Source organism: Streptomyces sp. BK79, assembly GCF_044142145.1.
Lineage (GTDB): Bacteria > Actinomycetota > Actinomycetes > Streptomycetales > Streptomycetaceae > Streptomyces.
In genome coordinates this window covers 1-54,694 of the sequence record NZ_JBHVOC010000028.1, presented here as the reverse complement: position 1 = coordinate 54,694, position 54,694 = coordinate 1, and the positions used below count along the sequence as shown (strand labels likewise).

General features: G+C 74.0%; 55 protein-coding genes and 1 pseudogene. 29 read left to right on the top strand and 27 right to left on the bottom strand.

Annotated features, from left to right (window positions below; translation table 11 throughout):
• Positions 1-54 precede the first annotated feature (54 nt).
• Both ACFIF2_RS30360 and ACFIF2_RS30355 read left to right on the top strand, forming a co-directional pair.
• Entirely contained in the window at positions 55-786 is a 732-nt protein-coding gene (locus tag ACFIF2_RS30360) for a class I SAM-dependent methyltransferase (protein WP_395576460.1), read from the top strand.
• The gene (locus ACFIF2_RS30355; RefSeq protein ID WP_395576459.1) at positions 783-2,336 is read left to right on the top strand and encodes an FAD-dependent oxidoreductase; all 1,554 of its coding nucleotides are present in this window, start codon (positions 783-785) and stop codon (positions 2,334-2,336) included. The genes ACFIF2_RS30360 and ACFIF2_RS30355 overlap by 4 nt, the downstream gene beginning before the upstream one ends.
• A 51-nt stretch (positions 2,337-2,387) precedes the next feature.
• Here the strand turns inward: ACFIF2_RS30355 and ACFIF2_RS30350 are convergent, their stop codons facing one another.
• The 3 genes from ACFIF2_RS30350 to ACFIF2_RS30340 form a co-directional block, all read right to left on the bottom strand.
• Positions 2,388-3,269, bottom strand: coding sequence for an SDR family oxidoreductase (locus tag ACFIF2_RS30350; protein WP_395576458.1), 882 nt, complete (start codon positions 3,267-3,269; stop codon positions 2,388-2,390).
• A 124-nt stretch (positions 3,270-3,393) separates the two neighbouring features.
• On the bottom strand, positions 3,394-5,013 hold the full coding sequence (locus ACFIF2_RS30345) for a phytoene desaturase family protein (RefSeq protein ID WP_395576457.1): 1,620 nt from the start codon (positions 5,011-5,013) through the stop codon (positions 3,394-3,396).
• Positions 5,006-5,515 carry an SRPBCC family protein gene (locus ACFIF2_RS30340; RefSeq protein WP_395576456.1) on the bottom strand — a complete coding sequence of 170 codons (510 nt, stop codon included), beginning with the start codon at positions 5,513-5,515 and terminating at the stop codon, positions 5,006-5,008. Before ACFIF2_RS30340 ends, ACFIF2_RS30345 begins: the two co-directional genes overlap by 8 nt.
• A gap of 260 nt (positions 5,516-5,775) precedes the next feature.
• On the opposite strand from ACFIF2_RS30340, the gene ACFIF2_RS30335 reads away from it, so the two are divergent.
• Complete coding sequence (locus ACFIF2_RS30335; RefSeq protein ID WP_395576455.1) at positions 5,776-6,945, top strand: S1 family peptidase; 1,170 nt, start codon at positions 5,776-5,778, stop codon at positions 6,943-6,945.
• 113 nt (positions 6,946-7,058) lie between these two features.
• Here ACFIF2_RS30335 and ACFIF2_RS30330 read toward each other — a convergent pair whose 3' ends face one another.
• Together ACFIF2_RS30330 and ACFIF2_RS30325 are read right to left on the bottom strand one after the other, a co-directional pair.
• Positions 7,059-7,502 (bottom strand): hypothetical protein, encoded by a 444-nt coding sequence (locus ACFIF2_RS30330; RefSeq protein WP_395576454.1) that lies wholly within the window; start codon positions 7,500-7,502, stop codon positions 7,059-7,061.
• A gap of 189 nt (positions 7,503-7,691) precedes the next feature.
• Complete coding sequence (locus ACFIF2_RS30325; RefSeq protein ID WP_395576453.1) at positions 7,692-9,002, bottom strand: cation:proton antiporter; 1,311 nt, start codon at positions 9,000-9,002, stop codon at positions 7,692-7,694.
• Between the two features lie 911 nt (positions 9,003-9,913).
• On the opposite strand from ACFIF2_RS30325, the gene ACFIF2_RS30320 reads away from it, so the two are divergent.
• Positions 9,914-10,834, top strand: coding sequence for a hypothetical protein (locus ACFIF2_RS30320; RefSeq protein WP_395576452.1), 921 nt, complete (start codon positions 9,914-9,916; stop codon positions 10,832-10,834).
• Positions 10,835-10,850: 16 nt separating this feature from the next.
• Here the strand turns inward: ACFIF2_RS30320 and ACFIF2_RS30315 are convergent, their stop codons facing one another.
• Positions 10,851-11,489, bottom strand: coding sequence for a CAP domain-containing protein (locus tag ACFIF2_RS30315; protein WP_395576451.1), 639 nt, complete (start codon positions 11,487-11,489; stop codon positions 10,851-10,853).
• A gap of 183 nt (positions 11,490-11,672) precedes the next feature.
• Here ACFIF2_RS30315 and ACFIF2_RS30310 point away from each other — a divergent pair, with 183 nt between their 5' ends.
• A complete protein-coding gene (locus ACFIF2_RS30310) occupies positions 11,673-11,909 on the top strand; it encodes a hypothetical protein (protein ID WP_395576450.1) in 237 nt (78 codons plus the stop codon).
• Between the two features lie 47 nt (positions 11,910-11,956).
• Here ACFIF2_RS30310 and ACFIF2_RS30305 read toward each other — a convergent pair whose 3' ends face one another.
• From ACFIF2_RS30305 to ACFIF2_RS30295, 3 genes are all read right to left on the bottom strand, one after another.
• Positions 11,957-12,721, bottom strand: a complete 765-nt coding sequence (locus ACFIF2_RS30305; RefSeq protein WP_395576449.1) for an ABC transporter permease — start codon at positions 12,719-12,721, stop codon at positions 11,957-11,959.
• Positions 12,718-13,545, bottom strand: a complete 828-nt coding sequence (locus ACFIF2_RS30300) for an ABC transporter ATP-binding protein (RefSeq protein ID WP_395576498.1) — start codon at positions 13,543-13,545, stop codon at positions 12,718-12,720. Before ACFIF2_RS30300 ends, ACFIF2_RS30305 begins: the two co-directional genes overlap by 4 nt.
• A 213-nt stretch (positions 13,546-13,758) precedes the next feature.
• Positions 13,759-14,802, bottom strand: a complete 1,044-nt coding sequence (locus ACFIF2_RS30295; RefSeq protein ID WP_395576448.1) for a polyprenyl synthetase family protein — start codon at positions 14,800-14,802, stop codon at positions 13,759-13,761.
• Between the two features lie 723 nt (positions 14,803-15,525).
• Between ACFIF2_RS30295 and ctaD the strand changes: the two genes are divergently transcribed.
• Complete coding sequence (gene ctaD, locus ACFIF2_RS30290) at positions 15,526-17,262, top strand: cytochrome c oxidase subunit I (RefSeq protein ID WP_395576447.1); 1,737 nt, start codon at positions 15,526-15,528, stop codon at positions 17,260-17,262.
• Positions 17,263-17,306: 44 nt separating this feature from the next.
• On the opposite strand, the gene ACFIF2_RS30285 is transcribed toward ctaD, so the two are convergent.
• Positions 17,307-17,927, bottom strand: a complete 621-nt coding sequence (locus tag ACFIF2_RS30285) for a hypothetical protein (protein ID WP_395576446.1) — start codon at positions 17,925-17,927, stop codon at positions 17,307-17,309.
• A gap of 79 nt (positions 17,928-18,006) precedes the next feature.
• Positions 18,007-18,420, bottom strand: coding sequence for an SRPBCC family protein (locus ACFIF2_RS30280; protein WP_395576445.1), 414 nt, complete (start codon positions 18,418-18,420; stop codon positions 18,007-18,009).
• 168 nt (positions 18,421-18,588) lie between these two features.
• On the opposite strand from ACFIF2_RS30280, the gene ACFIF2_RS30275 reads away from it, so the two are divergent.
• On the top strand, positions 18,589-19,767 hold the full coding sequence (locus tag ACFIF2_RS30275; protein WP_395576444.1) for a PP2C family protein-serine/threonine phosphatase: 1,179 nt from the start codon (positions 18,589-18,591) through the stop codon (positions 19,765-19,767).
• Positions 19,768-19,788: 21 nt separating this feature from the next.
• On the opposite strand, the gene ACFIF2_RS30270 is transcribed toward ACFIF2_RS30275, so the two are convergent.
• The gene (locus tag ACFIF2_RS30270; protein ID WP_395576443.1) at positions 19,789-20,100 is read right to left on the bottom strand and encodes a hypothetical protein; all 312 of its coding nucleotides are present in this window, start codon (positions 20,098-20,100) and stop codon (positions 19,789-19,791) included.
• Between the two features lie 136 nt (positions 20,101-20,236).
• Between ACFIF2_RS30270 and ACFIF2_RS30265 the strand changes: the two genes are divergently transcribed.
• Genes ACFIF2_RS30265 through ACFIF2_RS30255 form a run of 3 tightly spaced genes read left to right on the top strand, consistent with a single transcriptional unit; the run spans position 20,237 to position 21,968 of the window.
• On the top strand, positions 20,237-20,950 hold the full coding sequence (locus ACFIF2_RS30265) for a nucleotidyltransferase family protein (protein WP_395576442.1): 714 nt from the start codon (positions 20,237-20,239) through the stop codon (positions 20,948-20,950).
• The gene (locus tag ACFIF2_RS30260; RefSeq protein WP_395576441.1) at positions 20,947-21,243 is read left to right on the top strand and encodes a BON domain-containing protein; all 297 of its coding nucleotides are present in this window, start codon (positions 20,947-20,949) and stop codon (positions 21,241-21,243) included. The genes ACFIF2_RS30265 and ACFIF2_RS30260 overlap by 4 nt, the downstream gene beginning before the upstream one ends.
• A complete protein-coding gene (locus ACFIF2_RS30255) occupies positions 21,243-21,968 on the top strand; it encodes a metallophosphoesterase (protein ID WP_395576440.1) in 726 nt (241 codons plus the stop codon). The genes ACFIF2_RS30260 and ACFIF2_RS30255 overlap by 1 nt, the downstream gene beginning before the upstream one ends.
• A gap of 36 nt (positions 21,969-22,004) precedes the next feature.
• Here the strand turns inward: ACFIF2_RS30255 and ACFIF2_RS30250 are convergent, their stop codons facing one another.
• Positions 22,005-22,643, bottom strand: a complete 639-nt coding sequence (locus ACFIF2_RS30250) for a GNAT family N-acetyltransferase (RefSeq protein ID WP_395576439.1) — start codon at positions 22,641-22,643, stop codon at positions 22,005-22,007.
• Positions 22,644-22,931: 288 nt separating this feature from the next.
• Here ACFIF2_RS30250 and ACFIF2_RS30245 point away from each other — a divergent pair, with 288 nt between their 5' ends.
• Both ACFIF2_RS30245 and ACFIF2_RS30240 read left to right on the top strand, forming a co-directional pair.
• Complete coding sequence (locus tag ACFIF2_RS30245) at positions 22,932-23,465, top strand: DoxX family membrane protein (protein WP_395576438.1); 534 nt, start codon at positions 22,932-22,934, stop codon at positions 23,463-23,465.
• An 88-nt stretch (positions 23,466-23,553) separates the two neighbouring features.
• Entirely contained in the window at positions 23,554-24,117 is a 564-nt protein-coding gene (locus ACFIF2_RS30240; RefSeq protein WP_395576437.1) for a hemerythrin domain-containing protein, read from the top strand.
• Positions 24,118-24,219: 102 nt separating this feature from the next.
• Here ACFIF2_RS30240 and ACFIF2_RS30235 read toward each other — a convergent pair whose 3' ends face one another.
• Entirely contained in the window at positions 24,220-25,203 is a 984-nt protein-coding gene (locus ACFIF2_RS30235; protein ID WP_395576436.1) for an NAD-dependent epimerase/dehydratase family protein, read from the bottom strand.
• A 439-nt stretch (positions 25,204-25,642) separates the two neighbouring features.
• Between ACFIF2_RS30235 and ACFIF2_RS30230 the strand changes: the two genes are divergently transcribed.
• A complete protein-coding gene (locus tag ACFIF2_RS30230) occupies positions 25,643-26,923 on the top strand; it encodes an MFS transporter (RefSeq protein ID WP_395576435.1) in 1,281 nt (426 codons plus the stop codon).
• A gap of 57 nt (positions 26,924-26,980) precedes the next feature.
• Here the strand turns inward: ACFIF2_RS30230 and ACFIF2_RS30225 are convergent, their stop codons facing one another.
• Complete coding sequence (locus ACFIF2_RS30225) at positions 26,981-27,520, bottom strand: hypothetical protein (RefSeq protein ID WP_395576434.1); 540 nt, start codon at positions 27,518-27,520, stop codon at positions 26,981-26,983.
• A 262-nt stretch (positions 27,521-27,782) separates the two neighbouring features.
• On the opposite strand from ACFIF2_RS30225, the gene ACFIF2_RS30220 reads away from it, so the two are divergent.
• Positions 27,783-29,078: an SLC13 family permease gene (locus tag ACFIF2_RS30220; RefSeq protein ID WP_395576497.1), complete on the top strand. Its 1,296-nt coding sequence runs from the start codon at positions 27,783-27,785 to the stop codon at positions 29,076-29,078.
• A 50-nt stretch (positions 29,079-29,128) separates the two neighbouring features.
• On the opposite strand, the gene ACFIF2_RS30215 is transcribed toward ACFIF2_RS30220, so the two are convergent.
• Positions 29,129-29,452: a hypothetical protein gene (locus tag ACFIF2_RS30215; RefSeq protein WP_395576433.1), complete on the bottom strand. Its 324-nt coding sequence runs from the start codon at positions 29,450-29,452 to the stop codon at positions 29,129-29,131.
• A 199-nt stretch (positions 29,453-29,651) separates the two neighbouring features.
• Between ACFIF2_RS30215 and ACFIF2_RS30210 the strand changes: the two genes are divergently transcribed.
• Entirely contained in the window at positions 29,652-30,467 is an 816-nt protein-coding gene (locus ACFIF2_RS30210) for a fructosamine kinase family protein (protein WP_395576432.1), read from the top strand.
• Positions 30,468-30,471: 4 nt separating this feature from the next.
• Here ACFIF2_RS30210 and ACFIF2_RS30205 read toward each other — a convergent pair whose 3' ends face one another.
• Positions 30,472-32,130 carry a catalase gene (locus ACFIF2_RS30205; RefSeq protein ID WP_395576431.1) on the bottom strand — a complete coding sequence of 553 codons (1,659 nt, stop codon included), beginning with the start codon at positions 32,128-32,130 and terminating at the stop codon, positions 30,472-30,474.
• Between the two features lie 209 nt (positions 32,131-32,339).
• Entirely contained in the window at positions 32,340-32,576 is a 237-nt protein-coding gene (locus ACFIF2_RS30200; RefSeq protein ID WP_395576430.1) for a hypothetical protein, read from the bottom strand.
• A 145-nt stretch (positions 32,577-32,721) separates the two neighbouring features.
• Between ACFIF2_RS30200 and ACFIF2_RS30195 the strand changes: the two genes are divergently transcribed.
• The 3 genes from ACFIF2_RS30195 to ACFIF2_RS30185 are packed head-to-tail and all read left to right on the top strand — an operon-like array spanning position 32,722 to position 35,277.
• Positions 32,722-33,387 carry a TetR/AcrR family transcriptional regulator gene (locus tag ACFIF2_RS30195; protein WP_395576429.1) on the top strand — a complete coding sequence of 222 codons (666 nt, stop codon included), beginning with the start codon at positions 32,722-32,724 and terminating at the stop codon, positions 33,385-33,387.
• Between the two features lie 10 nt (positions 33,388-33,397).
• Positions 33,398-34,192 carry an SDR family NAD(P)-dependent oxidoreductase gene (locus tag ACFIF2_RS30190; RefSeq protein WP_395576428.1) on the top strand — a complete coding sequence of 265 codons (795 nt, stop codon included), beginning with the start codon at positions 33,398-33,400 and terminating at the stop codon, positions 34,190-34,192.
• Positions 34,193-34,236: 44 nt separating this feature from the next.
• Positions 34,237-35,277, top strand: coding sequence for an NAD(P)-dependent alcohol dehydrogenase (locus ACFIF2_RS30185; protein WP_395576427.1), 1,041 nt, complete (start codon positions 34,237-34,239; stop codon positions 35,275-35,277).
• Positions 35,278-35,534: 257 nt separating this feature from the next.
• Here the strand turns inward: ACFIF2_RS30185 and ACFIF2_RS30180 are convergent, their stop codons facing one another.
• Positions 35,535-37,070 (bottom strand): helix-turn-helix domain-containing protein, encoded by a 1,536-nt coding sequence (locus ACFIF2_RS30180; protein ID WP_395576426.1) that lies wholly within the window; start codon positions 37,068-37,070, stop codon positions 35,535-35,537.
• Between the two features lie 161 nt (positions 37,071-37,231).
• Here ACFIF2_RS30180 and ACFIF2_RS30175 point away from each other — a divergent pair, with 161 nt between their 5' ends.
• The 3 genes from ACFIF2_RS30175 (at position 37,232) to ACFIF2_RS30165 (ending at position 40,340) form a co-directional block, all read left to right on the top strand.
• Positions 37,232-37,852: an L-threonylcarbamoyladenylate synthase gene (locus ACFIF2_RS30175; protein WP_395576425.1), complete on the top strand. Its 621-nt coding sequence runs from the start codon at positions 37,232-37,234 to the stop codon at positions 37,850-37,852.
• Positions 37,853-37,993: 141 nt separating this feature from the next.
• Positions 37,994-38,749: a dienelactone hydrolase family protein gene (locus tag ACFIF2_RS30170; protein ID WP_395576424.1), complete on the top strand. Its 756-nt coding sequence runs from the start codon at positions 37,994-37,996 to the stop codon at positions 38,747-38,749.
• A gap of 88 nt (positions 38,750-38,837) precedes the next feature.
• On the top strand, positions 38,838-40,340 hold the full coding sequence (locus ACFIF2_RS30165; RefSeq protein WP_395576423.1) for a metallophosphoesterase family protein: 1,503 nt from the start codon (positions 38,838-38,840) through the stop codon (positions 40,338-40,340).
• Positions 40,341-40,356: 16 nt separating this feature from the next.
• Here the strand turns inward: ACFIF2_RS30165 and ACFIF2_RS30160 are convergent.
• Positions 40,357-40,512 (bottom strand): annotated as a pseudogene (locus tag ACFIF2_RS30160) (TauD/TfdA family dioxygenase); the annotation flags it as partial.
• A gap of 158 nt (positions 40,513-40,670) precedes the next feature.
• Here ACFIF2_RS30160 and ACFIF2_RS30155 point away from each other — a divergent pair.
• Positions 40,671-41,501: an aldo/keto reductase gene (locus ACFIF2_RS30155; RefSeq protein WP_395576422.1), complete on the top strand. Its 831-nt coding sequence runs from the start codon at positions 40,671-40,673 to the stop codon at positions 41,499-41,501.
• 40 nt (positions 41,502-41,541) lie between these two features.
• Here ACFIF2_RS30155 and ACFIF2_RS30150 read toward each other — a convergent pair whose 3' ends face one another.
• From ACFIF2_RS30150 to ACFIF2_RS30140, 3 genes are read right to left on the bottom strand one after another with little or no spacing between them, the layout of a single operon-like run.
• Positions 41,542-43,884: a SpoIIE family protein phosphatase gene (locus ACFIF2_RS30150; RefSeq protein ID WP_395576421.1), complete on the bottom strand. Its 2,343-nt coding sequence runs from the start codon at positions 43,882-43,884 to the stop codon at positions 41,542-41,544.
• A gap of 60 nt (positions 43,885-43,944) precedes the next feature.
• On the bottom strand, positions 43,945-44,412 hold the full coding sequence (locus ACFIF2_RS30145) for a peroxiredoxin (protein ID WP_395576420.1): 468 nt from the start codon (positions 44,410-44,412) through the stop codon (positions 43,945-43,947).
• Positions 44,409-44,789 carry a hypothetical protein gene (locus ACFIF2_RS30140; RefSeq protein WP_395576419.1) on the bottom strand — a complete coding sequence of 127 codons (381 nt, stop codon included), beginning with the start codon at positions 44,787-44,789 and terminating at the stop codon, positions 44,409-44,411. The genes ACFIF2_RS30145 and ACFIF2_RS30140 overlap by 4 nt, the downstream gene beginning before the upstream one ends.
• Before the next feature lie 234 nt (positions 44,790-45,023).
• Between ACFIF2_RS30140 and ligD the strand changes: the two genes are divergently transcribed.
• The 3 genes from ligD to hemC all read left to right on the top strand — a co-directional run bounded on the left by ligD (position 45,024) and on the right by hemC (position 47,925).
• Complete coding sequence (gene ligD / locus ACFIF2_RS30135) at positions 45,024-46,004, top strand: non-homologous end-joining DNA ligase (RefSeq protein ID WP_395576418.1); 981 nt, start codon at positions 45,024-45,026, stop codon at positions 46,002-46,004.
• A gap of 144 nt (positions 46,005-46,148) precedes the next feature.
• On the top strand, positions 46,149-46,925 hold the full coding sequence (locus ACFIF2_RS30130) for an NPP1 family protein (protein WP_395576417.1): 777 nt from the start codon (positions 46,149-46,151) through the stop codon (positions 46,923-46,925).
• A 64-nt stretch (positions 46,926-46,989) separates the two neighbouring features.
• A complete protein-coding gene (gene hemC, locus ACFIF2_RS30125; RefSeq protein WP_395576416.1) occupies positions 46,990-47,925 on the top strand; it encodes a hydroxymethylbilane synthase in 936 nt (311 codons plus the stop codon).
• Between the two features lie 30 nt (positions 47,926-47,955).
• Here hemC and ACFIF2_RS30120 read toward each other — a convergent pair whose 3' ends face one another.
• Positions 47,956-48,480 carry a hypothetical protein gene (locus ACFIF2_RS30120; RefSeq protein WP_395576415.1) on the bottom strand — a complete coding sequence of 175 codons (525 nt, stop codon included), beginning with the start codon at positions 48,478-48,480 and terminating at the stop codon, positions 47,956-47,958.
• A 300-nt stretch (positions 48,481-48,780) separates the two neighbouring features.
• Here ACFIF2_RS30120 and ACFIF2_RS30115 point away from each other — a divergent pair, with 300 nt between their 5' ends.
• Positions 48,781-49,572, top strand: coding sequence for an RNA polymerase sigma factor SigF (locus tag ACFIF2_RS30115; protein WP_395576414.1), 792 nt, complete (start codon positions 48,781-48,783; stop codon positions 49,570-49,572).
• Positions 49,573-49,590: 18 nt separating this feature from the next.
• Here ACFIF2_RS30115 and ACFIF2_RS30110 read toward each other — a convergent pair whose 3' ends face one another.
• Positions 49,591-49,911 (bottom strand): ANTAR domain-containing protein, encoded by a 321-nt coding sequence (locus tag ACFIF2_RS30110; RefSeq protein WP_395576413.1) that lies wholly within the window; start codon positions 49,909-49,911, stop codon positions 49,591-49,593.
• 227 nt (positions 49,912-50,138) lie between these two features.
• Between ACFIF2_RS30110 and ACFIF2_RS30105 the strand changes: the two genes are divergently transcribed.
• A complete protein-coding gene (locus tag ACFIF2_RS30105) occupies positions 50,139-50,942 on the top strand; it encodes a VOC family protein (protein ID WP_395576412.1) in 804 nt (267 codons plus the stop codon).
• 12 nt (positions 50,943-50,954) lie between these two features.
• On the opposite strand, the gene glgX is transcribed toward ACFIF2_RS30105, so the two are convergent.
• On the bottom strand, positions 50,955-53,102 hold the full coding sequence (glgX, locus tag ACFIF2_RS30100; RefSeq protein ID WP_395576411.1) for a glycogen debranching protein GlgX: 2,148 nt from the start codon (positions 53,100-53,102) through the stop codon (positions 50,955-50,957).
• On the bottom strand, positions 53,099-53,614 hold the full coding sequence (locus ACFIF2_RS30095; RefSeq protein ID WP_395576410.1) for a pep a2: 516 nt from the start codon (positions 53,612-53,614) through the stop codon (positions 53,099-53,101). Before ACFIF2_RS30095 ends, glgX begins: the two co-directional genes overlap by 4 nt.
• A gap of 276 nt (positions 53,615-53,890) precedes the next feature.
• Between ACFIF2_RS30095 and ACFIF2_RS30090 the strand changes: the two genes are divergently transcribed.
• Together ACFIF2_RS30090 and ACFIF2_RS30085 are read left to right on the top strand one after the other, a co-directional pair.
• Positions 53,891-54,163 (top strand): DUF5133 domain-containing protein, encoded by a 273-nt coding sequence (locus tag ACFIF2_RS30090; protein ID WP_395576409.1) that lies wholly within the window; start codon positions 53,891-53,893, stop codon positions 54,161-54,163.
• Positions 54,164-54,214: 51 nt separating this feature from the next.
• On the top strand, positions 54,215-54,694 hold a 480-nt coding region (locus ACFIF2_RS30085), incomplete at its 3' end, for a maltotransferase domain-containing protein (protein ID WP_395576408.1).

Sequence of the window (54,694 nt, the reverse complement as noted above, 5' to 3'; positions counted from 1 at the left end):
CCGTTGAGCCCCCTTCGTCCCCTGTCGAGCCCCCTTCGTCCCCTGGAGCCCCGGATGCCCCTGCTGCACGGCACCGCGCTGACCGACGCCTTCGACCACGGCGCGGCCCGCTACGACCGCCTCGTGGCGCTCAACCCCGGCTACCACTCCCAGTTGCGCCGTTCCGCGCGCCGGCTGGGGCTCGCGGACGGCGGTGCCGGACGCCGGGTGCTGGACCTGGGCTGCGGCACGGGCGCGTCCACGGCGGCGCTGGTGGCGGCCCTCCCCCACGCGGAGATCGTCGGCGTGGACGCCTCGGCCGGCATGCTGGACCAGGCGCGCGCCAAGCCCTGGCCGGCCCGGGTGCGCTTCGTGCACGCACCGGCGGAAGAACTGCACCGGGCCGGGGTGCACGGCCCCTTCGACGCGGTGCTCGCCGCCTACCTCTTCCGCAACCTGGCCGATCCCGACGCCGTCCTGCGCGCGGTGCGCGGACTGCTCGCCCCCGGCGGGCGGCTGGCGGTGCACGAGTACGCGCTCGGCGGCCGGCGCGTGGACCGCCTGGTGTGGGACGCGGTGTGCCGGGGCGTCATCCTGCCGCTGGGCACGGTGACGGGCGACCGCGACCTGTACCGCCACCTGTGGCGCAGCGTGGCGGCGTTCGACACCGCGCCCGCCTTCCGCGCGCGGCTGGAGCGCGCCGGGTTCGCACGGGTTCGGGTCCTGCCGCTGCCGGGCTGGCAGACGGGCGTCACCCACACCTTCGTCGCCCGCCGCGCCGGCGCGGAGACGGACGGTGTGCGATGAGCCGCCGGGAGGGGACGCGGCCTCCGGGCCGGGATCGGCGCGCACAGACCGTCCTCCCTCGGCCGGGCCGGGAGCGGGTGGCGGGCGATCCGCCGTCTGTGGCGGTGGTCGGCGGCGGCATCGCGGGGCTGGCGGCCGCCACGGCCCTGGCGGAGCGCGGGGTGCGCGTCGTGCTGCACGAGCGCGAGCCCGTGCTCGGCGGCCGGGTCGCCGGCTGGCCGGTCGACCTGCCCGACGGCACGCCCGCCACGATGAGCCGGGGCTTCCACGCCTTCTTCCGGCAGTACTACAACCTGCGTGGCCTGCTGCGCCGTTCCGACCCGGGGCTCGACCTGCTGACCGGGCTGCCGGACTACCCCCTGCGGCACAGCGACGGGCTGTGCGACGGCTTCCGCCGGGTGCCGCGCACGCCGCCGTTCAGCGCGCTCGGGTTCGTCGCCCTGAGTCCGAGCTTCGGGCCGCGTGACCTGCTGGCCATGCGGCCCGCCGCCGCCCTGCCCCTGCTGGACGTCCGCACGCGCCGCGTCCACGAACGGCTCGACGACGTCAGCGCCCACGACTTCCTCGACGACCTGCGCTTCCCCGCCGGCGCGCGGCACCTGGCCTTCGAGGTCTTCTCCCGCAGCTTCTTCGCGGACCCCCGGGAGCTGTCGGCCGCGGAGATGGCGCTGATGTTCCACATCTACTTCCTCGGCTCCAGCGAGGGGCTGCTCTTCGACGTCCCCCGTGAGCCCTTCCCGCGGGCGCTGTGGGACCCGCTCGCGGAGTACCTGGCGGCGCGCGGGGCCGAACTGCGCACCGGCACCGCCGTGGAGGCCGTCCGGCCCGGTCCGTCCGGCGGTCACCTGGTGGTGGACGCGGCCGGCGCCCGGCCGTACGACGCGGTCGTGCTCGCCCTGGACACCGGCGGCCTGCGGGGACTGGTGGACCGCTCGCCCGCGCTGGGCGACGCCGGGTGGCGCGACCGGGTCGCGCGGCTGCGCAACGCCCCGCCGTTCCTGGTCTCCCGGCTCTGGCTGGACCGTCCGGTCGCGTCCGGCCGGCCCGGCTTCCTCGGCACCAGCGGCTACGGCACGCTGGACAACGTCAGTGTGCTGTCCCACTGGGAGGGCGAGGCGGCACGCTGGGCGGCGCGCACCGGGGGGTCGGTCGTCGAACTGCACGCCTACGCGCTGCCGTCGACGGCCGTACGGGACGTCGAGCACAAGCGCCTGCTAGACCAGTTGCACCGGGTGTACCCGGAGACCCGCGAGGCCCGTGTCCTCGCCGCGCGGCACGAGTGGCGGGCGGACTGCCCCCTGTTCGCCGTCGGCGGCTACCGCGACCGCCCGACGGTCCGCACCACCGACCCGACCGTGGTGGTCGCCGGGGACGTGGTCCGTACGGGCCTGCCCGTGGCCCTGATGGAACGCGCCGCCACCTCCGGCTTCCTCGCGGCCAACGCCCTGCTGGAGCGGTGGGGCGTACGGGGCGAGACCCTGTGGACGGTGCCGGACCGGGGCCGCTCCGCACCCCTGCGCGCCCTGGCCCGGGCCCTCGGCCCGCGCTGACGGGGACGGCCCGGACCGTCCGCGGTGTCCGCCCTCCCCGCGCCTGCCGCGCTACGGCCGCCGAGCGCCGGATCCGTGATCGGCCCGTCCGCCCGCGCCGAGCGGACCGGTGGGGCCCATGGCGCCCTCCGCCTCCAGGCGGGGCAGTTCACGGCGGGACGACCGCATGACCACGGGCGGCAGCGTGGCGCGGCCCACCTGCGCCAGGCGCAGCCAGCCGGGCACGTACACGGCGGTGCGGCGGCGCTCGACGGTGCGCACCAGCCGGGCGGCGACGACGTCGGCCGGGAAGGTGCGGCGGGCCGGAGGCGGCAGGTGCGCCCGCAGCTCGCGCAGGACCGCGTACCGGTCGGCGTCGCGGATCATGTCGGTGTCGATCCAGTTGAGGTAGGCGATGCCGACGGCGACCCCGTGATGCGCCACCTCGGCGCGCAGCGAGTGGCCGAAGGCCTCCACGCCGGCCTTGGAGGCGCAGTACGCGCTCATCAGGGGCGCGGCGCCGAGCGAGGCCAGCGAGGCGATCTGCAGGTGGTAGCCCGCGGTGCGGAGCAGGTCCGGCAGGAAGGCGCGGGCGGTGTGGGCGCTGCCGGTGAGGTTCACGTCGACGACGCGCGCCCACGCGGCCGGGTCGGAGGTGGCGAACGGTCCGCCCTCGGCGACGCCGGCGTTCGCCACCACGACCGACGGCGGCCCCAGCCGGCCGCGCACCTGGGCCGCCGCGTCCTCCAGCGCGTCGGGATCGGTGACGTCCACTTCGAGGGCGAGCGCCGGGGTGGGCAGGTCTTGCGCCACGGCGTCCAGGTGCGGCTTCTCGTGTCCGAGCAGCGCGAGCCGGGCGCCCCGGCTCGCGCACGCGCGGGCCAGGGCGGCGCCGAGCCCGCGCGCGGCGCCGGTCACCACGACCGTGCGGTTCTGGAGCGGACTGCCGGTCACCGGTCGGCCCTCTGCCCGGGGAGCACGGGGACGGCCCTTTCTCCGGAGGCCACGGGGGCGGCCCTTTCCCCGGAGGCCACGGGGGCGGTCCGACGGTCGCCCGGCCGGTCGCGCGGCGGGCGTCTCACCGCTTGTCGCCGATGCGGTCGCGGCGGGTGAGGGTGCGCTGGACCCGGGCGAGACCGGCGAACCGGTGCTGCCGCAGGGCGGCACGCGCGGCGTTGGCCCCGGGCGCCCCGTGCACCCCTCCGCCCGGATGCGCCGCGGCGGAGGCGAGGAAGAGACCGGTCACCGGGGTCTCCGGGCGTCCGGTGCCGGGCACGGGCCGGAAGACGAGCTGCTGGTGCATGGCGGTGGTGCCGCCGTTGATGGCACCGCCCTCCAGGTTCGCGTCCCTCGCCTGGAGCGTGGGCGGGGCCAGTACGCGCCGGGCCCGGACCAGCGCGCGGAATCCGGGGGCGAAGCGCTCGACCTGGCGCTCGACCCGGTCGGCCATCAGCTCCTGCTCCTCGGTGTCCCACTTGCCGGTGATCCCCTCCTCGCCCGCGTCGGCGCGGATGTCGTGGGGGACGTGGGTGTAGGCCCAGGCGGACTCGGTGCCGCCCGGGGAACGGGACGGGTCGGTCGTCGTCATCTGGCCGAACAGGGTGAAGGGACGGTCCGGGACCTGCCGCATGGCGATCTGGGCGGCGAACCGGGTCAGTTCGTCGAGCCCGTCGGCCAGGTGGACGGTCCCGGCCCGTGCCGCGTCCTCGCACCGCCAGGGCACGGGGCCGTCCAGGGCCCAGTCGACCTTGAAGGTGGCGAAGTCCCACTGGAAGCGCCGCAGGTCGGCCAGGACCTGGTCCGGCAGGTGTTCCGGGGCGACGAGTTCGCCGTAGAGGGCGGGGACGGACACGTCCGCGAGGATCGCGCGCCGCGCGGCGACCGTCTCCCCGCCGGCCGTGCGGACGCCCACCGCGCGCCGGTCGCGGACCAGGACGGACTCGACGCGCTGTCCGCAGCGCAGCGTGCCGCCACGGGCCCGCAGGCGGTGGACCAGGGCGGCGGTGAGGGCGCCTGAGCCGCCGACCGGCGCGGGGAAGCCGTAGGTCTGTCCGAGCATCGACATCAGCCAGCCGAAGCCGCCGCTGCCGGCCGCCTCGGGCGCGAGGTCGGCGTGCAGGGCGTTGCCCGCCAGCAGCAGTTTGCCGCCCTCACCGCGGAACTCCTCCTCGCCCATGCGGCGCACCGGCAGTACCAGGGTGCGCGCCAGCCGGAGGCCGCCCCCGCCGCGCAGCCGCAGTGCCAGCCGGGCGCCCGCCTTGACCGGGGGGAAGGGGGTGAACAGGGCGTCGAGGATGTCCGCCCGGTAGCGGTCCCACACGTCGTGCAGGCGGCCCCAGGCGGCGCCGTCCCCGGGCGCGAAGGTGTCGAGCGAGGCAGCGGTGGTGCCGAGGTCGCGGTCGAGGACGGCGCAGGTGCCGTCGGTCAGGGGGTGGGCGAGCACGTGGGGCGCGTGCGCCCAGCGCAGTCCGTGGTCCTGGAGCCGCAGTCCGGCCAGGACGGGGGAGGCGGCGGCGAGCGGGTAGAAGGAGCTGAACAGGTCGTTGACGAAGCCGGGGGCGACCTCGCCGTCGTGCCGCACCGCACCGCCCGGCTCGGGCTGCTCCTCCAGGACCTCCACGCTCCAGCCGGCGTCCGCCAGCAGGTTCGCGGCCACCAGGCCGTTGGGCCCGGCTCCTATCACGACGGCGTCAGGCACGGCCGGCTCCCGGTCCGAACTCCACCGACCCGGCGGAGTCCGCGGTCGGGTCCGGCCCGCACCGGTCCCCCGCCTGGGCCTCGCACAGCTTGGCGAGGCGGGCGAGCATCGCGCGGTGCCGGACCTGGATCAGCGCCTCGACGGCCGCGTTGTGGACCAGGCCGCCGGGGCCGCGCAGGGGGTGTTCGTCCACGATCACCAGGCAGTTCTCGCCCCAGGGGCGCAGCTCGATGGCGATCCTGCCGGTGCCGAGCCGGCCCGCCTTGGCCTCCAGTTCCAGCACGGAGCCCTCCTCGCAGCGTCTGACGACCGACTCGTTGTTCAGCCGGAGCGGGCCGAGCCGCACCTCGTAGGCGATCGTGGCGCCGACCTGCGGCCACTGCCCGGACTTGGGGGTGACCTCCGAGGGGCCCACCACCCACTCCACGTACAGGTCGCCGTTCGCGAGCACGTCCCACACCGCCGCCGGGCTCGCCTGGACCAACCGATGCCGAACCGCCACGCGTGCCTCCCACGTCCACAAGCCTTCACTGCAAGGACGCAGCACTGAGTGCCCCGTGAGCGGGCGGCCAACCGGGGCGGGCGGAGGCCGGTTCGCGGGAGCGCGGCCGGGGACGCCACGGAAAGGTCCCGCATTGGCATGGACCTGACCTTGCGCCGTGGCTAAGCTCGGACCGACCCCGATGAGAGCGCTCTCGGACCGCGGTTGTTCCACCCATCTGTTCCACCCCCACCTCGCTGGAACGACGAAGGGCAACTCCCGTGAGACGCAGCAGACTCAGGCATCTCGGCCTGGCCGGGCTCCTCGTGCTCGGCGGCCTCACCGCGGCCGGCTCCCTGCCGGCCGCGGCCGCCGACTCCCCCACCACCTCCGCCCCCACCGTCCGGGAACCGGCCTCCGCCGGCCTCCTGGAGGCCATGCGGCGGGACTTCGGTCTCACCCGTGCCCAGGCCGAGGACCGGCTCGCGGCCGAACGGCACGCCACCGGCCTCGCACCCGCGGCGCGCCGGGCCGCCGGCAGCGCGTTCGGCGGCGCCTGGTTCGACGCCGGACGCGGGCGGCTGACCGTGGCCGTCACCTCCGAGGCGACACCCGCGACGGTACGGGCCGTGACCGCCACCGGCGCCCACGTGCGCACGGTCGAGCACAGCGCACGGCGGCTCGACGCCGCCAAGGCACGCCTCGACCGGCTCGACGCCCCCGCCGGCGTCAGCAGCTGGCACGTCGACCCGGCCGCCAACGCGGTGGTCGTCGGCGTGGTCGGCGGCGAGCGTGCCGACAACGATGTCCGGCGTTTCCTGGACCGCGCCCGCGAGGCCGGTCCGGTCGTCGTGCGCACGGTGCCGTCGGCCCCGCGGACCTTCGCGGCCGGCACGGTCGGCGGCGATCCGTACTACACCGGAAACGTCCGGTGCTCCATCGGCTTCTCGGTGCACGGCGGGTTCGTCACCGCCGGGCACTGCGGCTCGGGGGGCGCGGCGGTCCGCGGCTGGGACGGCTCGCACATCGGCACGTTCCAGGGGTCGTCGTTCCCCGGCGACGACTACGCCTGGGTGAGCGTGGGCAGCGGCTGGTGGACGGTGCCGGTCGTGCTCGGCTGGGGCACCGTCCCCGACCAGCTGGTGCGCGGCTCGAACGAGGCTCCCGTCGGCGCCTCGGTCTGCCGGTCCGGCTCCACCACCCGCTGGCACTGCGGCACCGTGCTGGCCAAGAACGAGACGGTCAACTACAGCCAGGGCGCCGTGCACCAGATGACGAAGACCAGCGTCTGCGCCGAGGGCGGCGACTCGGGCGGCTCCTTCATCAGCGGCGACCAGGCGCAGGGCGTCACCTCGGGCGGCTGGGGCAACTGCTCCGGCGGCGGGCAGACCTGGTTCCAGCCCGTCAACGAGATCCTCAACCGCTACGGGCTGACCCTGCACACGGCCTGACCCGGGGCTGGGGCCTCGCCGGATGCCCGGCGAGGCCCTTCTCCGGTCCCGCCGAACCCCCGCCCCCGGCCCGGTGAGGCCGCCGGGCACCCCGCGCGCGGGCCGGCGGCGGGTCAGAAGTCGCGCGCCCCGGCGGCCGGGTCCACTCCCTCGGTGCCGGTCGCCGTGGTCAGCCGTCGGTAGGCGGCCCGCGCGTGCGCCAGGCGGGCGAGCGCGGTCCCGACGAGGGCCGCGCCGAGCAGGCAGGCCAGCCAGAGGGCGTCCCGCCGGCTCGCCCAGGTCAGCGTTCCTGCGGGCGGGATGGCGAAGCCGTTGAGCGAGAGCCAGCACAGGAGGGCCGTTCCGGGAGCGGCCGTGAACCGGGCGCACAGCCCGAGCAGCGCGGCCAGCAGGGACAGGACCGCCAGGGCGAAGCCCGGACGGCCCAAGCCCACGATCCCGTTGAGGAGCGCGACCAGGGCCAGCGCGCCGCCGAAGGCCGCCGCCCACACGAGGGGAGCCGCGACCGGCCGGGGGACGGGCCTGGCGCCACGGCCCAGGGGCACCCACTCGATCATGCTGACGGCTCCTTCCGCTCCCGGGCCCCTCCGACCACGGCGTCGGACACGGGCCCCGCGGTCAGATTGTCCCACCGCGACGCCCAGGGCCGTACCGGCCGGGCAAGGGGCCACGCGGATCGCGCCGGACCGTCCCGCGGCCGTCCCGCCCGGCGGGCCCCGACGCGGACGGGACCCGGGCACCCCGCCCTACCGGTCGGCCTCCGCGTGCTCCGCCGGCGAGGCCGCGGCCGGCGCGGACGTGGACGCCTTCGCTCCGCCCGTCTCCGTCTCCGTGTCCTCGCCGGACGGACCGCTCCCCGCCGGGACGGGCGTCCGCGCCCCGGGGAGCAGCCGTGCGGCGGCCCGGAGCCAACGGGCCAGCACGTGGGACCGCGCCGCGACGATGGGGCCGAGCACGGCGAGGACGAGAACGTATCCGGCGATGAAGGGGGCGAGCCGCCCGTCCAGTCCGGCCCCCGCCGCCATGGCCGCCAGGATCAGCGCGAACTCGCCGCGCGCCACCAGGGTGGTGGCGATCTCGGCGGCCGGCTCGGAGCCGTAGCGGTACACCCGGGCGACGCACAGTCCGGCGACGACGTTCATGACGACGGTCAGTGCGGTCGCCGCGGCGACCGGACCGGCGACGGACGCGATGTCACCGGGGTCGATGGCGAGGCCGAAGGCGAAGAAGAAGATGGCCGCGAAGGCGTCCCTCAGCGGGTGCACCAGTTCGCGGATCCGCGGCCCCGAGGGGGTGCCGGCGAGGATCAGCCCGACCATGAAGGCGCCGATGGCGTCGGCGACGCCGAGGACCTCGGAGACTCCGGCGACGAGCACCGCGGCCCCGAGGAAGCTGATGACGAGCAGTTCGTTGTCGCGGGTCTCGATCAGGCGGCCCACGAGCCGGGTGCCGTAGCGGGCGGCGGCGGCCAGCGCCAGCAGGAAGCCGAAGGCCTTGCCCGCCTGGAGGGCCGTCTCCGTGAAGCCGTGCGCGCCGGCGATGACCGGCTGGAGGGCGGCCAGGTACAGCGCCAGGAAGATGTCCTCCACGACGATGACGCCGAGGATGAGACGAGTCTCCGGGCGGCCGATCCGGCCCAGGTCGATGAGGATCTTGGTGACGATCGCGGAGGAGGATATGCCGAGCACCCCGGCCAGCACCAGCGCCTCCCGCACGCCCCAGCCGAGGGCGAACCCGAAGCCGAGTCCGGCGCCGACGTTCAGGAGCAGGTAGATGCCGCCCGCGATCAGCAGCCGTTTGCCGCCGCTCCTGAGGTCGTCGAGGTGGAACTCCAGCCCCAGGTAGAAGAGCAGCAGCACCAGTCCGAGCGCGGACAGCATCTCGAAGTCGTGCGCGTCCTCGACCAGGACGAATCCCGGGGTGTGGGGTCCGAGCAGGATCCCGGCGAGCATGAACAGGGGAATCGTCGGAAGTCCGATCCTGCCGCCGAGGCGGGCGAGGAACGCGGCGGCCAGGAAGGCACCGCCCATGGCGAGCAGGGTGTCAGCGTGTCCCACGGGTCACCGCCTTCGACCGTGCGGAGGGTCGGGAGGGCTTCACTTGACGGGGATGGATGCGCGTTCTCCTTCATCTGTGACGCGTCGTCGGTCGTACGGCCGGACGCCGTCGCCCGGTGCCGTGACACCGCTCCCGGGCCGCGCGGGAGCGGACCACGGCCGCACGGACGGGCGGGCGGGCTCCCGGAACCGGGCCGCGCCCACGGCGGTGTGCCGCGACGGCAACCGGCCGCCTCGGCACCCGGGGTGCGGACGGCACACCCGGAACGGACCACGCGGCAACGCCCGCTGACGGGCGGGAGGGGACTTCCCCGCAACGCTCCCCGCCCCCGAACGAACCCCCCGGGGCACGGCGTCGCTCCACGGTCACACGCCGGGACGGTGCCGCGCCATCGGGGACGGCACCCATAACCTCCGGTGGCCGACACCCATCGTCCGGCGAGGGCCGCGCGCGACACCGCGCGGGCGGGAAGGGCGGGCCGCGGCCGGCTCGGGGACGGCCGGCCGCGGCCCACGCCGTGCCCCGGCGCGGGAGGAGGCGCGCCGCGGACACGAGGTGCGGCTTCCCCGGGCCGGCGTCGCGACACTGCACCAGGCGGGTGATGGCCACGGCGGTCAACCGCTGCGACGGTACAACCCTTTCGACTGACAGCCACCGTCCGGCGGGCATGGCCTGCCCTCATTCGATCGACCGCTTCTCCATGATCGTGGGCGAATCCCCCTCTCTTTATCCGGAAGGTGCGTGTGTCATGAGATCCTCCGCGTCCCGCGTGTCCGGCGTGGAATTGCCGCCGATTTTCTGTCCTTTCGAGTCCGCCGTTCACCCCCGTGTCCGGCAGATCGAGAAACGGGCCGCCGCATGGATCGGCGAAAGTGGAATGTGCGCCACGGAACGGGAGCGGGCCTGGGCCGTGGCGACGCACAGTGCCGACTTCTTCGCCCGGTTCGCCCCGGTCGCGGACGACGACCGGCTGCTGGCGGCGGCCCTGTGGGTGTACTGGGGCTTCGCCTTCGACGACGCGCGCTGCGACAGCGGCCCGCTGAGCAGCCGGCCCGCGCAGTTCAACGCGCTGGCCGGCCAGGTGCAGCGGGCGTGCGAGACGGACTCGGCCGAGGGCACGGACCGGTTCGTGGGCGCGCTCCAGGACATCATGCGCCGTTTCCGCGGCTTCGCCCCGCCGACGCAGGTGAGCCGGTTCACGCACGCCCACCGCGCGTGGCTGTCGGGAGTGGCCTGGCAGATCGGCAACCAGGCGGCGGGGCGCATGCCGGGCCTGGACGACTTCCTGACGATGCGGCTGCTGTCGTCGGGCGGCGAACCCACCTTCGCCCTGCTGGAACTGGCGACGGGCGCCGAGGTCCCCGACCGTGAACTGCACCGCCCGGCCGTCCGCGCGCTGACCGAGATGGCGATCCTCGTGGCCGCCCTGGACAACGACCGGCACTCGCTGCACAAGGAGCTGGCGGGCGGCCAGGCCGACCAGAACATCTACACCGTCCTGATGCAGGAGCTGTCCTGCCCGCTCCAGGACGCGGTGACGGCCGCGACCGCGCTGCGGGACCGGGTCCTGCTGCGCTTCGTGCGGCTCCACGACCGGGTCCGGCCGACCGCGGGCACCGAACTGGCCGGCTATCTCCAGGGGCTCCGGTACGGCATCCGCGGCAACAACGAGTGGGGGCTGCGGGTGCCCCGCTACCTGAGCGGCGGTCAGTGGCCGGACGAGATGGACGACACGCTGCCGCCCTGGGCCGACGCACCGTCCGACACCCGGCCGGACCCGGTCGAGGGCGCCCCGTCCCTCGCCTGGTGGTGGGACGCCTCCCTGGCCTGACGCCCCGGCGGGTACGTCACCGCCCCGAGGCCAGGTCGAGCGTCCACCAGGGGCCGCCGGAGCCCTGCGCCCTGCCGACACCCGCGTGAGTGAAACGGCAGGTCAGGAGGATGGCGCGGTGCGGGGCGCTGCGCATCCACACGCTCACGGCGGCCTCCGCCGTGCCGGACCCTGCGGTGACGTTCTCGCCGGCCGAGCGGACGCGGTAGCCGGCGGCCCGCATCCGGTCGGCGGGGCTGCTGCCGTCGGCTCCGGTGTGGGTCAGCCGGTGCCGGCGCGCCATCGCGGCGCTGTGCCCGCGGGCGGCCCGGGTCAGCGCCGCGTGCCGCCGCACCGAGGAGCAGCCCGCCTTCTTCCGCTGCCGGTTGACGGCGGCGACCATACGGTCGTCGGGCGTGCCGGACCGTCCCGCCTTCGGCCGTGAACCCCCTGATCCCGACGGCCCGGACCTCGACGGCCCGGACCCGGACGGCCCGGACGCGGCCGGGCCGGACGGCGGCTGCCACCGGCCGGGCTCGGGCACCGGCCACAAAGGCGCCCGATAGGCGGTGGGTGCGGGCACCGGGGGCGGTCCGGCCCAGGCGGGTACCGCCGCGACGACCAGGGCGGTGAGGACCGCCCAGAGGGCGAGCGCCGCGCACCGAAAGCCGGTCATATTGTTCTTCGCCTTTCTTTTTCCGACTACTGCGACAGTGCCGTTGATCGCGTTTTCTGCTGGTCTATCCACTGTTTCATTCGAGGGAATTCGGCCTTTCACTGGCGCTGCGGGAGATCCGGATTGGCTAGGCTTGCGATCGCCCACTTCTCGTCTCTCCCCCATTTCTTCCGGAGGTTTTTCATGTCGTTGTCGCTGCGCCGTGCCGCCATGGTGTCGCTGGCCGCTCTGGCCCTGACGGCGGGCGGGGCCGTGTCGGCCGCCGGGGCCGCCGAGGTGTCCGCTCCGGCCGTCGTCTCGCCCGGTCCCGGCGGTGGCGGGTTCAACGGCGGCCACGAGCCGCCGCTGCACTTCGGTCCCTTCGAGATCCCGAAGTTCGGCAGCGTCTCCGGGGGCTTCTCCTGGGGTCTGGCGCGCTAGCCGAGCCGGGCAGCAGTCCGGAGATGAGGGCCGTCGACCGACGGCCCTCATCGTCGTTTCAGCGTCGCGGCGCTCGCCACCAGCACCACGACCACACACGCCAGGATCAGCACCGCGTCCCGGACGAACAGCCCGGTGACACCGGTGTGCGTGGCCGCCTCGCCCGCGGCCTGCACGGCGTACGTCATCGGCATCGCCCGGGCCACGGCCGCCAGCGCGCCGTGCATCTCGTCGCGGGGCACGAACAGACCGCACACCAGGAACTGGGGCAGCACCCCGGCCGGCAGGAACTGGACCGCCTGGAACTCGTTGCGGGCGAAGGCGCTCACCAACAGCCCCAGGGCCAGGCCGAGCAGGGCGCCGAGCATGGCGATGACCATCAGCAGATAGGCGGGGCCCTTGATGTCCAGGCCCAGCGGGCCCACCGCGAGCAGGGTGGACAGGACCGCCTGGAGCAGGGCCAGGAAGGCGAACGCCAGGCTGTAGCCGAGGACGATGTCCAGGCGCCGTACCGGCATGGTCAGGAGCCGTTCCGCGGTGCCGGAGGTGCGTTCGCGCAGCGTCGACATCGAGGCCACCAGGTACATCACGATCACCGGGAAGATGCCGAAGACCTGGGGACCGACCCGTTCGAAGGTCTCCTCGGCGTCGTGGAACATCAGCTTGAGCAGCACCATGAGCATGCAGGGGATGCCCAGCAGCAGGGCCGTGCTGCCGCGGTCGCGGGAGATCTGCTGGAGCACCCGGACCGCGGTCGCGGCGGTGATGCCGGGTGAGAAGGGCAGCCGGTCGGTGAGGTGGGTGGCGGTCATGTGAGGGTGTCCACCGCGAAGAAGCCGCGTTCGGCGTCGGGCGCGCCGGGCTGGTCGAGCAAGTGGGGCGAGAGGCCCTCGACGGGGTGGTTCCGGCGGGCCCGTGCCTCGGCCGCCGCCGCGGCCCGGACCAGGTGCAGGAACGCCTCCTCCACCTGGGCGCAGCCGGTGTGTTCGAGGATGCTGTCCCGGCCCGCGCTGGCCAGGAGCCGGCCCGAGCGCATCAGGAGCAGCCGGTCGCAGCGGTCGGCCTCGTCCATGACGTGGCTGGACACCAGGAGCGTGGTGCCCTCCTCGGCGAGCCGCTGGAAGACCAGCCACAGTTCCCGGCGCACCATCGGGTCCAGTCCGACGGTGGGTTCGTCCATCACCAGCAGGTCGGGCCGGTTCAGCAGGGCCACGGCCAGGGACACCCGCGAGTACTGGCCGCCCGACAGCCGGGCGACCGGCTGGTCGGCGTAGGCCACGAGGTCCACGTCCTTCACGACGCGGACCACGGCGTCCTCCCGCTGCCAGCCGCGCATGCCGAGGGCGGCGGCGAAGTAGCGCAGGTTCTCCAGGACCGTCAGGTCCGCGTACACGGAGGGTGCCTGGGTGACGTAGCCGACCCGGGTGCGCAGCGGCCAGGCGCCCGCCGCGTGGCCGAGTACCTGGACGTGCCCGGCGGTGGGCGGCTGGACGCCGACCACGCAGCGCAGCAGGGTGGTCTTGCCGCAGCCGCTCGGGCCCAGCAGGCCCACGATCCGGCCGCGCGGGATGGTGAAACTGACGTCGCGCAGCACCGGCCGGGTGCCCCGTTCCACCCGTAGCCCGTAGGCGGCCACGGCCGGGAGGTCGCCCGGAGGCGCTGCGCTGTGCTCGATGTGCTGCACGGCTCCACTGAGTTTCGTCGGTGCGGGGCCGCGGCGGGCGGCCACGGCGCGGCCGGGGCGGGGGGACGGGGCGGTCATCGCCAGGACAACGGCCCGCCCGGCCCGAGGTCACGCGCCGGTGGCGTCGTCGCCGCGGCTGGTGGGCTGGTCGTGTGACGGGGCGGGTCAGGACTCGCGGCGCGTCATCGCCCGGGCGATGTCGTGGAGTTGGCGGTAGGCGTCCGCGGTCGGGCGGGCCAGCGACAGGGAGCGCAGCGCGGCCGCCAGTTGGCGGCGTGCCTCCTCCTCGGCCGCCTGGCGCCCGCCCGCCTCCTCCACCAGGTGGCGCGCCAGCTCGATGTCGTCGCCCGCCGACGGGTGCGGCGCCCGGTACAGTTCGCGCAGCCGCTCGGCCGCGGCTCCGGGTGCGGTGAGGGCCGCCACGACCGGCAGCGACTTCTTGCGGGCCACGAGGTCCGCGCCGACCGGCTTGCCGCTGCGCGCGCTGCGGCCCCAGATGCCGAGGATGTCGTCCACGCACTGGAAGGCGACGCCGAGGCGCCGGCCGAACTCCCGCAGCCCGCCCACCCGGACCTCGTCCGCGCCGGCCAGCACGCCGCCCAGGGCGCAGGCGCAGCCGATCAGCGCACCCGTCTTGCCGGCCGCCATGTCCAGGTAGTCCGCCACCGACACGTCGTGGGCCTTCTCGAAGGCGACGTCGCGGCTCTGTCCCTCCACCAGTTCCAGCAGGGCCCCCACCAGTTCCTGCACGGCCGCCGCGGTCCGGTTGTGCGGAGCCCGGGTCAGGGCGTGCAGCGCCGCGACCAGCAGCGCGTCCCCGGTCAGCACGGCCGCGGGGGTTCCGAACAGCGACCAGGCGGCGGGCCGGTGGCGGCGCAGGGCGTCGCCGTCGATGACGTCGTCGTGCAGCAGCGTGAAGTCGTGCACCAGCTCGACCGCCACGGCGCCGGGCACCGCGTCCGACGGGGACCCGCCGACGGCCACCGCCGACAGCAGGGTGAGCGCCGGCCGTACCACCTTGCCGCCGCCGGCCTCGGCCACGCGCGGTGCGCCGTCGGCCTCGCACCAGCCCCGGTGGTACCCGGCGACGAGTCTCTCCGCGGCCGGCAGTGACTCGACCGCCTTCCGCAGGGCCGGGGACAGCACGTCGTTCACCCAGTCCAGACGCGGGAAGACACCTACCGGGGCCGAGTCGGTGATCTGTGACACGTACAACTCCTCACGATGGCAGGACGATGGCGGGGATGACAGGCATGACAGGCATGACGGGACGGGAACGCGGGAAGCGTGGGCGCGCCCGTGGCGCGCCGCGTCGTCCGCTCCGTCAGTCAACCGGCTGCCGCACCCGGGGGCGGGGGCCGCGGCGCCCCGCCCGGCGAAAGATCACCGGAGCAGCCCAGCTCTATGACCATGCACCCAGCCGACTATCACGCCGACCGCACGCCAGTGCGCGCCGTCGGCGAGAAGCCGTCCGCCCCGCCGCGGGATGCGACGGGGCGGACGGCTGCGGACGGTCCGTCAGCACGGCGTGGTTGCCATCAACTTCTCGAAGGAAGCCATGCAGTCCGGGCAGTGACGCGCCCGTTCGCCGTCGGATGCCTCGATACGTTCACGGAGTCGCTGTCCGCACAGGGTGGCCGCGGCCTGTTTGGCCATCACGTGCCACACCAACGCTCCGCCCGCCTTCTCCGGGCCCACGCACATTTCGTACATGTTCGGCCTCCCAGCCTGGACGCCGCTGACACTCTCAAGGAGACACCGGATCGGCTGTCACCAGTAGCGTGCGAGGGCCATTCGGGTGACGGCCGCCGCGTCGCGCACGGGTGACGACCCACCCGGACGGCTAGAAACGATCAGCCAATCGGCCCCACCTGGGTGGGCGCGTTGACGTGGCGCTGACGCGGTCGGCCGGGCTTCGGATGCCCTGGTGGGATGGCGACTCGCACCGAACCCACCGAACCGACCGAGTCGATCGCTGTGGCCCCGGCGGCGGAACGCCGCGGCAAGGGGCGGGCGGTCATCTCCTGGGTGACCACGACCGATCACAAACGGATCGGCCATCTCTACCTCGTCACGTCATTCGGCTTCTTCCTCGTCGCCGGGGTGCTGGCGATGCTGATCCGGGCGGAACTGGCCCGGCCCGGGCTCCAGTTGCTCTCCAACGAGCAGTACAACCAGTCCTTCACGATGCACGGCACGATCATGCTGCTGCTGTTCGCCACTCCGACCTTCGCCGGTTTCGCCAACGCCGTCATGCCGTTGCAGATCGGCTCCCCGGACGTGGCCTTCCCCCGGCTGAACATGCTGTCGTACTGGCTGTTCCTCTTCGGCGGACTCATCGTCCTCGGAAGCTTCCTCACCCCGCAGGGCGCCGCGGACTTCGGCTGGACCGCGTACACACCGCTGAGCGGCCCGCAGCGCGCTCCCTTTCTCGGCGCCGACCTGTGGATCATGGGACTGGCGTTGTCCGGGTTCGGGACCATCCTGGGCGCGGTCAACTTCATCACCACGATCATCTGCATGCGCGCTCCCGGTATGACGATCTTCCGTATGCCGATCTTCGTCTGGAACGTGCTGCTGACCTCGGTCCTGGTGCTGCTGGCCTTCCCGGTGCTGGCGGCGGCGCTGCTGGTGCTGGAGGCGGACCGGCACTTCGGCGCTCACGTGTTCGACGCGGAGAACGGCGGGGCGATCCTGTGGCAGCACCTGTTCTGGTTCTTCGGCCACCCCGAGGTGTACATCCTCGCGCTGCCGTTCTTCGGGGTGATCACCGAGATCATCCCGGTCTTCGCCCGTAAGCCGATCTTCGGTTACATGGGTCTGGTGGGCGCGACGATCGCCATCGCCGGGCTGTCGGCCACCGTGTGGGCGCATCACATGTTCGCCACCGGCGCGGTGCTGCTGCCGTTCTTCTCGTTCCTGACGTACCTCATCGCCGTGCCCACGGGCGTCAAGTTCTTCAACTGGATCGGCACGATGTGGAAGGGGTCGCTGTCCTTCGAGCCGCCGATGCTGTGGGCGGCCGGCTTCCTGGTGACGTTCCTGTTCGGGGGCCTGACCGGGGTGATCCTCGGGTCACCGCCGCTGGACTGGCACGTCACCGACTCGTACTTCGTCGTGGCGCACTTCCACTACGTGCTGTTCGGCACGATCGTGTTCGCGATGTTCGGCGGGTTCAGCTTCTGGTGGCCGAAGATGACGGGCCGCATGCTCGACCACCGGCTGGAGAAGGTGCACTTCTGGACGCTGTTCGTGGGCTTCCACACCACGTTCCTGGTGCAGCACTGGCTCGGGGTGGAGGGCATGCCGCGCCGGTACGCGGACTATCTGGCCGTCGACGGCTTCACGGTCCTCAACACGGTCTCCTCCGTCGGCGCCTTCCTGCTGGGGCTGTCCACGCTGCCGTTCCTGTACAACGTGTGGAAGACCGCCAGGTACGGCCGGCCCGTCGGGGTCGACGACCCCTGGGGCTACGGGCGTTCACTGGAGTGGGCGACGTCGTGTCCCCCGCCGCGCCACAACTTCCACGCGCTGCCGCGGGTGCGCTCCGAGTCGCCGGCCTTCGACCTCAATCACCCCGAACTGGTCCGACTGGACCAGGCGGAGCGGACCGGCCGGCGCGACGCCATGGAGCCCGGCGAGGGCCACAAGGGCGTCCGCGGGTCCTGACGCGCGCCAGGACCCGCGGGTGCCGGGGACGGCGAAGCGAGGGGTCAGTACAGCTTGGCGACGGCCGTGACCGTGGTGTCCTTGAAGTCGGCCACCTGTGCGTGGGCGAAGGTGCCCATCTGGCCCCACTGGACGACGGTCACGGTCCGCCCGTCCCGGCCCACCGAGAACAGGCCGATGTCGGAGGCGCCCCACTCGGCGACCGTGTGGACGCCGTAGACGTGCGCGCCCTCCTCCACGTTCAGCCGGCCGTAGTACTTCTGCGTGGCGGTGATGTCGGGGTGCTGCTCCATCACCTCGCGCGCGCAGTCGGCGAGGTTCCGCCGCAGCAGCGCGGCGAACTCCCCGGCCCGCCGCTCGCTGCGCTCGACCACGGTGACCTGGAGCGCGCCCGTGTCGTACTCCGTCCAGTACCGCCGGTGGGAGGCGGTGGACGGGAGAGCCTCGCCGACGCACATCGGCAGCGGGTCCGGCTGTCCGGCGGTGACGTCCCCGGCGTACCAGCCGGAGGCGGGGTGCGGCGGCAGCTCGGACGGCTCCAGGAAGGCGGGGCGGTCGGACCGCGGCGTCGCCGCCGCGCCGGCCGGGACGGCGGTCACGGCGACGGCGGCGCCGGCCGCGAGCGCGGTCACGGCGGCGCGGATCCTTCGGGCACGGACGTTCATGATTCCCCCATGGCGGTTCGTCGTGTCGGTCGGGCTTTCTCCCTGTACGACACGAGATGACCGTCATCGGTTGCCCTCGTCAGCCCGCCGTTTTGTCAGTGCGTGTCCGCACCTGTTCCTCCAGGCGGCGCAGACTGCTGTCGAGGGCGTCGGCCACCGCACGCCGTCCCGGGTCGTGGCCCTCGTCGAAGAACGACAGGTGCACCGTCACCTCGCTGGTCCCGCCGTCGAGCCCGGCGACCTGCAGCCAGCCGGCGTAGCTGCCCTGGTCGCGGGTGCCCCATTCGAGCCGCATCTGTTCCGGCCGGGCGCTCAGCAGCGCGGAGGTGTCCTGGTCGGTGCGGTCCTCGTGCACCGTGACGGCCGGCGGCTCCTCGGGCTCCACGTGCAGGTCCCGGGGCAGCCAGGTGTCGAGCCGGCCCACGTCGGCGGCCTGGTCGAAGACCTGCTGGGGCTGGGCGGGCATGGTGCGGGAACGCTCGTACTCGGTCATGTGGCACCACTCCTCGGCGTTCGGGGCCGTACGACGTGACGCGTGCCCTCTGTGCCCGGGCCGAAGCGCCCCACGGGTGATCCGCTCGACGGGCGGGGCGGGGTGCCCGGTGCCAGACTGCTGCGCAACATGCCCGCCACGACCGGATGCCCGACGAGGGGAGACGAAGTGCCGACGTCAGAGGCGAGCGACGCGCTGCTGGAGTTCTTCGCCGATCCGGCCCATCTGACGCTGGACCTCGATACCACCGTCGCCCGGTGCACCAAGGCGCTGGGGCTCCAGCACGCCGTGGTCTACCTCGTCGACCTGCAGCAGCGGTGTCTCGTGCCGCAGACCGACGTGACGTCGAACATTCCCGTGGACGCGTCCCTGGCGGGCTGGGCCTACCGGACGCAGTCGCTGCGCGTCGAGGAGTCCGACACGGGCGGCGTCATCGCGTGGCTTCCCCTGGTCGACGGTGCCGAACGCCTCGGCGTGCTGGCCGTGCGCACCTCGGCGCTCACCGCCACGACGCTGACCCGCAGCCGGGCGCTGGCCTCGCTGCTCGCGATGACGATCAGCTCGAAGCGGGCCTCGGAGGACTCCTTCGTCCGCCACACCCGCACCGAGCCGATGCGGCTCCCCTCCGAGATGCTGCGCGCCTTCCTGCCACCCCGCACCATCGGCAACTCCCACGTCGTGTCGACGGCCGTCCTGGAACCCGCCTACGAGATCGGTGGCGACGCGTTCGACCACGCGCTGACCCGGACGACCCTGCACGTCGCGGTCATCGACGCGATGGGCCACGACCTCGCCTCCGGGCTGACCAGCGCGGTGTCCCTGGCCGCCTGCCGCAACGCCCGGCGCAACGGGGCCGACCTGCCCACGCTCGTCGAGTGCGTCGACGACGCGCTGGCCAGCTGGCTGCCGGACCAGTACTGCACCGCGGTCATCGCCCAGCTGGACTTCGAGACCGGGAGGCTGCGCTGGAGCAACTGCGGCCACCCCGCGCCGCTCCTGATCCGCGGCGAGCAGTTGATCACCGACGCCCTGGAGCGCGACGCCGACCCGCCGATGGGCGTGCCGGGCCGCCTGTCCCCCGAGCCTCGGCATACGCACGAGATCAGGCTGGAGCCCGGTGACCGGGTGCTGGTGTACACCGACGGGGTCACCGAGGCGCGTACGCACGAGGAGAAGCTGTTCGGGCTGGAGCGGTTCGCGGACTACGTCATCCGGGCCACGGCCGGCGGCGAGCTGGCGCCGGAGACGCTGCGGCGCCTGATCCATTCGCTCTTGGACTCGCAGACCGGCCGGCTGCGGGACGACGCCACGCTCCTCATGTTCGAGTGGCGTCCGCCGGCCGGCTGACCCCGCCCGGTCGCCGGCGCGTCAGATCCGGTGCCCCCGCGCGCGCAGCCAGGCGTGCACGGTGTCCTTGTCGGCCGGGGTGATCCGGACGGGTCCCGCCACGTAGGGGCCCTCGTCCTCGGTGAACCCGGTGTCCGTGATCCGCGCGGTGACCCAGGTGGCCAGGTCCTGCGCGGAGCGCTCGGACAGGCCGCCGCGCTCCCAGCCCGTGCGCGCCTCGCGGGCCGCGTCGCGGTCGTGCCGTTCGGTCTCCGCGAGCCACGCCGCCACCAGCCGTTCCACGGTGTCGCGGTCGCCGGGCCCGGTCCCGCGCTGTGCCTGCTCGTCGTTCATGCCGCCCGGGTGCCCGGGCGTGCCGGTACCTCACCTCCCGCACGGCCCCGTGTCGGCGCGGGCGCGCCGGGTACCCGAGGGGCCCAGGGGAGGACCGGCCGGTCCGCAGCCGACGACAGCCCGGAAGGGGACAGCAATGACGCAGCCCGCCGACGACCACGCTCTCGACCAGCGCGCCGGCGTTTCGGAGCTCCGTCTGGCGGCGGGGGACGCCCAGCTCGTCCCCCAGAACGACGCACGCCACGAAGATCTTCCGCTCGACCGCAACCAGGCGATCCTCCAGGCCGCCAAGCAGGTGGGTTCGATCCTGAAGAAGGCCGAGCACCCCTTCGCGCTGGCCGGGAGCGTCGCCGTGTACGCGCACGGCGGCACCCAGAACCTCCAGCACGACGTGGACTTCTGCATCCGGCCCGACGACGCGGAGGCCGTCGCCGCGACGCTGCGGGCGGCGGGCCTGACGGTGTACACGCCGCCCGAGGACTGGCTGCTCAAGGCCAACTGCCTGGGCCAGCAGGTCGACCTCATCTTCGAGCTGGCGCACGAACCGGTCACGACGGAGCTGCTGGCCCGGGCCCAGGACCTCTCGGTCGACTCGGTGCTCATGCCGGTGCTGTCGCCCACCGATCTGCTGCACGGGCTGCTGGCCGCCTTCTCCGAGCACCACTGCGACTTCGGCGCGGTCCTGCCGATCGCCCGCACGCTGCGGGAGAAGATCGACTGGGAGGCGCTGCGCCGCGACTGCGGCGACGCCCCGATGCCCGCCGCGTTCTTCTTCATCCTCGAACGGCTGGAGATCATCCCCCCGGCGGGCGGCACCCCGGCGCGGTACCCGAAGGAGGAGCAGCGATGAGCGACCCCGTCGCACACCAGGGACCCGCGGCGAGCGGCACCGCTGCCGCGGCCGAGAACGTCGAGTACCGCGTGGCGCACCTGCACGACCGGCTCGCCGCGGAGGAACTCGGCGAGCTGGGCGTACGGGCCGAGATCCGGGCGGGGGCGGTCGTGATCACCGGGACGGTGCCCTCCGCGCAGTGCCGCGAGACGCTGCTGCGGGTCGCCCACGAGGAGCTGGCCGGACTCACCGTCCACTCCGACGTGCTGGTCGCGGAGACGACCGGCCCCGACCACGCGGAGGAGCTGTGATGATCCGCGTCGCCGCCGTCGGGGACATCCACATGGGGCTGGACAGCCAGGGGCTGCTGCGGCCCGCCTTCGAGACCCTGCCCGACTGTGCCGACCTGCTGCTGCTCGCCGGGGACCTCACCCGGCACGGCACGCCGGAGGAGGCGCACGTGGTCGCCCGGGAGGTGCGCGACCTGCCGGTGCCGGTGGTGGCCGTCCTCGGCAACCACGACCACCACGACGAGCAGCCCGAGAAGGTGACCGGCATCCTCCGGGACGCCGGGGTGAGCGTCCTGGAGGGGGAGGCGACCGTCGTGGAGTGCTCCGGGGCCCGGCTGGGGATCGCCGGGACCAAGGGGTTCGGCGGCGGGTTCGTCGGACGCAGCGCGGGAGAGTTCGGCGAGCCGGTCATGAAGGAGTTCGTCCGCACCACCCGCCGCTCGGCGGACGGTCTGCACGCCGCGCTGAAGGAGCTGGACGCCGAGGGCTGCGCCTTCCGGGTGGCGCTCACCCACTTCTCCCCCGTCGCCGACACGCTCGCCGGGGAGCCGCCGGAGATCCATCCCTTCCTCGGCAGCTATCTGCTGGCCGAGGCGATCGACACGGCCGGCGCGGACCTGGCGGTGCACGGCCACGCCCACCTGGGCTCGGAACACGGGATGACCGCCGGCGGGGTGCGGGTGCGCAACGTGGCCCAGCCCGTCATCCGCCGGGCGTTCAACGTGTACCGGCTCGGCGCCGCCTGAGCGAGGCCCGGGTGGTCTTCCGGTGCCTCGGGTGCGTCAGGGCCGGGCGGTGTCCTCCGTCGTCCGTCCCAGGCAGGTGACGTCCGCGGGGTCCATGCCCGCCGCCCGGATCACGTGGAAGCCCATACGGTCGTAGAAGGCCCTGGCCGGCGTGTTGGCCGTGGCCATGACCAGGTGGACGGCGGGCACCCCGCGTTCGCGCAGCGCCCGCCAGAACCTCCGCATCAGCGTCCGGCCGTGTCCGCGGCCCTGCCACTCGGGCAGCAGGTCGATGTGGAGGTGGGCCGGGTACGCGGCCAGCTCCGGGACGTTCATCCGCTCGGGGTCGTGCAGCAGTGCGGCGATGACCTCGTCCGGAGTACCGGGCGGGCCCTCGGGCGCCGGATGGCGGTCCGCGACCCGTGGCAGCCACCTGGCGCGGAACTCCTCGACGAAGCGCGGGGTGTCGGCCGTGCCGAGGATGTAGCCGACCGCGCGGCCCTCCCCGTCGTCGAGCACGAAGGCCAGGTCCGGATCCAGGTGGACGTAGGGAGCGGCGAAGGTCGCGGGCAGGACGGCGGGGTCGGCGTACACCGGCCGGCTGTCCCGGCCGTTGTGCGCGGTGCGAACGCAGATGTCGTCGAGGGCGACGGCGTCGGCGGGACGGTACGGGCGTACGGCGGCGAGGGAGGTCACCGCAGCATCCTGCCTTCCTGGGAGCGCTCCCACAAGAGGGGTGCCGCGCTCGGCCGCGCCCGCGGAGACTGCGCCGGATGCGCCGGACCGACACCGTGATCGGGAATCTGTCGCCGCGGCTTCTCAACGGCGCCTGACCTGCGCGGAACGCCCGCGCCGCGGTCCGGGCGGGCCCTGCCGCCGCACCGGGCGCCGATTGGCGCGGCCCGAGCCGGGCACCTGATGATCCCAAGAGGCACCGCCCATACGGCGGTCCTCCACCGTTTCGGGAGAGAGCGAGAGAGCGTCATGAGTCTTTTGCGTATGGCCGGCCGTCCCATGCTCGCCTCGATGTTCGTCGCGGGCGGGCTGCACTCCCTGCGCAGGCCCCAGGACGTGGCCCCGGCGGCCGAGCCGGTCTTGCGGCCGGTGGCCGACCGGGTGGCGGTGCTCCCGGACAGCACCGAACAACTCGTTCGCCTCAGCGGCGCCGTCCAGGTGGCGGGCGGGGTCCTGCTCGGACTCGGCCGCTGCCCCCGGCTGGCCTCCCTGGCCCTCGCGGCGACGCTGGTGCCCACCACGCTGGCGGGTCACCGCTTCTGGGAGGCGGAGGACCCCGCCGACCGGGCGCAGCAGCGGATCCAGTTCCTGAAGAACCTGTCCATGATGGGCGGGCTCCTGATCGCGGCCGACGACACCGGCAGCCGTCCCTCGGTGCTGTGGCGCGGCCGGCACGCCGCCAAGGACCTGCGGCACGACGCCCACCTGGTGCACCGTTCGGTCCGGGCCGCGGCCCGCCCCGCCGCGGCGGCGGGCGGCATCAGGGCCAAGCTCGGGGCCTGAGCCCGGAACCGGGCGTTAGCCCCCCGGGTACGGGGGGACCCGACGCCCGTGGCGGACCGGTCCGCCACGACCCGGCAGGAGGTGGACGATGGGCCACGGAGGAAACGTCATCGACGAGCTGACGACCGATCACCGTGAGGTCGAGGAGCTCTTCGGCAAGATCGAGGCGCTGCCGCCCGGTCACAAGGACCGCAAGCTGTACGCCGATCAGGCCACGATCGAGCTGATCCGGCACTCGGTGGCGGAGGAGGCGTACCTCTACCCGGCCGTGCGCGAGCACGTGGCGAACGGGAACGCCCTCGCGGACAAGGAACTCCAGGACCACGCCGAGGCCGAGCAGATCATGAAGGACCTGGAGGGCCGCGCGGCGGACGACGCCGAGTTCGACCGGTTGATCGGCATGCTGATGACCGAGATCCGTGAGCACCTCGCCGACGAGGAGGACAACCTCTTTCCCCGGCTGCGCGAGGCATGCCCGCCGGAGGCCCTGGACCGGCTGGGTGACAAGGTCCGCCAGGCGAAGAAGACGGCGCCGACCAGGCCGCACCCGTCCGCCCCGGACAAGCCTCCGATGAACAAGCTCCTGGCGCCCGGCGCGGGAATGGTCGACCGGGTGCGGGACGCGCTGTCCGGCCGCGGCAAGGCCGACTGAGCGGAGTGAGCGGTACGTGAGTGGGGCCCGTCGCCACGGCGACGGGCCCCACTCACGTCCACGACGTCGTCGAGCCACGTCTGCGACGTCACCGGGCGTTCCTCACACCCACCACTCCCCCGGCCCCGTGGGGACGGGATCGAGCCTCTCCCGGAACGACGCGACGGTGCGCTCCAGCCCTTCCTCCCAGGTCACGCGCGGGAGCCAGCCGAAGATCTCGTGCGCGAAGCCGGTGGCCGGCCGCGGCTCGACGGGCCGGTCACCCGTCCCGTCGACGAACTCCAGCGGCGAGCCGGAGCCGGCGAGCTCGATCACCCGGCGGGCGATCTCCACGGCCGTGGGCTCCTCGTCACCGCCGATGTCGACGGGCCGCACCGAGCGGCCGGCCGCGACCAGCAGCACGCCGTCCACCATGTCGTCGACGTAGCACAGGGAGTGTCTCCGGCTGCCGTCCCCGGCGACGGTGACCGGCCGCCCGGCGAGGGCCTGCTCGATGAAGGCGGCCGGTACGCTCCCGTCGTCCGACCGCATGCCGGGCCCGTAGCAGGTGAAGAGCCGGACGATCCCGGCGTTCGAGCCGTGGGCGCCCGCGTGCGCGGCGACCAGGGCCTCGGCGAACCGGCCGGCCTCGGCGCAGGCACCGTACGGCCCCAGCGGGTCGCCGGGGAACACCGGCGGCGAGGAGGCCAGCAGGAACCGGGCACCGTCCCGGTCGGCGACGAGCAGCGCGGCCCGGGTGCCGACGCTGCCGGTGTCGAGGATCTCCACGGCCCGGTCCGGCCCGGCGGCCGGCGACGAGGGGCCCGCCAGGTGCAGGACGAGGTCGTAGGGGCCGGTGAGCGCCTCCGCGCAGCCGGGTTCCGCGATGTCCCGTTCCAGGAAGCGGAAGCCGGGACGGCCCGCGAGGTGGGCCACCTTCTCGGCGCGTCCCGTGGAGAGGTTGTCGAGGCAGTCGACTTCGACGCCTGAATCCAGCAGACGGGCGCACAGCCGGGAACCGAGGAACCCCGCGCCGCCGGTCACCAGCACACGGTCCCAGGGCGGGCGTGCCTGAGCCCCCTGGCCGAACGCCGCCATCGGCATCATGAGGACGACCTTCCTTCCTCCGCGAGGCGCTGACGAGCGCGCCCCGGGTGCCCCACCGAGTCGCTTTCATGCTCTGACGCCCGCTCGCCACCGCCCGCCCCTGTGGCCACCGTCACGACCACGCCGGTACGCCGACCCATACGCCCTCCCCTGTGACAAAGCACACGCGTACCCCCAACTCCGTTGCGGCTCACCGCACTTGCCCCTTCCGCCCGCAGACGGGCCGGCCGCGTCGGCGAGGACTCGCCGGTCCCTTCTGCCACGATGGTCGGCGCCGTCATCCGGCTCAGTGGAGTGGCCGCGCAGCGCAGCCGGCCGTCCGACTCCCGTCCCTTCCCCCCTCCGGGTCCCACGACTCGTCTTCGACTGGCGCACCGTGTCTTCTTCCCCTCCTCCCGCACCGTCCCGTTCCCCGTGGCGGTCCCTGAGATACCGCAGCATGCGCTGGTGGTCGGTCGCGAACTTCGTGTCGAACGCCGGTACGTGGATGCAGCTCACCGTGCAGAACCTGCTGGTCCTGCAGATCACCGGGTCCGCCGCCGCGACGGGGCTGTCCATGTCCGTCCAGGCCGCGCCCGCGCTGCTGATCAGCGTGTTCGGCGGTGCGGCCGTGGACCGCTGGCCCCGCAGGCTGACGGCCGCGGTCAGCCAGGCACTGCTCGGCGCGGTCGCGTTCGTGACCGCGCTCATGGTGGCGCTGGACCGGCTCGACGTGGCCTCCCTGATGGTGCTGGCCGCCGTCACCGGCGTGATCGCCACCGTCGACGGCCCGGCCTGCTCGCTGCTGGGCAACGACCTCGTCCCGGCGGAGGACGTACCGTCCGCGATCGGGGTGGGCGCGCTGGTCCACCAGGCCGGCCGGCTCACCGGCGCCGCGCTGGCCGGAGTGACGGTCGGCTTCCTGGGCACGGCCGCCGCGTACGCCGCCAACGGGCTGTCCTTCCTCTTCGTGGCCTCGGTCATCCCCTTCCTGCGTCCCGCGCGCGGGGCGGCCGAGCGCGTGAGGACCGACAAGCGCCTGGGGAGCAACAAGCGCCTGAGGAGCGTCGAGCGCGGAAGGGCCGCGGAGGCCATGACCGTGCGGGAGGGGATCGCCTTCTTCGCGCGCCGCCCCCGGCTGCTGGCGCTGGCCGGTGTCACCGGGGTCAGCGCGGTCTTCGGCCGCAACTACCAGCTCACCCTGGCCGTCCTGGTCACCGGGCCGCTCGCGGGCGGCGCCGGATCGTTCGGCACGGTCTCCACGGTGCTGGCCGTCGGCGGCATCGTCGGCGCGGTCCTGGGCGCCCGGCTGCGCCGGCCCTCCGTACGGGTCGTGGGCGCGCTGGCGGCCGCGGGGGGCCTGCTGCAGGTGGTGGCCGGACTGTCGCCGTCGATGGCCGTGCTGCTGGTGATGGTGCTGCCGATGGCGGTCGTGGAGTCCGTGTCGGACACCGCGGGCACGGCGGTGCTGCAGACCGACCCACCGGCGCACCTGCGGGGCCGGGTGCTCGGGGTGTGGGGCAGCGTCGGCACGGTGTGGAGCCTCGGCGGCCCGCCGGCGCTCGGTCTGCTGATGGAGCTGGCCGGCGCGCGCGGCGCGCTGGTCGCGGGCGGCCTGATCATCGCCGGCACCATCGGCGCGGGGTACCTCCTGCGCGAGCGCCGGGCCACGGCCCCGGTGCCGGTGCGGGCCGGGGACGCGGACGTGCCGGGGCAGGCGGCGCTGGAGACGGCGGCCTGAGGGTCCCATCCCGTACGAGGGCGGGTCCGCACCCCCGCCCCGCCCGGCCGTCGAGGCTCAGGCGACGAGAGCCTGTCCGGGTCGCAGCAGGGTGATGAGGTGGGCGCGGTGCAGGTCGGCGACGGGGGCCGCGAGGTCGGGGTGGCGCAGCAGGGCCGCCGCGCGGCGGTCGCCCTCGTCGGGCGCGAGCAGGCGGCGGTAGCCGGCCGGGCCACCGGCAGGCGTACCGGTCACGGCCTCGCCGTCGGCGACCGCGGCCACGGCGAGGGCGGCGAGTTCCGGATCGGTCAGCAGGCACGCCGCCCAGCTGGCGACCACCTCGTCCACCCACGTCCGCCAGGCGTCCCCGTCGGGCCCGGTGCCCGTCGCGCCGTCCGCGCCGGTGATCCGGTCGAGCCGGGCGGAGCCCCCGGGCCCGGTCACGTCCAGCAGCCCGACGTCCATCGGGGTCGGGTAGCGCAGCCTGGCCGCGACCGTCACGGCCTGCCTCGCCTGCACCTCGCACAGGGCACCGGCCAGCGCGCCGCCGGACGCCGGATAGGCGCGGGTCAGCCACTGGGCGGTCGCCGCTATGACGGGGGAGAGATCTGCGTGCACTGCCGGGCCGTCCGTACGTCTCGTCGGGGGAACACGGGCCGCGCAAACCGTAGCCCGCGCCCCACGTCCCCGGACATGGCCCGGCTCTCCCCGGCGGCGTGGCCTCGGCCACACCCGCACCCAAGGTGAAGCCCGTCCTTACCCAGGTGAAGCCCGTCCTTACCCAGGGGTGCGACACCGTCCTTACCCAGGGGTGCGACCCTGGGCAGCCCGTGCCGCTCGCCGGCCCCGCCACCCGGTTCACGCCTGTGGAGAAGAAGCCCTGAGTACCACCGTCCTCTCCGAGGCCGTCCCCGTCGTCCTGCTGCTGGCCGTCCTGGCCTTCGCCGTGCTGCGCCCCCGGGGCCTTCCGGAGGCGGCCGCCGCCGTGCCCGCCGCCGCGCTCGCCGTCCTGCTGGGCACGGTCACCCCGCAGCAGGCGTGGCAGCAGACCCGTACGCTGCTGCCGGTCGTCGTCTTCCTCGCCCTGGTCCTGGTGCTGTCGCACCTGAGCGCGCGGGAGGGACTTTTCGAGGCCGCCGGCGCGGCCGTGGCCCGCCGGTGCGGCGGGAGTCCTCGGCGGCTGCTGACCGGGGTGTTCGCCCTGGCCTGCGCGGTCACGGCCGTGCTCAGCCTGGACGCCACGGTCGTACTGCTCACCCCCGTGGTCCTCGCCACCGCGTCGCGGTCCGGCGCGCGGGCCCGCCCGCACGTCCACGCCACGGCGCACCTGGCGAACTCCGCGTCGCTCCTCCTGCCGGTCTCCAACCTGACCAACCTGCTGGCGTTCACGGCGAGCGGGCTGTCCTTCCTCCGGTTCGCGGCGCTGATGACGCTGCCCTGGCTGGCCGCGATCGCCGTCGAGTACGCGGTGCTCCGCCGCTTCTTCCACGCCGACCTGACCGAGCCCGCACCCCCGAAACCGTCCCCCGCACTCGCACCCGCACCCACGTCCGCTCCCGCCACCCCCGAGCCACGCGTCCCCCGTTTCACCGTCGCCGTCGTGGCGCTGACCCTGGCCGGATTCGCCCTCGCCTCGCCCGCCGGGCTGGACCCCGCGTGGGCGGCGCTCGGCGGCGTCCTGGTGCTCGGCGGGCGGGCACTGGCCCGGCGCCGCGTCACGCCCCGCGAGCTGGTGGGCGCCGCGTCACCGCTGTTCTGCCTGTTCGTGCTGGCGCTCGGCGTCGTCGTCCAGGGAGCGATGTCGGGCGGCCCGGCCGCGGGGCTCGGGCGGCTGCTGCCGGCCGGGGACTCGTTGCCGGCACTGCTCGGGGTGGCGGCGGTGGCCGCGGTCCTGGCCAACCTCGTCAACAACCTGCCGGCCGTACTGGCGCTGCTCCCGTTGGCCGCCCCCGCCGGCCCGGGGCAGGTCCTCGCGGTGCTGATCGGCGTGAACCTGGGCCCGAACCTGACCTACGTCGGCTCGCTCGCGACCCTGCTCTGGCGCCGCATCCTGCACCGGCACGGCATCGAGGTGCACCTCGGCCGGTTCACCCTGCTGGGCCTGCTCACGGTGCCGGCCACGGTCGCCGCCGCGACCGTGGCTCTGTGGGCGGCACTTCGCGTCACCGGCCTGTGACCGCGGCGGCCGCCCGCCGGATCACCGGCGGACCCCGCGCCCGGCCCCGCTCACCAGGCCGCGGTGGGAAGCGCGGGGCGGCGTACGGCTTCGGCGGCGTCCCGCAGGTGCAGGGCGACGGTGATCAGCGCGCGCAGGGCGGAGGGGCGCAGGCTCTGGGCGCTCTCGGCGGCCAGCACCAGCAGGCAGCCCGCGGCCTGCTCGACGACCGGGACCGAGAACGCGAAGTCGTCGCCGTCGGCCCCGCGGAACGCGCGCCAGGGGGTCGCGGCGCCGTCGATGGCCTTCTGGACGGCCTGTTCGAGGTGCTGCGCGGCCTGTGCGCACACGGGAGCGGGCAGGGTGATGGTGCGATGGAACGCTGAACTGGTCATATTCTCACTGCTCCCCCGTGCCCGGGGCGTTCGATCGGCGGTCCGGGCGGTTTTCACCGGGTCGGCCGCAGCGGGTCCCTAGTCTGGTGCCGTGTGCCCCGCCTCCTCGTACTCGTCGTCGTACTCCTCGTCCCCCTCGTCGCCCTCTCCCCCGGCCCCGTCGCCCTCGGCCGCCGCGGCCCGGTTCACCGGGCGGACGGTGACCGGTGAGCGCCCGCTGTCCGGTGCGCTGACCGAGGCCGGGCTCGACGACGGGCGCACGGTGATGGTCAAGCGCGGTGACGGCACCGGAGCGGCGCGGGCCGAGGCGGCCGGGCTGCGCTGGCTGGCGGACGCCGGCACGGTGCGGATCCCGGCGGTGCACGGGGACGACGCGCGCTGGCTGGTCACCGACCGCGTGGCGCAGGGGCCCGCGAGCGCGCGGGCGGCGGCCCGGTTCGGCCGGGAGCTGGCCGCCCTGCACGCCACCGGTGCGCCGGCGTTCGGCGCCGCGCCGCCCGGCGGGCCCGCGGACGCGTACATCGGGCTCGCCCCGATGCGCAACGACCCGGGGGAGGACTGGCCGCGCTGGTACGCCGAGCACCGGGTGCTGCCGTACCTGCGGAGCGCGGTCGACGCCGGAACCGTCCGGGCCGGCGAGGCCGCCGACGTCGAGCGGGTCTGCGCGCGGCTGCCCGAGCTGGCGGGGCCCGCCGAGCCGCCCGCGCGGCTGCACGGCGACCTGTGGAACGGGAACGTGCTGTGGGGCGCCGACGGGCACGTGTGGCTGATCGACCCGGCCGCGCACGGCGGTCACCGGGAGACCGACCTGGCCATGCTGCGTCTCTTCGGCTGCCCCCACCTGGACCACGTCCTGGCCGGCTACCAGGAGGCGGCACCGCTCGCCGAGGGCTGGGCGGACCGCGTCGGCGTGCACCAGCTCTTCCCGCTGCTGGTGCACGCCGTGCTGTTCGGCCGGGGCTACGCCGAGCAGGCCCTCGCGGCGGCCCGGGCCGTGCTGCGGACCGCCGGGTGAGCGGTCAGCGCGTGACGACGTGCCGCTTGTTCGGGACGCAGTGGGTCATGGTCAGGCCCTCGACGTCGCGGGGCGGGTTCTTGCCGAGGTTGGCCAGCCGCTCTCGGTCCTCGTCGGTGAGGTCCTGGCTGGCCAGCGGCTCCAGATGCTTCACGTCCTGCGGGCTGATGCCGATGCCCTCGCCGACCCGCAGACCGAGGTCGTTCTCGACCAGCAGGAAGTGCCACACCATGCGCTCCTGCACCGGCCGGTCGCACTGGGAGAGCAGGTCGACGAAGTTCGCCACGAGGTCGTCGCGCTCCCACTCCTCCAGCAGCAGGTAGCGCTGGCCCGCCTGCATGTAGTCGTTGGTGCGCGGGATGCGCTTGCGGGTGAGCCGCCCCTGGATCTCGGGCCCCTGTTCGTCGTGCGTGGGGTACTGCGCCTCGCGCAGTCCGCCGGTGATCGACGGCTCGTAGTTGACGATCGGGTTCTCCCCGCCGCCGTCCTGGTGGTAGGCCATCAGGCCGTCGCGCTGGTTGGTGCGGACGTCGGCGTTCTTGGCCTGGTTGACGGGGAGCTGGAGGTAGTTGGGACCGACCCGGTAGCGCTGGGTGTCGCTGTAGGAGAAGGTGCGGCCGACCAGCATCTTGTCGTCGGAGAAGTCCAGACCGTCGACGAGGACGCCGGTGCCGAAGGAGATCTGCTCGTTCTCGGCGAAGTAGTTCTCCGGCATCCGGTCGAGCACCATCCGGCCGACCGGCTTGGCCGGGAACTCCTGCTCGGGCCAGGTCTTGGTGTCGTCGAGCGGGTCGAAGTCCAGCTCCGGGTGGTCGTGGTCGTCCATCATCTGGACGAGCAGCTCCCACTCGGGGTGGTCGCCGCGGGTGACGGCGTCGTAGAGGTCCTTGGTGGCGTGGCCGAGGCTCTGTGCCTGGACGTTGGCGGCGTCCTCCTCGGTCATGCTGCTCACGCCCTGCTTGGGCATCCAGTGGTACTTGACGAGCTTGGTCTCCCCCGCCGCGTTGACCCACTTGTAGGTGTTGACGCCGAAGCCCTGCATGTGGCGGTAGTCCGCCGGGATGCCGCGCGGGCTGAACAGGTTGATCAGCATGTGCATGCTCTCCGGCGTCTGCGACATGAAGTCGAAGATGCGCCGGGGCTGCTGCTCGAAGGTGACCGGGTCGGGCTTGAGGGCGTGGATGACGTCCGGGAACTTGATCGCGTCACGGATGAAGAAAACCGCCAGGTTGTTGCCGACGAGGTCCCAGTTGCCGTCCTCGGTGTAGAACTTCACGGCGAAGCCGCGGGGGTCGCGGGCGGTCTCGGCGGAGTCGCGGCCGCCGATGACGGTGGAGAACCGGACGGCCAGATCGGTGCGCTTGCCCCGCTCCTGGAACAGCTTGGCGCGGGTGTAGCGGTCGATGGGCTCGTCGCCCCAGGCTCCGTACGCCTCGAAGAAGCCGTACGCCGTCACCCCGCGGGCGTGCACCACGCGCTCGGGGATCCGCTCGCGGTCGAAGTGGCTGATCTTCTCCAGGAACTGGTAGTTCTCCAGCGTCGCCGGGCCGCGGGCGCCGACCGTGCGCTGGTTCTGGTTGTCGTAGACGGGGTGCCCCTGGCGGTTGGTGAGCACCTTGCGGTCGTCGCCGGGGGCGGGTCCCTGGCTCGATACGTCCGTCATGTTCGTGGGCTCCTTCGACTCGTGGCCGTCGTCGGACGCGGCCCTGAGCTGCGAGGTGGCCGTCGGCCGCGCACGTGTGCGCGCCGGGTACCCCACCGCGAGGCGTCCGTCACCTACCAATTTGCGGGCATTTCTCTCGCACGGCACGCCGAGGGCCCCGGACGGCCCGGGACCACCGGGACGCCCGAGGCCCTCGCGGGCCGGCCGGGTCAGCCGTCGTTCAGCCGGGCGCGGAGCAGCTTCTTGCCCAGTTCGGCGCCCTTGCGGCTGTCCGCCTGGGCCTTGCGGAACAGCTCCGCGACCTCGGTGTCCTTGGTGCGCTCCGCGTCCTGGATGTACGTCTCCAGGCGCAGCGCGTTGTTCAGGCACGACTCGACGTACCAGATCAGGTTGTAGTCCTTGTCCTGCGTGCCGGTCACGCCGCCTGCCTCCGAGCCGCTGGTCATGCGGGCCTCCTCCTCGAGGTGTGGGATCCGAAGTGCCGGCCGGGTACCCGGGGCGCCGCCGGGCACACGGCGCGTCCCGCTCCGGAACGGTGTCCCATTGCGACACATGTCCCCATGGGACATTTTCGGGTGTACCCTCGTCCGCATGACGGCAACGGAGCCCTCCCCCGCCCCCGAGGACCGGCGGCAGCGCAAGGCGCGGCAGACCCGCGACGCGCTGGCCACCGCAGCCCGCGACCTGATCCTGGAGCGCGGCCCGGCGGCGACCACGGTGGAGGCCATCGCCGAGCGCGCGGACGTCACGCGGCGCACGTTCAGCCGCCACTTCGCCGGCAAGGAGGAGGCCGCCCTCGATTTCGTCCGCCGGGACGGCGACCGCATCAACGCGTTGCTGCGGGCCCGCCCGGCCGGTGAGCCGCCCCTGCTCGCCTATCGCAGGGCGGTCCGCGCGTGGCTGGCCGACCAGGACGACCCGGCCTGGCACGTGCGTCCCCGGATGCGCGGGCTGCTGGCCCTGGCCGACACTGAACCGGACCTGTTCGCCGCCTACCAGCGCATCCGGGTCGACGCCCAGGAGGAGTCGATCCGCATCGTCGCCGACCGGCTCGGCACCGACGAGGCCCGGGACGTACGCCCCGCCGCCGTCGTCGACGCCGCCGCCGGAGTCCTGATCGCCGCCCTGCGCCAGTGGGCGCGCGGGGGCGACCGGGACGCGGGAGCCGCAGACCTCGCCGCCCTCGTGGAGCGGGCCTACGACGCCTTGACCGCGGAGGCCGCAGCCGCGACCCCCGACAGCACCACCGAAGAATGAGACACGCGCCATGAGCACCACCCCCGCCGCCTCTTCCGGCACCCCCGCCCCGGCCGCCGAGTTCGCCGGCCGCACCGCCCTCGTCACCGGCGCCGCCTCGGGCATCGGCCTGGCCACCGCCCGCCGCCTCGGCGCCGGCGGCGCGAAGGTCGTCGTCGCCGACCACAACGCCGAGGGCGCCGAGAAGGCCGCCGCCGAACTCAGGGCGGAGGGCGTCGAGGCCGCCGCCGTCGAGGTGGACGTGACCCGTCCGGAGTCCGTCGAGGCCGCCGTGCGCTTCGCCGCCGACACCTTCGGCACCCTGGACCTCGCCGTGAACAACGCGGGCATCGCCGGCCCGAGCGCCCCGACCGGCGAGTACGACGTGGAGGACTACCAGCGCGTCGTGCGCACCAACCTCGACGGCGTCTTCTACTCGATGCGCTACGAGCTGCCCGCCATCGAGGCCGCCGGCCGCGGCGGCGCCATCGTCAACGTCGCCTCCATCCTGGGCTCGGTCGGCTTCGCGGGCTCCCCCGCCTACGTCGCCGCCAAGCACGGCGTGGTCGGGCTGACCAGGACCGCCGCCGCCGAGTACGCCGCCAAGGGCATCCGCGTCAACGCGGTCGGCCCGGGCTTCATCGACACCCCCCTGCTCAAGGCCATGGACGAGGCCGCCTACAACGGTCTGGTCGCCCTCCATCCGGCCGGCCGCCTCGGACGCTCGGAGGAGGTCGCCGAGCTGATCGCCTTCCTGCTGTCCGACCGGGCGTCCTTCGTCGCCGGCAGCTACCACCTGGTCGACGGCGCCTACACCGCCGTCTGAGCACGGGTCACGCGTTCGGGGGGAGAGAACGAAGGAGTTCGCTCATGAAGGCACTGCAGTACCGCACCATCGGGGCGCCGCCCGAGGTGGTCACGGTCCCCGACCCGGAACCCGGCCCCGGCCAGGTGCTGCTGAAGGTGACCGCCGCCGGCGTCTGCCACTCGGACATCGCGGTGATGGGCTGGCCCGCCGAGGGCTTCCCCTACGAGCTGCCGCTCACGCTCGGCCACGAGGGCGTGGGCACGGTGGCCGCGCTCGGCGCCGGGGTGACCGGTGTCGCGGAGGGCGACGCGGTCGCCGTGTACGGGCCGTGGGGCTGCGGCACCTGCGCCAAGTGCGCCGAGGGCAAGGAGAACTACTGCCCGCGCGCCGGCGAGCTGGGCATCCACCCGCCGGGGCTCGGACGGCCGGGCTCGATGGCCGAGTACCTGCTCGTCGACGACCCCCGGCACCTGGTGCCCCTGGACGGGCTCGACCCGGTCACGGCGGTGCCGCTGACGGACGCCGGTCTGACGCCGTACCACGCCATCAAGCGGTCGCTGCCCAAGCTGGTGCCCGGGTCGACGGCGGTGGTCATCGGCACCGGCGGTCTGGGCCACGTCGCCATCCAGCTGCTGCGGGCCCTGACCTCGGCCCGGGTCGTCGCCCTCGACGTCAGCGAGGACAAGCTGCGGCTCGCCCGTGAGGTCGGTGCGCACGAGGCGGTGCTGTCGGACGCGAAGGCCGCGGACGCGGTGCGCGAACTCACCGGCGGGCTCGGTGCCGAGGCCGTGTTCGACTTCGTCGGTGTGGCGCCGACCGTGCGGACCGCGGGTGCCGTGGCGGCCGTCGAGGCCGACGTGATGCTGGTCGGCCTCGGCGGAGGGTCGCTCCCCGTCGGGTTCGGCCTGCTGCCCTTCGAGGTGTCGGTCAGCGCCCCCTACTGGGGCAGCCGCGGCGAGCTGATCGAGGTGCTGAACCTGGCTCGCTCGGGCGCCGTGTCGGTGCACACCGAGACGTACTCCCTGGACGACGCCCCGCTCGCCTACGAGCGGCTGCACGAGGGGAAGGTGAACGGCCGCGCGGTGATCCTGCCGCACGGCTGACCGGCGCGCGCCCGCGCCCCCGCCACCGGGCCGGGCGGGGGCGACGAACCCCCCAGTTCGTCGCCCCCGCCCGGTCTTCGCCGTCGCGGTGCACCGCACCGCCCCCGTCGCCGCACCGCCCCCGTCGCCGCGCGGCGCCGACGGCCCGCGGGGCGCGACCGGTCCCCCGTTCCGGTCGTGCCCCGCGGTCCTCGAACCTACGTGGACGGCTCGGCCGTTGTGAATCGTGTCGATGCCCGCTGCCCGGCCCGCAGGACTCACCCGTGCACAGGCGAGTCCGGATGGCCCGTTTTCGTCCCGTGCAGCCGGGGCGGGTCGAGGTCTCCCGCCACCAGGTGGGCCAGCACGACCTCGTACAGGTCACTGCCCGTGGCCAGGAGCTGGCGTTCGAGGACGGGCTCGGCGCTGCGGACGTGCTCGCGCACCGTCTGGGCGTGCACGCCGAGCCTGCGCGCGGCCCGCTCGGCGTTGCCGCCCTCCGCGATCCAGGTGCGCAGGGTGCGCCGCAGGTTCCGGGCGTCCGGCTCCAGGCGCCCGAGCAGGTCACCGGCCCAGGTGCGCAGCGCGGGACCGGCCAGCAGGCCGGTGAGGCAACCGGGCCCCTGAGGCCGGCCGGCTCCGTCGTCGGCGGGGTGCTCGTCGAGGCCGGCTTGCGCGTTGAGCGCGAGGTGGACGGTGGCGCGCGCGGTCAGGTCGGCGAAGTCCGTGCGCAGCAGTGCCTCGACCCGGTCCATGCGGGCGCGGACCGTGTTGCGGCTGACGCCGAGGATCTTGGCCGTGTTGACCGCGGTGAACTCCAGGCCGAGCCGGGTGGTGGCCAGCAGTTCCGCACGGGTGTGGTGGGGCAGGGTGTCGAGCGGCTCCAGCAGGCGGGCCGTCCAGCCGCGCAGCTCCGCCGGGTCCATCAGGCGCTCGGGGTGGGTGCGTTCGGCGTACACGGCGGCCTTCTGCGGACGGAACCGGGCGACCGCCAGGGCGCTCACGGCCTGGCCGTAGGCCGTGGCGGTGCGGGCGAGGCTCTGCCGGGCGCTGCCGCCGAGGAAGACGCCGGGCAGGCCGCCGACGAGCGCGCGCAGTTCCCGGCCCGCCGCGTCGCGGGGAGCGAGGACGATCACGTGCCCGTCCATCGCCGGGCAGCGTACGACGAGGGCCCTCTCCCCCGTCGCCGCCAGGCACTCCTCGGCCAGCCGGTCGCGCTCCCGGGGGCCGCTCTCGACGACGTACACGCACGCCGTGTCGGTGTCGAGGAGGCCCGGCCAGAGTCCGGCGGCCACCCGGCGCGCGGAGACGGTGTCCTCCACCATCAGCAGTTGCAGGATGGCCAGCCGCAGGTCGGAGGTGGCCCGCCGCAGGCGGTGCCCGGCGGCGGCCGACTCCTGCCCGGCCAGCAGCAGCTCCACCACCTGGGCGGTGTGCGTGACGATGTCGGCGGCCCGCCGGTCGAAGGGCGTCTCGCGGGTCACCGCGAGGACGGCGGCCGGTGCCGGGTGGACCCGCTCCACGCGGACCAGCCGCAGATGGCGGCCCCGGTCCTCCAGGGCGGCGGAGGCGATCCGGCCCGAGGTGATGTCGGCGACCAGGTCCTCGTCCAGGGGCGTGCGGGTGCCGGCCAGCAGGAGTCCGGCGCCGTCCTGCAGCGACACGGACGCGTGCGCGGCCGAGGCGAGCCAGGCCACGACCCGGTGCACGTCGCGTCCGGCCGGCCGCAGGTGGTCGAGCAGCCGCGCCGCCCAGTCCGCGTCCCCGCCCGGCTCGGTCCCGCTCTGCCGTGCACCGTCCTCTCGGCCCGCCACGTCGGCCTTCTCCTCGTCCTCGCCACGACCCCGGCCCAGGTCGGGGACGTTACCTCATGGCCCGGCGCGCACGGCACTCCCGGCGACGGCGCGGGGCCCGGGCTCGCGGCACCCACCGGGGCCCGGCGGTGCGTGCGCGCGAGCGGGCATAAGCTCGGTGAATGGCGAAGTACTTCGACGTGCACCCCGACAACCCCCAGCCGCGCAGCATCGCGCAGGTCGCCGACAGCGTCCGCGCCGGCGCGCTGATCGCGTATCCGACGGACTCCTGTTACGCCCTCGGCTGCCGACTGGGCAGCCGCGACGGCATCGACCGCATCCGGTCCATCCGGCAACTGGACAGCCGGCACCATTTCACCCTGGTGTGCCAGGACTTCGCGCAGCTCGGTCAGTTCGTGCAGATCGACAATGACGTGTTCCGGGCGATCAAGGCGTCGACCCCCGGCAGCTACACCTTCATCCTCCCGGCGACGAGGGAGGTGCCGCGCATGCTCCAGCACCCGAAGAAGAAGACCGTGGGCGTGCGCATCCCCGACCACGTCGTCACCCAGACCCTCCTCGCCGAGCTGGGCGAACCGCTGCTGTCGAGCACCCTGCTGCTGCCCGGCGAGGAGGAGCCCCTGACCCAGGGCTGGGAGATCAAGGACCGGCTCGACCACGTGGTGGACGCGGTGATCGACTCGGGGGAATGCGGCACCGAGCCCACGACGGTCGTCGACTTCTCCGGCGGTGAGGCGGAGATCGTACGGCGGGGCGCGGGCGACACGACACGGTTCGAGTGACGGACGAGCCGGGCGGCAGGGGCCGGGCCCTCTGAGGGGCCCGGCCTCGCCCGCCCGGGACGGCGTGCCACGATGACCATGATCCGCCGGTGGCGCCGGCGGGATGTCCCCCGTGAGGCACGACAGAAAGGCAGCCCCACCATGACCGCCGTACAGGGAACCGCTGTCGACATCCCCACCGAGGACGGCACGGCCGACGCCTATCTGGCGCACCCCGCCGACGGCGGGCCGCACCCCGCCGTGCTGTTCTACATGGACGCCTTCGGGCTGCGCCCGCGACTGAGGGAGATGGCCGACCGGCTGGCCGGCGCCGGGTACACCGTCCTGGTGCCGAACGTCTTCTACCGGAGCGGGCGGGCCCCGGTCGTGGAGCTGCCCGAGTTCATCGACGTGGCGGCGCGTCCGGACCTCTTCCGGTCGCTCGGGCCGGCCTTCCAGGCGCTCACGCCCGAGCGCGCGGTGCGGGACGCCGGCGCCTACCTGCGGTGGCTGGCCGACTGCCCGGCGGCGGCCGGCGGCCCCGTCGCGCTGACCGGCTACTGCATGGGCGCCGCCCTCGCCCTGCGCACGGCCGGCGCCCACCCGGACCGGGTCGCGGCGGTGGCCGGCTTCCACGGGGCGAACCTCGCGACCGGGGAGCCCGACAGCCCGCACCTGAAGGCCGGGCGGATCACCGCCGAGGTGTACGTCGCCCACGCCGACCAGGACCCGGGCATGCCGGCCGAGCAGCGGGAACGCCTCGCGGCGGCCCTGGACGCGGCCGGTGTCCGGCACCGCTGCGAGGTGTACGAGGGCGCCCACCACGGTTACACGCAGGCCGACACCGCGGCGTACGACCCGGACGCGGACGAGCGGCACTGGGCGGCGCTGCTGGACCTCCTGAAACGGACGCTGTGACCCGGCGCCTCTGAAGCACCGCCGCCGGAGGGAGAGTTGACGAGGGCCCACGTCGAGCGTCCGGGCCGGGCGTTGTTACCGTGCCCGGATGCCCGACTCCTCACGTGACACCGCCGAAGGCGCCGGCTGGGGCTCCACCGAGCGCGGCGCCTACCCGCGGCTCATGCCGCAGCGCACCGGGAAACTGTCCTGGCTGAACCCCGCAACCCTGTGGGCCGCCCGCAACGGCGTGCTGGCCTCCTGGTTCGGCGACCCCACGGGGCGCACGCGCGCCCGCTGGGTGGCGCAGCGGGCGGCGGCCGGGGCGCCGGCCGACAAGGTGATCCGGCGGGACGACCCCGACCGGTTCTCCTTCCTGGTCATCGGCGACACCGGGGAGGGCGACGACCCCCAGTACGCCGTCGTGCCCGGGCTGCTGCGGGCCGGCGGGGACACGCGGTTCGCGGTCCTCGCCAGTGACGTGATCTACCCGGTGGGCAGTGCCGACGACTACGGCCCGAAGTTCTTCCGCCCCTACCGCGACTACCAGGCCCCGGTCTACGCGATACCGGGCAACCACGACTGGTACGAGGACCTCGGCGGGTTCATGCGGGTGTTCTGCGGTGACGCCCCGCCCCTGCCGCCGGAACCCGCGCCGCGCCCGCTCACCCGGGCCTGGCTGCGGTCCCTGCTGTGGCACCGGCCGCGTCCGGACGACGGCCGGCGCCTGGACGAGGCGCGCGGGATGCGGGCCGCGCCCGCCCAGCAGGCGGTGCAGCCCGGCCCGTACTGGGCGATCGACGCCGGCCCGGTCCGCATCGTCGGCATCGACACGGGACTGCTGGGCACGGTCGACGCCGGGCAGGGCGCCTGGCTGCGCGAGGTGTCCCGGGGGCCGCGCCCGAAGATCCTCGTCACCGGCTCGCCCCTGTACGTGGACGGCGAGCACCGTCCCTGCGCGATCGAGGGCGGCGGCACGGTCGACGACATCGTGCGCGACCCCGGCCACCACTACGTCGCGGCGATAGGCGGCGACATCCACAACTACCAGCGCTACCCGGTCGACGTGGACGGGCGCACCGTCCAGTACGTCGTCGCGGGCGGCGGCGGGGCCTTCACCCACGCCACCCACACCATCCCCCGCGTCTCGGTGGCCGGCGTCACCGAGCGGGACTTCCGCTGCTATCCGCTGCGCGGCGACTCCCTCGCGTTCTACAGCCGCCTCTACGGCCGCCGGCTGCGGCTGCGGCGCCTGTTCACCCTCACGGAGGCCGAGGCGACGGCCGTGATCACCGAGCGTCTCGGCATCCGCCCGGCCCGCGCCCCGGGCACCGCCGCGCGGGTCACCCGGCGTACCCGGCTGGTCGCCGGGCTGCTGGGCACCGGGCGGCGGCCCGACCGCCGAAAGCGGTTCCGGCTGCCCGTGCGCAAGATCTACACGCAGGTGTTCTCGCCGGGCTCCGCGACGTACGACCCGCCCTTCTTCAAGAGCTTCCTGCGCCTGGACGTCGCCCCCGACGCGATCCGGCTGCGCTGCTACGCCGCCACCGGCAACCGTGCGCAGGAGCTGGACCCGCCGGTCGAGGACGAGGTGACGATCCCGCTCGGGTGACGGCTCACCAGCGTCCGGGCTCGCTGCCGGCGCCGAGGCGGTGTTCGGCGCGCAGGGTGTCGGCGAACGCGCGCATCGGGGCGGACAGCCCGGCGCAGGCGGCGGCGAGGTTCGGCCAGGTGGTGTCGCCGCCGTACGGCGGGACCGACTCGGCGCGCAGGATCGTGCGCGCTCCGTTGGTCGTCGGTCGGCCGTCCGATGCGGCTTCGGCACGGATCGTGGCAGACGCGGCACCACTCCTGCCCCGCCGTGCGGTTGATCACCGGTCCTCCCGTGGGCGAGGCTGGACGGGCGGCACACCGCCGCGCACAGTCGAGGGAAGGTCCCACGGTGATCAGCATCCCGGCGCACACGCTCAACGACGGCACCGCTCTCCCCGCCCTGGGGCTGGGCACCTGGCCGATGGACGACGACGAGGCGCAGCGGGCGGTCCGCGAAGCCCTGGAGACGGGGTACCGCCTGATCGACACGGCGACGAACTACCGCAACGAGACCGGCGTCGGCCGCGGCGTGGCCGCCTCCGGGGTCGCCCGCGAGGAGATCGTGGTGACGACCAAGCTGCCCGGCCGGCACCACGGCTACGAGGAGACCCTCGCCTCGTTCGAGGAGTCCCGCGCCCGGCTCGGTCTGGAGTACGTCGACCTGTACCTCATCCACTGGCCGCTGCCCCGGGTGGACAAGTACGTCGACTCCTGGAAGGCGATGGTCAAGCTGCGCGACGACGGCCTGGTGCGCTCGGTGGGCGTCTCCAACTTCACGGCGGAGCACATCGAACGGCTGGAGAAGGAGACGGGGGTCCTGCCGTCGGTCAACCAGATCGAGCTGCACCCGCTCTTCCCGCAGGAGGAGTTGCGCGCCTTCCACGAGCGCAAGGGCATCCGCACCGAGAGCTGGAGCCCGCTGGGGCGCGGCAGCGACCTCCTGGACGATCCGGCGGTGGCCGCGGTCGCCGACGCGCACGGCGTGACACCCGCGCGGGCCGTCCTGCGCTGGCACACGCAGCTCGGCGCGGTGCCCATCCCCAAGTCCTCCGACCCCGCGCGGCAGCGCGCCAACCTCGACGTCTTCGGCTTCGAGCTGGACGCCGGCCAGATGCGCGCGATCGCGGACCGGGCGCACCGGCGGATCGGCGGGGACCCCGAGGCGCACGAGGAGTTCTGAGGGGGCCCTGTCCGCGCGCGAGGGCCGTTCACTGTCCGGGTCACTGTTCGGGCAGGGGCTGCTCGGCCCAGATGGTCTTGCCGCCGCCCGTCTGGCGGCTGCCCCAGCGCTGGGTGAGCTGGGCGACCAGCAGCAGGCCCCGGCCGCCCTCGTCGTAGGCGTGGGCCCGGCGCAGGTGCGGCGAGGTGGAACTGGCGTCGGAGACCTCGCAGATGAGGGCCGTGTCGCGGATGAGGCGCAGTTGGATGGGTGGCTCGCCGTACCGGATGGCGTTGGTGACGAGTTCGCTGACGACGAGTTCGGTGACGAACGCCACCTCGTCCAGTCCCCAGTCGGCCAACTGCTCGATGACGGACCTGCGGACGGTGGCCACGTGCGCGGGATCGGGCAGGACGTCCCAGGTGCGGATCCGGTCCGTGCCCAGCGCGCGGGTGCGGGCCAGCAGCAGCGCCACGTCGTCGCCGGGCTCCTCCGGCATCACGGCCTTGAGGACGGTGTCGCACAGGGTCTCCAGCGAGTTGGCGGGCGCGGTGAGCGCCCGGCACAGCTCGGCGGTGGCGTGGTCGACGTCCCGGTCGCGGTCCTCGACGAGGCCGTCGGTGTACAGGGCGACGACCGAGCCCTCGGGCAGCTCCAGCTCGGTCGCCTCGAACGGCAGTCCGCCGACGCCGAGCGGCGGCCCCGCGGTCATGCGGACGAGCCGTGCGGTGCCGTCGGGCAGGACGAGGGCCGGCGCGGGGTGCCCGGCCGCGGCCATGGTGAGGACGCGGGTGACGGGGTCGTAGACGGCGTAGAGGCAGGTGGCACCCAGTTCGGCCACCTCGTTGCCCCCGTCACCGGCGGTGAGGTGGGTGACGAGGTCGTCGAGGTGGGTGAGGAGTTCGTCGGGGGGCAGGTCGACGTCCGCGAGGGTGCGTACGGCCGTGCAGAGGCGGCCCATGGTGGCCGTGGACGGGATGCCGTGGCCGACGACGTCGCCGACGACCAGGGCCACGCGGCTGCCGGACAGCGGGATCACGTCGAACCAGTCGCCGCCGATGCCGGCCGCCGACACGGAGGGCAGGTACCGGTGGGCGACCTCGACCGCCGCCTGTCCCGGCATGCCCTTGGGGAGCAGGCTGTGCTGGAGGGCCAGGGCGGTGGAACGCTCGCGGGCGAAGCGGCGGGCGTTGTCGATGCAGACCGCGGCCCGGCTGGCGAGCTCCTCGGCCAGGACGGTGTCGTCGTCGACGTGCGGTGGCCGGGGCGCGGCGCGCACGGCCACCACCACGCCCAGGGTCGTGCCGCGGGCCATCAGCGGCACCGCCAGGGTCGAGCGGACCCGCTCCCGGTAGGCGCGGTTGTACGGGGCCTGCTCGTTGCGGACCCGCATCCACCGGTCGAAGCCGGGGTCGCCGGGCCCGGTGCGCACCGCCCGTCCCTCGCGCAGGGCTCGGGCGGGCGCCGAGTACGGGGGGTAGGCGTCCATCTCGCCGAGGTGGACCGAGGCCCGGGGGAAGTCCTCGGTGGCGGCTCGGTGCGCGACGCGCCGGAGTTCGATCTCCTCGGCGGGCACCGCCAGTGGTTCGTCCGCGCCCAGGACCCAGTCGAGCAGGTCGACACTGGCGAAGTCGGCGAAACGCGGGACGAGGAACCCGATCAGTTCCTCGGCGGTGCGGACGACGTCCAGCGTGGTGCCGATACCGGTCGCGGCCGCGTTCAGCAGGCCCAGCCGCTGCCGCGCCCGGTGCTGCTCGGTGGTCTCGAAGCCCGCCACCGCCACGGCGGTCACCTCGCCCGACGTGTCGCGGACCGGCCACATCTCGACGGTCCAGGCGTGCTCGCCGAGCAGGGAGGAGGCGGGGGTGAACGTCTCGTAGTGCGCGGGCCTGCCGGTGTCGACGACCTGCTGGAGATGGCGCAGGAAGCCGGAGCCGTTGGCGTCGACCTCTTCCATGATCTCCGGCAGCCGCCGTCCGATCAGCTCCTCCTCCGGCAGTCCCAGCATGCGGCGCGCCGTGTCGTTGACCCGCAGGTAGCGCTGCCCGGTGTCGTGCACGGACATCGCCAGGGACGACTGCTGGAAGGTGTCGCCGGTCAGGACGCGGCCCGGTTCCCCGGGCGGCTCGACGGTCACGGCGAACCCGTCCGGAGCGCCCGTGGCTCCCAGCAGGGGCGCACCCCGCAGACACAGCGCCACGGTGGAGCCGTCGCGGTGCCGGAGCAGGGCCGGGCCCGCGAGGCCGGAGAGGTCCGCGGGCGGCACGTCCCGGGCGAGCAGGTCCCGCGCGTCCCGGCCCACGACCTCCTCGGCCGGATAGCCGGTCAGCCGCCGGGCGCCCTCGCTCCATCCCGTCACCGTGCCGTGGGCGTCCAGCGTCGCCACGGCGGAGGCATGCTCCATAGCGTCCAGGATTGACCCATTGCGGCCCGGTTTCAACCGCGACGGAGCGAGGGAGTGGCGTCACCCGCGGTGAGCGCGCAGCGCGGCGAGGGCCCGGTCGGCGTGCGTGCTCATCCTCAGCTCGCTGCGGACGACCTCGAGCAGGGTGCGGTCCTGGCCGATGACGAAGGTGACCCGCTTGGTGGGGGCGAGGCCGAACCCCCGCTTCACCCCGAACAGCTCACGGACCGCGCCGTCCGCGTCGGACAGCAGCGGCATGCCGAGCGTGTGGCGTCCGGCGAACTCCTGCTGCCGTTCGACCGGGTCGCCGCTGACGCCGACGGGGCGGGCCCCGAGTGCGGCGAACTCGGCGGCGAGGTCGCGGAAGTGGCAGGCCTCCGCGGTGCAGCCGGGAGTCAGTGCGGCGGGGTAGAAGAACAGCACCACGGGGCCGTCGGCGAGCAGTTCCGTGAGCCGGCGCGGGACCCCGGTCTCGTCCGGCAGGGTGAAGTCCTCGACCGTCCCGCCCACGGCGGGGGTCCGGCTCACGACCGGCCCTCGCTGCCCTTGGCGACGCCGCGCGCCCACAGCACGAGCGGGACCTGCACCGGCAGCCGGCCGTACGCGGCGGCCTTCTGCGGTGCGGGGCGGTGCCGCCAGTCCACGGCCATCTTGACGTTGGCGGGGAACACGCCGACGAAGAAGGCGGCCGTGGTCAGCGCGGCGGCCCTGCGGGTGCGCGGCCAGGCGACGCCCGCGGCGAGCACCAGTTCGGCGGCGCCGCTGGCGTACGTCCAGGCCCGGGGCGTACCGGGCAGGCCGCGCGGCACGATCGCGTCGAAGGTGCGGGGGCGGGCGAAGTGGGCGACGCCCGCGGCGGCCAGCAGGCCGGCGAGCAGCAGGGGTGAGCGTTCGGACCGGGACACGGTTCCTCCTCCGGGGGGCCTGCCGCGCGATATTACTCGACGGTAAAGATCAGTGGCGTACGGCTGCGAACGCGTACACGGTCAGGGGCCACCGCTCGACCGGGGCCCGCCGGGAGGTTCGCGTCCTTCACCCCGCGCCACCGCCCCGCCGCCGGGCCGGCCCGCCCGGCGCCGTTCAGGCGAACCTCGCGGCCCGCGCGCGTGGGGGCGCGCGGCGGCGTCGAGAACTGTCCCGTGGAGCTGCCGCTGATCCCGCCCATGCTCGCCACGCCCGGCGCCCTGCCACCCGCCGCGCAGGACGCGCGCTGGGCCTACGAGACCAAGCAGGACGGCCAGCGCGTGGTGGTCTACCTGCCCGGCGACGGCAGCGTGCTGCTCCGGGCCCGCTCCGGCCACGACATCACGGCCGCCTACCCCGAGCTGGCGCCGCTCGCCACCGCGCTCGGCACCACCCCGGCCGTCCTGGACGGTGAGGTGCTGGCGCTGGACGAACGGGGCCGCGCCGACTTCCAGTTGCTCCAGTCCCGCATGGGCCTGGCGCACGCCCCCGGCCGGGCGGCGCGCCGGGCGGCCGGGGCGCCGGTCCACCTGGTGCTGTTCGACGCCCTCCACCTGGCGGGCCGCTCCCTGCTCCGCCTCCCCTACTCCGGCCGCCGCGAGCGGCTGGTCGGCCTCGGCCTCGCCGGGCCGGCCTGGTCGACCCCGGCCGCGCTGGTCGGCCACGGCGAACAGGCCCTGCGGGCCACCCGCGAGCACGGGCTCGAGGGCCTGGTCTGCAAGCGGCTGGACTCGGTGTACGAACCGGGGGTCCGCTCCCGGGCCTGGATCAAGATCCGCAACATGCGCAGCGAGGACGTCCTGGTGGGCGGCTGGCTCCCCGGCAAGGGCCGCCTGGCGGGCCTTCCCGGCGCCGTCCTGGTGGGCCAGCGCGCCGAGGGCCGGCTGCGGTACGTGGGCGGGGTGGGCACCGGCTGGAGCGCGGCCGAACGCGCCGAGCTGGCGGCGCTGCTGCGGGCCGCCGCGACGGACGCGTGCCCCTTCGACCCCGTACCGCGCGTGCCGGGGGCGCGCTGGGTCGTCCCCCGGCTGGTCGGCGAGGTCCGCTACAGCACCCGTACCCGGGAGGGCATGCTGCGCCAGCCGTCCTGGCTGCGGCTGCGCCCGGACCTCGCGCCCGAGGACGCGGCGGCCGACGTCCCGGACGACATGGTGTGAGCCTGTGACGCGGGACCCATTGTTGGGCTGTCCTTCACCACCGTGACGCCCGGGCCCTCTTGGCGCGCGAGGGAAAAGACGGGAACCTGAACTCCCCTTCCCCCCACAGCCGTTGGGCTGCGCCCGGAATCCGAGGAGGACGCGGTGTCGTCGCGTACCGCCCAAGCCCGCCGCAAGAGATGGCTCGTCGCACCGTTCGGTGCCCTCGCCCTCGTCGTCGCCTTCCCCACGAGTGCCTTCGCCGCCCCGCCCCCGGGACTGCCCGGCAACGCCGACGCCCTGGAGCGGACGTACCAGCCCGCCTACGACTACGACACGGACGGCTGCTACCCCACGCCGGCCATCGGCGCCGACGGAGCGGTCAACGGGGGCCTCAACCCCACCGGTGCCCTCAACGGCAACTGCCGCGACGCCGCCGACCTGGACAACACCAACGGCTACTCGCGCGCGAAGTGCGACAACGGCTGGTGCGCCTACATGTACGGCCTGTACTTCGAGAAGGACCAGGCGCTGCCCGGCAGCAGTCTCGGCGGTCACCGGCACGACTGGGAGCACGTGGTGGTGTGGGTGCGGGACGGCGCCGTGCAGTACGTCTCGACCTCCAACCACGGCTCGTTCAGCGTGCACGCCAGATCGGCGGTCCGCTTCGACGGCACGCACCCGAAGATCGTCTACCACAAGGACGGCATCAGCACCCACTGCTTCCGCCTGGCGACCTCGGGCGACGAGCCGCCGGAGAACCACAAGGGCGCGTGGCAGTACCCGGCCCTGGTGGGATGGAACGGTTATCCGGCCGGCCTGCGCGACAGGTTGAGCGCGTACGACTTCGGTAGCGCCAACTTCGGCCTCAAGGACGGCAGTTTCGCCTCCCACCTGGCCGCCGCCAAGCCGGCCGGGATCCCCTTCGACCCCAACGCCTGAGCCGGAGCGGCCAGTCGGGCGAACCACGAGCCGGACTCCTCCCCCGGGGCACTATCGTGTCCGCATGTCCGTCCCCGAACTGATCCGTATCGTCTCTCGCGACTCCCCCATGGCCCTGGCGCAGGTCGAGCGCGTCCGGGCCGGGCTGGCGGCCCTCCACCCCGGCGTGCGCACCGAGGTCGTGCCGGTGCGCACCACCGGCGACAAGTGGCTCGGCGACCTGTCGCTGGTGGAGGGCAAGGGCGCGTTCACCAAGGAGGTCGACGCCGCGCTGCTGTCGGGCGAGGCCGACCTCGCGGTGCACTGCGTCAAGGACGTGCCCGCCGACCGCCCGCTGCCCGCGGGCACGGTGTTCGCCGCGTTCCTGGAGCGGGACGACATCCGGGACGCCCTCGTCCACCCGGGCGGTCTCACCCTGGACGAGCTTCCGGCCGGCACCCGCGTCGGCACCTCCTCGGTGCGCCGCGTCGCCCAGCTGGCCGCCACCCACCCGCACCTGCGCTGCGTGCCCTTCCGGGGCAACGCCAACCGGCGGCTGGCGAAACTCGCCGCCGGCGAGGCGGACGCCCTGCTCCTCGCGGTCGCCGGCCTGGAACGCATCGGCCGCCGCGACGTGATCAGCGAGGTCCTCTCCCCCGAGACGATGATGCCGCCGATCGGCGCGGGCGTCCTCGCCCTGCAGTGCCGGGAGGGCGACCGCGCGCTCATCGACGCGGTGAGTGGCCTCGGCCACCCGGACACGCACCGGGAGGCGACGGCGGAACGCATGTTCCTGCACGTCCTGCAAGGGCACTGCAACAGCCCGATCGCCGGGTACGCCCGGGTGGACCGGAGCGGGGAACTGTCGCTGCGGGCCTGCGTGTTCACCCCGGACGGCAAGACCCGGCTGAACGCCCACGAATGGGCCGGGCGGCTCGACCCGGCGACGCTGGGCACCTCGGTCGCCGTGGCCCTGCTGCGCCAGGGGGCCCGCGAGATCATCGACGGCATCGCGCACTGAGGCGCCGCACGCCGCCCCGCGCGCCGCGGATCAGGCGGAGCCCTCCTCCGCCTGGTCCCGCAGGAAGACGCTCACCTGGTGCGCCAGCCCGCCGTCCCGCACCGGGGCGCACAGCGGCCCGGCGTCCCCGTCGGACAGCCCGAGGCCGCCGGTCCACAGGCGGCGGTCGGTCCACTCCTCGTCCACCCGCAGCTGCACCTGCACGTCGATCTGGCCGAGGCTCGCCTCCGGGCCGGCCGCGTAGAGCACGGCGGTGGCCCGGCGCAGCGGATACACGTCGAAGCCCTCGACGAACTGGGAGTTGCGCCAGTCGAGGAAGGCGCTCTCCCCGTCGGGGCCGATGCGCACGTCCACCTGGCCGTCCTCCAGGTGGATGCCGAGCTGCCGGCCGCCCCGGTTCTCCACGGTCACCCGGACACAGAAGTACGTCAGCCCCTCGGCGGCGTCGTCGCGCCCGCGCGGCGGTTCGGCCGGCTCAAGGCGGTGGACGCGGACCCGCAGACCGGCGTGCTCGTCGTACTCCTGCCAGTCCCCGACCACGTTCGGCTCGTACACGGTGCCCCTCTCGACCTCTCGACGCTGCTTCCTATCTGTGCGCTCAGTGCACTGTCAAATGAGCGGAATGCGCTGTGGCCAGGGGCTTCACCCCTTTTGATCGGTGATCAAGCGTTGCGCAGGGACGATCCGCCGGCGCCCGCGCGAGGCGGTCACGAGGAGCGTGCCGCACATCACGTTCCGTTCCTCCGCCGTCTCGCCCACCGGTCCACAGCCGTTCGGGTGGCCGTCCGGCGCTTTGGCGCTCAGTATCCATATATACGAGGACGTGCCAGCACCCCTGCTGAGGGAGGTGCGCATATGCGTATCGCCGGCAGAACCAAGCCCCACCCCCACGACGACGCCCCCGACACCGCGGCGGCGTTCGAACGGCTCGCCGGGCTGCCGGAGGGCCCGGAGCGCAAGGCCCTGCGGGACGAGCTGATCCAGGTCTGGCTGCCCATGGCCGAGCGGATCGCGGTCCGCTTCCGTGGCCGCGGCGAGAACCTGGAGGACCTCTACCAGGTGGCGGCCCTCGGGCTGGTCAAGGCCGTCGACCACTACGACCCGGAGCGCGGCCACGCCTTCGAGGCGTACGCCGTGCCGACCGTGACCGGCGAGATCAAGCGGCACTTCCGCGACCACATGTGGACCCTGCACGTGCCGCGCCGCATCCAGGACCTGCGCAACCGGGTGCGCAAGTCCGCGAAGGAGCTGGCGCAGACCACGCCGGGACGCGCCCCCACGATCGAGGAGATCGCCGAGCACGCCCAGCTGACCACGGTCGAGGTCCGTACCGGCATGGAGGCGCTGGAGTGCTTCTCCGCCCTCTCCCTGGAGGCGGAGATGCCCGGCACCGACGGGTACGCCCTCGGGGACGCGCTGGGCGGGCCGGACCCGGCCTTCGACACGGTCGTGGACCGGGTGGCCGTCCGGCCCTGTCTGGAGGCGCTCCCGGAACGCGAGCGCACCATCCTCTACCTGCGTTTCTTCGCCGGAATGACCCAGAGCCGGATCGCGCAGCAGCTCGGCATCTCGCAGATGCACGTCTCGCGGCTGCTCAGCGGCTGCTGCGACCGGATCCGCGAGGAGATCCTCGCGGAGGTCCGCTGACTCGGATCCCCGGTCGACTCAGGCCCCCGGTGCGGCACCGGGGATCTGCGTCGGGCCGTGCCGGTCCAGCGCGTCCTCGAGGGCGGCCCGGATCTCCGGCGGCATCACTCCGCTACGCCCCCAGATGAGTATCAGTTCCGCGACATTGCGCAGTTTGATGTTCGTGTGCTGGGAAACTTCCTTGAGGACGATCCATCCCTGGTCCGGCGTCACCCTGCCGAGGACGACGATCATCCCGATGGCCTGGTCGACGACGGCGTGCGAGACGACCGCCTCCTTCAGCTGCCGGACCTGCTCCTGCAGCTCGGATATCTGGTCCGAGCCCCAGTCCGTGGGCATGGTCACCTCCGGATCCGGCGTGTCACCGCCGCCTGCGCCGTGCGGTACGGCTCCGACGCATCCATCGTCGTCACATGTGCGGCCCCGCGCCACTGGGCCGTCCGGGGCCGGTCCGCCACCGTTTCGGCGCCGCGGCCGGGGTACTCGGCAGGCGCCCGCCGCACTCCCGGCCGGACACTGGTGTGGAGCCGGTGACTGCCGGTGGACGAGACCAGGACGCGACTGCCATGAACCACGACATGCCCCTCCCCTCCGGCGGCGAGAGCCTGCTGTCCACGCGCTCCGTGTACGGAGCCCCCTGCTGGGTGAGTCTGACCAGCCGGGACCTGAAGGCGACCGAGGAGTTCTACTCCGCCGTGCTGGGCTGGCAGTGGCGGCCCGCCAAGCTGGGCGAGCCCTTCCGGATCGCCCTGGCGGGCGGTGCCCCGGTCGCCGGGATCGCCGCGGTCGCCTCGATGTGGCAGATGGCGGTCGCCTGGACGCCGTACTTCGCCGTGCGCAGCGCCGACGAGGCCGTCTCCCGGGCGGCGGAGCGCGGCGGCACGGCCGCGGTCGGACCGATCTCGCTGCCGCCCGGACGGGCCGCGCTGCTGGCCGACCGGGACGGCGCGACCTTCGGGATCTGGGAGGGCGAGCTGTTCTCCGACTGGGAGAGCTGGCGCGCCTCGCGCCCCGCCTTCATCCGGCTGCACACCCGCGACGCCTTCGACGCCGCCATCTTCTACGGCGAGATCTTCGACTGGGCGGGGTCCGACGGCTGCTGCGAGGTGAAGTACGAGGGTGACGAGGTGGTCCTGCGCAGCCAGGGAGACGTGGTGGCGCGCATCGAGTCGGGCGCGCTGGGAGCGGCCCCCGACCCGGCCATCCGGCCGCACTGGCAGGTGCACTTCGCGGTCGAGGACGTCGAGGCCTGTGCCCGCACGGCGGAGCGGCACGGCGGCAGCGTGCTCTCCCTCGGAGCCGAGGAGGCCGTGCTCCGGGACGCCGACGGCGCGCAGTTCACGGTGACCGCGCGCCGCTTCGGCGACTGATCCCCGGGACGCTCACCGACCGGTGCGCGAGGGCCGGGAGAGCAGCACCAGGCTGCGCTGCTCGACGGCCACCAGGGTGCCCGCCTTGTGCTCCGCCTCGTCGGGGGTGCCCTCGGGATCGGCGGTGTCGATCAGGGTCGTCCAGCGCTCGCCGTAGGTGGCGTCGGGCAGCCGGAAACCGCCCGGCTCCCAGTGGCTGTTGAGCAGCAGCAGGAAGGAGTCGTCGGTGACGGGCCGGCCGCACGGGTCCGGTTCGGCGATGGCGTCGCCGTTGAGGAAGACGCCGACGGTGTGCGCGTCGGAGCGCCGCCAGTCCTCGTCGGTCATCTCCCGCGCGTCCGGACGCAGCCACACCAGGTCGGGCAGCGGCTGGCCGGCGTGGGTGACGGTCTGGCCGCGGAAGTAGCGGCGGCGGCGCAGCACCGGGTGGTCGGCGCGCAGCGCGATCAGGCGCCGGGTGAAGTCCAGCAGCGCGCGCTGTTCCTCGTTCAGCCGCCAGTCGACCCAGGAGATCTCGTTGTCCTGGCAGTAGGCGTTGTTGTTGCCGCGCTGGGTGCGGCCCAGTTCGTCGCCGTGGCAGAGCATCGGGATGCCCTGCGAGAGCAGGAGGGTGGCCAGGAAGTTGCGCTGCTGGCGGCCGCGCAGCTCCCGGACCGCCGGGTCCCTGGTCTCGCCCTCGGCGCCGCAGTTCCAGGACCGGTTGTGGCTCTCGCCGTCCCGGTTGTCCTCGCCGTTGGCCGCGTTGCGCTTGTCGTTGTACGAGACGAGGTCGCGCAGGGTGAAGCCGTCGTGCGCGGTGACGAAGTTGACGCTGGCGCGGGGGCGGCGCCGGCTGTGCTGGTACAGGTCGGAGGAGCCGGTCAGCCGGGAGGCGAACTCGCCGAGCGTGTGGTCCTCGCCGCGCCAGAAGTCCCGTACCGCGTCCCGGTACTTGCCGTTCCACTCCGACCACAGCTGCGGGAAGTTGCCCACCTGGTAGCCGCCCTCGCCCACGTCCCAGGGTTCGGCGATCAGCTTGACGCGGCTGATCACCGGGTCCTGCTGGATGAGGTCGAAGAACGCGGACAGCCGGTCCACCTCGTGGAACTGCCGGGCCAGGGTCGCCGCGAGGTCGAAGCGGAACCCGTCGACGTGCATCTCGGTGACCCAGTACCGCAGCGAGTCCATGATGAGCTGGAGCACGTAGGGGTGCCGCATCAGCAGGCTGTTGCCGGTGCCGGTGGTGTCGTAGTAGTGCTGCCAGTCGCCGTCCACCAGGCGGTAGTAGGAGGCGTTGTCGATGCCCCGGAAGGAGAGGGTGGGGCCCTTCTCGTTGCCCTCGGCGGTGTGGTTGTAGACCACGTCGAGGATCACTTCGAGGCCGGCCGCGTGCAGGGTCTTCACCATCGTCTTGAACTCGGTTACCTGCTGGCCGCGGGTGCCGAGGGCGGCGTATCCGTTGTGCGGCGCGAAGAAGCCGATGGTGTTGTAGCCCCAGTAGTTGGACAGGCCCCGGTCCTGGAGGTGGCCGTCGTGCACGAACTGGTGCACCGGCATCAGTTCCACGGCGGTCACGCCGAGGGACGTCAGGTGGTCCACGACCGCGGGGTGCGCGAGCCCCGCGTAGGTGCCGCGCAGCTCCTCGGGGACGTCGGGGTGGGTGCGGCTCAGACCGCGGACGTGGGCCTCGTAGATCACGCTCTCCGAGTACGCTCGCCCCGGCGGGCGGTCGTCGCCCCAGTCGAAGGACGGGTCGGTGACCACCCCGAGCATCGTGTGCCCGGCGCTGTCGCCCGGGTCGGCCCTGCCCCTGGCCCGCTCGAAGAGGGAGGCGTGGTTGTCCACCATCCCGTCCACGGCCCGGGTGTACGGGTCGAGGAGCAGCTTGGCCGGGTTGCAGCGGTGGCCCACGGCCGGGGCCCACGGACCGTGGACCCGGTAGCCGTACCGCTGCCCGGGTCCGACGCCGGGCAGGTAGCAGTGCCAGACGAAGCCGTCGACGTCGGGGAGCGGGATGGTGCTGTGGCCGCCGTCGTCGTCGACGAGGACGAGGTCGACGCGTTCGGCGACCTCGCTGAACAGCGCGAAGTTGGTGCCCCGTCCGTCGTACGCGGCCCCCAGGGGATAGGGGTGCCCGCTCCACACGGGCGACCCCTTCCATTTCGGCCTGGCGCGGGTCACCGGGCCTCCTCCAGGATGCCGTCCGGCAAGCCGTCGGGCCGCGCCAGGCGGGCCACCGGCATGATCTCTCGCGGCACTTCCAGCCCCTCCTGGGTGATGGGTTCCGGTGCCGTCGCCACCAGCGGGACGCGCTCGCCGGCCCGGGCACGCTGCGAGAACCAGATGACCTTGGCCCCGGTGTCGGCCGCGCAGCAGCCCCAGCCGTCGCTGTTCGCGGCCAGGTGCTGGAGACAGGTGCGCAGGTCCTGGTCGGGACGGAGCGCGTGGTCGTTGCCCGCTACGGCCGTGATGAGGTGCTGGCGGTTCCACCACATCTCGATCGACGTGTGCTTGTCGCTCGCGTGCTCGTCGATCGCCCGGAGCAGCATCTCGGCGCCGGAGCAGACGGGGTCGACGAGGTTATCCAGGTCCCAGAACCGGAGGTGTGCGGCCAGAATGCGCCTGACCTGTCCGACCCGTTCCGGACTCACTTCCACGTCGAGGTGGTAGTAGCAGGGCACTGCGGTCTTCATCGTCGTGGCTCCTCACCGCGAAAGCTCTCGCTCCTCCTCGTCCCTTGGGGGACGAGCTCCCCGAACACGAAGCGTGAGCACTGATCGCTTCTGAGTGACTCCAGAGTGAGAGCAGTAGTCCATTCGTGCAACACGAGCCACGGACGGCCCTCGCCGACCGGAGCGGCACCACGCAAAGTGGTTGAAGATCCAACAAGACGGGGCGTCACCGTCCGTGCACCATGTGTGAAGAACTCGATCGTCCGTACCACCGGACCGTCCGGAAGGTGACCGGCCATGCTGCTCCCCGCGAAGAGCGAAGTCGCCCGGCAGCTGCGGCATTACCGCGCCTGGGAACGTTCGATGCTCGCGTCCCCCGCGGACGTGGCCGTCCGGGCCACCTTCGAGGACTCCGGCTACACCCTCTGCGTGCTGATGGGAAAGCGGTGCGCACGCGAGGCCGCGGAGGCCGCCGAGCGGTATCTGCGCACGAACCTCGTCACCCATGCACAGGAGCGGCCCGAGCTGCTCTCCCCGTCGGGGCGGAAGACCCCCTCCGGCGCGGCCTGACCCGAACGGCCGGGCGGCGCCCGGCCCCGAGCACGGCGGAGGTGAGAACGGATGAGCACGAGCGTGGGGATCGGGCGTATCCCGGTACGGGACGTCCACCCGGTGGTGGAGTACGGCAGGCGCCCGGCGAAGGCGGTGGCGGGAGAGACGTTCGAGGTCACCGCCTCCGTGTTCCGCGAGGGACACGACGCGGTGGCCGCCAACGTCGTACTGAAGGACCCCGAGGGCCGGCCGGGCCCGTGGACGCCGATGCGCGAACTGGCCCCGGGCAGCGACCGCTGGTGCGCCGAGGTCACCCCGGACGCCCCGGGCCGCTGGACGTACCGGGTGGAGGCGTGGAGCGACCCCGTCGCCACCTGGAGGCACCACGCGCGGATCAAGGTGCCGGCCGGCATCGACACCGGGCTGGTGCTGGAGGAAGGGGCCGAGCTGTACCGGCGGGCGGCCGCCGGGGTGCCCAGGGACGCCGGGCGCGCCGTGGTCCTGGCCGCCTCGGACGCCCTGCTCGACGACTCGCTGCCGGTGGCCACC

What these genes read in the sequence shown, in the direction of transcription:
- ACFIF2_RS30360 (WP_395576460.1), top strand. Translation starts at nt 55, where the DNA reads ATGCCCCTGCTGCACGGCACCGCGCTGACCGACGCCTTCGACCACGGC.
- ACFIF2_RS30355 (WP_395576459.1), top strand. Translation starts at nt 783, where the DNA reads ATGAGCCGCCGGGAGGGGACGCGGCCTCCGGGCCGGGATCGGCGCGCA.
- ACFIF2_RS30330 (WP_395576454.1), bottom strand. Translation starts at nt 7,502, where the DNA reads ATGATCGAGTGGGTGCCCCTGGGCCGTGGCGCCAGGCCCGTCCCCCGG.
- ACFIF2_RS30315 (WP_395576451.1), bottom strand. Translation starts at nt 11,489, where the DNA reads ATGACCGGCTTTCGGTGCGCGGCGCTCGCCCTCTGGGCGGTCCTCACC.
- ACFIF2_RS30310 (WP_395576450.1), top strand. Translation starts at nt 11,673, where the DNA reads ATGTCGTTGTCGCTGCGCCGTGCCGCCATGGTGTCGCTGGCCGCTCTG.
- ACFIF2_RS30305 (WP_395576449.1), bottom strand. Translation starts at nt 12,721, where the DNA reads ATGACCGCCACCCACCTCACCGACCGGCTGCCCTTCTCACCCGGCATC.
- ctaD (WP_395576447.1), top strand. Translation starts at nt 15,526, where the DNA reads ATGGCGACTCGCACCGAACCCACCGAACCGACCGAGTCGATCGCTGTG.
- ACFIF2_RS30285 (WP_395576446.1), bottom strand. Translation starts at nt 17,927, where the DNA reads ATGAACGTCCGTGCCCGAAGGATCCGCGCCGCCGTGACCGCGCTCGCG.
- ACFIF2_RS30280 (WP_395576445.1), bottom strand. Translation starts at nt 18,420, where the DNA reads ATGACCGAGTACGAGCGTTCCCGCACCATGCCCGCCCAGCCCCAGCAG.
- ACFIF2_RS30270 (WP_395576443.1), bottom strand. Translation starts at nt 20,100, where the DNA reads ATGAACGACGAGCAGGCACAGCGCGGGACCGGGCCCGGCGACCGCGAC.
- ACFIF2_RS30265 (WP_395576442.1), top strand. Translation starts at nt 20,237, where the DNA reads ATGACGCAGCCCGCCGACGACCACGCTCTCGACCAGCGCGCCGGCGTT.
- ACFIF2_RS30260 (WP_395576441.1), top strand. Translation starts at nt 20,947, where the DNA reads ATGAGCGACCCCGTCGCACACCAGGGACCCGCGGCGAGCGGCACCGCT.
- ACFIF2_RS30255 (WP_395576440.1), top strand. Translation starts at nt 21,243, where the DNA reads ATGATCCGCGTCGCCGCCGTCGGGGACATCCACATGGGGCTGGACAGC.
- ACFIF2_RS30245 (WP_395576438.1), top strand. Translation starts at nt 22,932, where the DNA reads ATGAGTCTTTTGCGTATGGCCGGCCGTCCCATGCTCGCCTCGATGTTC.
- ACFIF2_RS30240 (WP_395576437.1), top strand. Translation starts at nt 23,554, where the DNA reads ATGGGCCACGGAGGAAACGTCATCGACGAGCTGACGACCGATCACCGT.
- ACFIF2_RS30235 (WP_395576436.1), bottom strand. Translation starts at nt 25,203, where the DNA reads ATGATGCCGATGGCGGCGTTCGGCCAGGGGGCTCAGGCACGCCCGCCC.
- ACFIF2_RS30230 (WP_395576435.1), top strand. Translation starts at nt 25,643, where the DNA reads ATGCGCTGGTGGTCGGTCGCGAACTTCGTGTCGAACGCCGGTACGTGG.
- ACFIF2_RS30215 (WP_395576433.1), bottom strand. Translation starts at nt 29,452, where the DNA reads ATGACCAGTTCAGCGTTCCATCGCACCATCACCCTGCCCGCTCCCGTG.
- ACFIF2_RS30205 (WP_395576431.1), bottom strand. Translation starts at nt 32,130, where the DNA reads ATGACGGACGTATCGAGCCAGGGACCCGCCCCCGGCGACGACCGCAAG.
- ACFIF2_RS30200 (WP_395576430.1), bottom strand. Translation starts at nt 32,576, where the DNA reads ATGACCAGCGGCTCGGAGGCAGGCGGCGTGACCGGCACGCAGGACAAG.
- ACFIF2_RS30195 (WP_395576429.1), top strand. Translation starts at nt 32,722, where the DNA reads ATGACGGCAACGGAGCCCTCCCCCGCCCCCGAGGACCGGCGGCAGCGC.
- ACFIF2_RS30190 (WP_395576428.1), top strand. Translation starts at nt 33,398, where the DNA reads ATGAGCACCACCCCCGCCGCCTCTTCCGGCACCCCCGCCCCGGCCGCC.
- ACFIF2_RS30185 (WP_395576427.1), top strand. Translation starts at nt 34,237, where the DNA reads ATGAAGGCACTGCAGTACCGCACCATCGGGGCGCCGCCCGAGGTGGTC.
- ACFIF2_RS30175 (WP_395576425.1), top strand. Translation starts at nt 37,232, where the DNA reads ATGGCGAAGTACTTCGACGTGCACCCCGACAACCCCCAGCCGCGCAGC.
- ACFIF2_RS30170 (WP_395576424.1), top strand. Translation starts at nt 37,994, where the DNA reads ATGACCGCCGTACAGGGAACCGCTGTCGACATCCCCACCGAGGACGGC.
- ACFIF2_RS30165 (WP_395576423.1), top strand. Translation starts at nt 38,838, where the DNA reads ATGCCCGACTCCTCACGTGACACCGCCGAAGGCGCCGGCTGGGGCTCC.
- ACFIF2_RS30150 (WP_395576421.1), bottom strand. Translation starts at nt 43,884, where the DNA reads ATGGAGCATGCCTCCGCCGTGGCGACGCTGGACGCCCACGGCACGGTG.
- hemC (WP_395576416.1), top strand. Translation starts at nt 46,990, where the DNA reads ATGTCCGTCCCCGAACTGATCCGTATCGTCTCTCGCGACTCCCCCATG.
- ACFIF2_RS30115 (WP_395576414.1), top strand. Translation starts at nt 48,781, where the DNA reads ATGCGTATCGCCGGCAGAACCAAGCCCCACCCCCACGACGACGCCCCC.
- ACFIF2_RS30110 (WP_395576413.1), bottom strand. Translation starts at nt 49,911, where the DNA reads ATGCCCACGGACTGGGGCTCGGACCAGATATCCGAGCTGCAGGAGCAG.
- ACFIF2_RS30105 (WP_395576412.1), top strand. Translation starts at nt 50,139, where the DNA reads ATGAACCACGACATGCCCCTCCCCTCCGGCGGCGAGAGCCTGCTGTCC.
- ACFIF2_RS30095 (WP_395576410.1), bottom strand. Translation starts at nt 53,614, where the DNA reads ATGAAGACCGCAGTGCCCTGCTACTACCACCTCGACGTGGAAGTGAGT.
- ACFIF2_RS30090 (WP_395576409.1), top strand. Translation starts at nt 53,891, where the DNA reads ATGCTGCTCCCCGCGAAGAGCGAAGTCGCCCGGCAGCTGCGGCATTAC.